This is a genomic window from Streptomyces sp. sk2.1, from assembly GCF_008120935.1.
Classification (GTDB): Bacteria; Actinomycetota; Actinomycetes; order Streptomycetales; family Streptomycetaceae; genus Streptomyces.
On record NZ_RDBO01000083.1, the window covers coordinates 73,743 to 117,421 of the forward strand.

Sequence of the window (43,679 nt, forward strand, 5' to 3'; positions counted from 1 at the left end):
GTGTGGGTGGCGATGACCACGGCCACGTTGTGCGCGGTGTTCGCGGTGGTGCTGGCGATCGGGCAGGTGGTGGTCGTCCGGCACCGGGCCGGCGGTGCGGCGGACCTGGCGGCCCTGGCAGCGGCGGATCGGGCCCTGCAAGGCCCCGGGACGGCCTGTGGGGCCGCCGGGAAGGTGGCCGAGGCACAGGGGGCGGCGCTGGTGCGGTGTGTGGTGGACGGGGAGGTCGCCGATGTGACGGCCCGAGTGGGGTTCGGGCCGTACGAATCGGAGATCAGGTCCCGGGCCGGTCCTCCGACCGCCGCCGCCCCGACTCCGAAGGCCCTGACTCCGAAGGCTCCGGCCCCGGCCCCGACTCCGGCCCCGGATCCTGCCCCGGGTTCGGCTTCGAAGGGGTCGGCTCCGGGGGACCCGGTTCTTCGGGAGGCTGCGGGGCGGAGCGGAGGAGTTCCGTGAGGAGCCGCACGGCGCCGCGCTTGTGCAGCGGTTCGTTGCCGTTGCCGCACTTGGGGGACTGGATGCAGGACGGGCAGCCCGCCTCGCACTCGCAGGAAGCGATGGCCCGGCGGGTCGCGGTCAGCCAGGCCCGGGCGGTGTGGAAGGCCCGTTCGGCGAATCCGGCGCCGCCCGGGTGGCCGTCGTACACGAAGACCGTGGGCAGCAGGGTGTCCGGATGCAGCGGCACGGAGACGCCACCGATGTCCCACCGGTCGCAGGTGGCGAAGAGCGGCAGCATCCCGATCGACGCGTGCTCCGCGGCGTGCAGGGCCCCGCCCAGGATCTCCGGGTTGATCCGGGCGGCGTCGAGCTGGTCCTCGGTGACCGTCCACCACACGGCCCGGGTGCGCAGGGTGCGGGGCGGCAGGTCCAGTTTGGTCTCGCCGAGGACCTCGCCGGTGATCAGTTTGCGACGCAGGAAGGAGACGACCTGGTTGGTCACCTCGACGGAGCCGTAACAGAGTCGTCCGTCACCCCAGGGGATCTCGGTGTCGGTCTCCAGGACGGCGATGGAAGTGGTGTCGCGCGCGGTGGTCGAGTACGGCGGGACGGCCTCCTCGACCAGGGCCACCGAGTCCTCCAGGTCCAGCTTCCGGACCAGGTAGGTGCGTCCCTGGTGGAGGTGGACGGCGCCTTCGTGGACAGCGGTGTGCGCGGCCGATTCGTCGACGGTGCCCAGGAGCCGGCCGGTGCCCTCCTCGACGATCTGGACGGGGCGCCCGCCCTCGCCGCGGATGTCGGTGAGATCGACGGCGCGCTCGCGGCGGGTCCAGTGCCAGCCCGTGGCCCGTCTGCGCAGCAGCTTCGCAGCTTCCAGCTGCGGCAGCAGCTCGGCCACGGCGGGGCCGAAGAGATCCAGGTCGGGCCGGGTGAGGGGGAGCTCGGCCGCGGCGGCGCACAGATGGGGGGCGAGGACGTACGGATTGTCCGGGTCGAGGACGGTCGACTCCACCGGTTGCTGGAACAGCGCCTCGGGGTGGTGGACGAGGAAGGTGTCCAGCGGGTCGTCGCGGGCCACCAGGACGGCCAGGGCGTCCTGGCCGGCGCGCCCGGCCCGGCCAGCCTGCTGCCACAACGACGCCCTGGTGCCGGGGTAGCCGGCGATGAGGACGGCGTCCAGCCCGGAGACGTCCACGCCGAGTTCCAGGGCGGTGGTGGCGGCCAGGCCGAGCAGCTGTCCGGAGTGCAGGGCGCGTTCCAGGGCGCGGCGCTCCTCGGGGAGGTAGCCCCCGCGGTAGGCGGCGACCCGGCCCGGCAGGGAGCGGTCCACCTCGGCGAGGCGCTCCTTGGCGATGACGGAGATCAGCTCGGCGCCGCGCCGGGAGCGTACGAAGGCGACCGAGCGGACGCCCTGGACGGTCAGATCGGTGAGGAGGTCGGCGGTCTCGGCGGTGGCGGTGCGGCGTACGGGCGCGCCCTTCTCGCCGTGCAGCTCGGTCAGGGGCGGCTCCCACAGGGCGAAGACGAGCTTGCCGCGGGGCGAGGCGTCGTCGGTGATCTCCGTGACCCGGAGGCCGGTGAGGCGGCCCGCGGCGACGGAGGGCTCCGCCGCCGTGGCGGAGGCGAGGAGGAAGACCGGATCCGCGCCGTAACGGGTGCACAGACGGCGGAGGCGGCGCACCACCTGGGCGACGTGGGAGCCGAAGACGCCGCGGTAGGTGTGGCACTCGTCGATGACGACGAAGCGCAGGGCACGGAGGAAGGAGGACCAGCGGGGGTGGGACGGGAGTATGCCGCGGTGCAGCATGTCGGGGTTGGTCAGGACGTAGTTGGCGTACTGACGCACCCATTCGCGTTCCTCGACCGGGGTGTCGCCGTCGTGGACCGCGGGTCTGATGGCGTTGCCGAGCGGCGCCGCGAGTTCCTTCACCGCCCGCCTCTGGTCGGCGGCCAGGGCCTTGGTGGGGGCCAGGTACAGGGCGGTGGAGCCGCGGCCGTTCGGGGCCTCGGAACCGTCGAGCAGGGTGCTGAGGACGGGGGCGAGGTAGGCGAGCGACTTGCCGGACGCGGTGCCGGTGGCGATGACCACGGATTCGCCGTCCAGGGCGTGCTCGGCGGCCGCCGCCTGGTGGGCCCACGGATGGTCGATTCCGGCCTTCCGGATCGCGGCGACGACTTCCGGCCGGATGCGATCGGGCCAGATGGCATGGGTTCCCGCGCGCGGGGGCAAGTGCTCCGTATGAGTGATGCGCGCGGACCGGCCCGCCACTGCGGCGAGTCGGTCGAGGACCATGTCGGGAGAGGGGCTGGAGTCCTCGTTCCCGGGTGGTCGGCTGGGGCGGTGATTCTTGGCCATCGGCACCGAGTGTGTCACTGGCGTGACGGACAATGGCCCCAAGGCGTCGTGCATGCCTGCTGGTAAGTGATTGAATGCCATCGCGGCTGGCGATCCGTTCCCCGGCTCCGCCGGGGAGACCGAGGGGCGACCCGCTCGATAGCAAGGTGCTGGAGGATCCGTGGACCTGTCCTTGTCGACTCGCAATGTGTCCGGCCCTGGTGGCGACCGTACGGTCGTCGAGGTCGGTGGCGAGATTGATGTGTATACCGCGCCCAAGCTGCGCGAGCAGTTGGTCGAGTTGGTGAATGACGGCAGCTACCACCTGGTTGTCGACATGGAAGGCGTCGACTTCCTCGACTCCACCGGTCTCGGCGTGCTGGTGGGCGGCCTGAAGCGTGTCCGGGCCCATGAGGGCTCGCTGCGTTTGGTCTGCAACCAGGAGCGCATTCTCAAGATCTTCCGGATCACTGGTCTGACCAAGGTGTTCCCGATCCACACCACGGTCGACGAGGCCGTCGCGGCCACCGACTGACGTCCGGTTCCACCGTTCGGGCCGGCCGAGAGGCCGGTCCGGCACCGGGCCGGCGCACGGTTCGGTGCCGGACCCCGGCGGGCGGACCGTGCGACGCGGACGGGCTTCCCCGTCGGGCGGTCGGTTGCCGTGTACGGGTCACCGGGCGGTCGCGCGGCTTCCCTGCCGGGCGGTCGGAGGCGCGGCTCATTTGGTCGGGTACGGGCGAGCGGTGGCCGGGAAACCGGCGCCGGGAGCCCTGAACGGCCGAAGGAGTCGGAACGATCCGGTGCCTCGGTACGGGGTCGGGTGTCCGGGCGGTGGCCGGAGGGTCTTCCGGCCGGGCTTTCGGTGTCCGGGTGGCCGACCAGGTTGCCCGGAACGGCCGGGGCTCGCCGAACGGCCCGGTTGTCCGCCGGGTGGTCCGGCCGTCTACCGGTCGGACGGGTGATCGTGTCGCCGGTGGTCGGTGTGGCTGTCCGCCGGTCGGGTCATTGCCCGGCCGGGGTGCCGGTCGACGCTCGGCCGATCGGCGGCCGGGCGGATGCCGGGCAGTCGACCGCTTGTGGTTCGGCAGGTGGTGGCCGGTCTGCCGCCCCGGGGTTTGTGGGTCGGCACGGACCGGTGTGTGATGGTCGGTGGCGGCCCGTCGGCCGGGCTGCACGTTCGGTGCCCGGTCGGCCCGGAAGCGGGTCGGTCACCGGGCGGACGTCCGTGGGCGTCCGTCGGTTGGTGGATGTCTGTCGTCGGCCGGTGGCCTGCGTCGGCGGTCCGGTTCGTCCGGCGGTCGACGGACAGGTCGGCTGGTTGTCGATCCCTGCAGGTTCCGGCAAAGAAGTTCGTTCCTGCAGGTTCCGGAAGAAGAGCAGGGGCGCCGGGCAGCGGGCCCGGGACCCTGGGATGCACGCCCGTACGTCTGAGGGGGATCGCATGGCCACCGTTGAACTCCGCTTCAGTGCCCAGCCCGAACACGTCAGGACGGCCCGCCTCGTGGCCGCCGCCGTGGCACGCCGGGCGGGTATCGACGAAGCCGTGCTCGACGAGGTCAGACTCGCCGTCGGTGAGGCGTGCAGCCGCGCCGTCGGGCTGCACCGCAGCCATGGCATCACCGCTCCCGTCACCGTCGCCCTGATCGAGGAGGAGAAGTCCTTCGCGGTGGAGGTCGGCGACGAGGTGCCGGGGCCGGGTGCCGAGCCCACCCTCGGCGGGCGGTCCGGAGCGTCCGAGGCACACGGCGCCACGCCCGGCGCGGGGCTCGACGAACCGGATCAGGAGAGCGACGCGGACGGCGAGGACCAGATGGGTCTCGCGGTCATCAGCGGCCTCGTCGACGACGTGGAGGTCCGGTCGGGGATCAACGGCGGAGTGATCCGCATGACCTGGCCGAAGGCACCCGTGGACGTCCTTCCTTGAAGACTTGAAGACTTGAAGACTTGAAGACTTGAAGACACGGAAGGCTTGAAGGACACGGAAGGCCCGGAGGGCGCGGGAGGCGCTCCGCCGAGGTTTCCGGAAGCGTGCCCCGGGGCACATCACCGTCTCCGTCGGGGGCGGTCCGCCCGCCGGGACGTGGTTCCATCCCTCTTCCGGCCCATTTCTCGTTTCCCGATCCGCCATTTGAGGCCCTGCTGAGCAGGGCCTTTATTCATTTCCAAGTGATCGACGATCCCGGAAAATGCGCCTGCCCCATTACTGCATTCGGGTCGACCTCGTGTCCCGATCATTTAATGACCGGCCGGTTGCGGGCAATTAGATTTACCGCGCACTGTTTTGATCGGCTCCCGCTCCTTACAATTCGTCCACGACTTGAGCGCTGAGCATCAAGGAGGACGTATGGCGGAGATCTTCAACACCCCACTGGCAGGACTGGCGCAAGATTCCGCATTCTCCGGCCCCTCCGGCCCACCCGATTCCCTGGCCGCCGCGGTGCTCACCGACAGCAATCGGGTGATCGTGGTCGTCGTCGCGGTCGTGGCCGTCGCGGCCCTGGTAGTGGCCCGGTTGCTGGTGCGCCAGGTGCTGGCGGCCGGTGAGGGCACCGAGCGCATGAAAGAGATCGCGGCCGCCGTCCAGGAAGGCGCGAACGCCTATCTGGCCCGGCAGCTGCGTACCGTGGGCGTCTTTGCCGTCGTGGTCTTCTTCCTTCTGTTGCTGCTGCCGGCCGACAACTGGTCGCAGCGTGCGGGGCGTTCGTTGTTCTTCCTCATCGGTGCGCTTTTCTCGGCGGCCACCGGATACATCGGTATGCGGCTCGCCGTGCGCAGTAATGTCCGTGTGGCGGCTGCTGCGCGTGAGGCGACGCCCGCGGAGGGAGAACCGGAAAAAGATCTCACCGCCGTTTCGCACAAGGCGATGAAGATCGCTTTTCGTACCGGTGGTGTGGTCGGCATGATCACCGTGGGGCTCGGTCTGCTCGGTGCCTCCTGTGTCGTACTCGTCTATGCCGCCGACGCCCCGAAGGTGCTGGAGGGCTTCGGCCTCGGGGCCGCGCTGATCGCCATGTTCATGAGGGTCGGGGGTGGGATCTTCACCAAGGCGGCGGACGTCGGCGCCGACCTCGTGGGCAAGGTCGAGCAGGGCATCCCGGAGGACGACCCGCGCAACGCGGCCACCATCGCCGACAACGTGGGCGACAACGTCGGCGACTGCGCGGGCATGGCGGCCGACCTCTTCGAGTCGTACGCCGTGACGCTCGTCGCCGCGCTGATCCTGGGCAAGGCCGCCTTCGGCGACTCGGGGCTGGCCTTCCCGCTGATCGTCCCGGCGATCGGGGTGGTCACCGCGATGATCGGGATCTTCGCGGTCGCCCCGCGCCGCGCCGACCGCAGCGGAATGACCGCCATCAACCGCGGCTTCTTCGTCTCCGCGGTGATCTCGCTGGTGCTGGTGGCCGTGGCCGTCTTCGCCTACCTGCCCTCCTCGTACGCGGAGCTGGACGGGGTCGGCGACAGCTCGATCACCTCGCACGGCGGCGACCCGCGGCTCCTCGCCCTGGTCGCCGTCGCCATCGGCATCGTGCTGGCGGCCCTGATCCAGCAGCTGACCGGTTACTTCACCGAGACCGGCCGACGCCCCGTCCAGGACATCGGCAAGTCCTCGCTGACCGGACCGGCCACCGTCGTGCTCGCCGGGATCTCCATCGGGCTGGAGTCCGCCGTCTACACGGCGCTGCTGATCGGACTCGGCGTCTACGGGGCGTTCCTGCTCGGCGGCACGTCGATCATGCTGGCGCTCTTCGCGGTGGCCCTGGCGGGGACCGGGCTGCTCACCACCGTCGGCGTCATCGTCGCCATGGACACCTTCGGGCCGGTCTCGGACAACGCGCAGGGCATCGCCGAGATGTCGGGTGACGTCACGGGGGCCGGTGCGCAGGTCCTCACCGACCTCGACGCCGTCGGCAACACCACGAAGGCCATCACCAAGGGCATCGCCATCGCCACCGCGGTCCTGGCGGCGTCGGCGCTCTTCGGCTCGTACCGCGACGCGATCGCCACGGCGGTCGACGAGGTGGGGGCCGGGGCGGGTGAGATGACGCTCAGCCTGGACATCTCGCAGCCGAACAACCTGGTGGGACTGATCCTCGGCGCCGCGGTCGTCTTCCTCTTCTCCGGGCTCGCGATCAACGCGGTGTCGCGGTCCGCCGGAGCGGTGGTCTACGAGGTGCGGCGGCAGTTCCGCGAGCACCCGGGGATCATGGACCGCGGCGAGCGGCCCGAGTACGGGCGCGTCGTCGACATCTGCACCAAGGACGCCCTGCGCGAACTCGCCACGCCCGGCCTGCTCGCCGTCCTGGCGCCGATCGCCGTCGGGTTCACGTTCGGCGTCGGGGCGCTCGGCTCGTACCTCGCGGGCGCCATCGGGACGGGCACCCTGATGGCGGTCTTCCTCGCCAACTCCGGCGGGGCGTGGGACAACGCCAAGAAACTCGTCGAGGACGGCCATCACGGCGGCAAGGGCAGCGAGGCCCATGCCGCGACCGTCATCGGCGACACGGTCGGCGACCCGTTCAAGGACACGGCCGGCCCGGCGATCAACCCCTTGCTCAAGGTGATGAACCTGGTCGCGCTGCTCATCGCTCCGGCGGTGGTGCAGATGTCGACGACGCGCCCGTACTCGGGCCGCTCGCCGCGGTCCATGATCCCCGGGTGCTCGCGGAACTGCCGCCGCACCTCGTAGACCACCGCTCCGGCGGACCGCGACACCGCGTTGATCGCGAGCCCGGAGAAGAGGAAGACGGCCGCACCCCGCAGGGCACGCTCGGCCGCGAGACCTACGCCGCCGCCTCCGACTTCTACGAACGCTCCCTGCCCCCGGCGGGCGGTGCGTCCTGATGTGCCGTCCGCTCCTCCGTCCGCTTCCTCCCCCGCTTTTCCGGCCGCCCTTCCGTCCGTTCCTTCGCCCCTGCCCGATCGTTCGCCCGGCCGCATCGTGGCGGGGGCGCCGCAAGCCGGTTCGGGCCGTCGAATCCGTACCCCGTTCGAGTGGTTGCTCGTTCAGGCGTTCCTGGGTTCCGGGGGCTGCGTGGGTGAGTTGTATCTCCCTCATTTCCCTTGGTGCAAATGGCTGCAAAAGGCCATCCACCGGACGTCCGGCTCGCGGAAGGAGGGCGCCCGCCGTGTAAGTTCCGGGGCCGAGAGCCTTGGAAGGGACCAAACCGGTGAACAAGAAGCTAGCGGCCGCACTCTCCGGCGGTGCGGTACTGGTGATCGCACTGTCGGGCTGCAGCAGCGACGACGACAAGAGCGAGAAGGTGAACGCCTGGGCCAAGCAGGTCTGCGACCAGGTCCAGCCCCAGCTCCAGAAGATCGCGAACGCGAACGCCGCCATCCAGCAGCAGACCGCCGACAACAGCAAGCCCGCCGACGTGCAGCGCACCGACTCGGCCGCCTTCCAGCAGATCTCGCAGGCGTACAAGGCGCTGGGCTCGGCCGTCGAGTCGGCCGGTCCGCCGCCGGTCGACGGCGGTGAGACCACGCAGAAGGAGGCCGTGAAGGAACTCAACGCCTCCTCCGCGGCGTACGCGAACCTCCAGAAGAAGGTCGACGCCCTGGAGACGAAGGACCAGGCGAAGTTCGCCGACGGGCTCAAGGGCATCGCGGACGAACTGAACAAGATCAGCACCACCGGTGACGAGTCGTTGAAGAAGCTCCAGTCCGGCGAGGTCGGCACCGCGATGGCCAAGCAGAAGGGCTGTCAGAAGCCGACGGCCTCGACGCCGAAGTCCACCACCGAGCCGTCCACCCCCACCTCCCCGTCCGGATCGCCCAGCAAGAAGGCGTGACCCGGCGCCGGACGGGAGGCGCGGGACGCGGAACCGGCTGTGCGTACGGCCCGGCGGCCCCGATGGGCGCCGGGCCGCTGCCGTTGTCGGTGGGAGCGGCCACAATGGGTGGGTGAGTACGACCAGCCTCCCCGCGCCCGACCGTTCACCCCTGCTCCGCGAAGCCCTGCTCGCCGCCGACTTCACCGCCGACGGACTCCTCGACCTGCTCGGCGCGCCCGCCTACGCCGCGCTCGCCCGCAGCGAGACGGTTCCGGCGCTGCGCGCCACCCGGGGCGGCTCCCCGCTCGACACGCTGGTCCGGCTCTTCCTGCTCCAGCACCCGGTGCCGTACGAGCGGGCCCGTGCGGCGCTGCCGCTGGCCGAGTGCGTCGAGGACGGCTGGGTGACCCGCACCGGCGACGAGGTGCGGGCGGCGGTCGACGTGCGGCCGTACGGCGGGCCCGAGGGGCAGGACTGGTACATCGTCTCGGACCTGGGCTGCGCGGTCGGCGGCGCGGGCGGCATCGGTTCGCGGGAGGAGGGCGTGGTCCTCGGCGTCGGCGGGGCGTCCACCACGCTCGCCGGAATCACCGTCCGTACGCCTGTCGCCTCCGCGCTCGACGTCGGTACGGGCTCGGGCATCCAGGCGCTGCACGCCTCGCAGCATGCCACCCGGGTCACGGCCACCGACGTCAACCCCCGGGCGCTGGAGTTCACCCGGTTGACGCTCGCGCTGTCCGGCGCCGCCCCGGCCGAGCTGCGCGAGGGCTCCCTCTACGAACCGGTGGGCACGGAGACGTACGACCTGATCGTCTCCAACCCGCCGTTCGTCATCTCGCCCGGTGCCCGGCTCACCTACCGCGACGGCGGGATGGGCGGCGACGACCTGTGCCGGACCCTGGTGCAGCAGACCGGCGACCGGCTGAACGAGGGCGGGTACGCCCACTTCCTGGCCAACTGGCAGCACGTCGAGGGCGAGGAGTGGCAGAGCCGGGTGAGCTCCTGGGTCCCGCACGGCTGCGACGCCTGGATCGTGCAGCGCGAGGTCCAGGACGTCACGCAGTACGCGGAGCTGTGGCTGCGCGACGGCGGCGACCACCGTACGGACCCCGCCGAGTACGCCGCGCGGTACGACGCCTGGCTGGACGAGTTCGAGGCCCGCAGGACCAAGGGTGTCGGCTTCGGCTGGATCACCCTGCGCCGGTCCGCCGCGGCCGCCGCCGGGAATCCGTCCATCGTGATCGAGGAGTGGCCGCACGCGGTGGAGCAGCCGCTCGGACCGGCCGTCGAGGCCCACTTCGCCCGCCAGGACTACCTCCGCGAGCAGGACGACGCCGCGCTCCTGGCCGGGCACTTCACCCTGGCCACCGAAGTGGTGCAGGAACAGGTGGGGCTGCCGGGCGCGGAGGACCCCGAGCACGTGGTGCTCCGTCAGAACCGGGGCATGCGGCGCGCGACGAAGGTCGACGCCGTCGGCGCGGGTTTCGCGGGCGTGTGCGACGGGACGCTGCCGGCGGGCCGGATCCTGGACGCGATCGCCCAGCTGATGGACGAGGACCCGGTGCTGCTGCGCGACCGGACCCCGCAGGCCATCCGGCTGCTGGTGGAGGAGGGCTTCCTGGAGCCGGTGCCGCCGTCGGCGGGATGAGCGCGTGACTTCGGTTCCGGTTTCCGGCCGTCGGGTCCGGGGTGCCGGACCGCGGGACCGTCGGTCCGGTGGGCGGCCGGGCCGCCGAGGTCGGCGGCCCGACGGGCTCCGTTCCCGCTCGGGCCCATGTCGCCGTAGGCGCGGACCCGTGTCGCCGTGGGCGACGAGCCGCCCCGGCGGCGGCGGGCGCGGGCCCGGCGCCGCCCGCGCCTCGCCGGGGGTGTGGATTCCGGTTGGTCCCGCGACGGTGCGCGATCCGATGAGGCGTACGGGGCGGTGGTGCGGTGGGCACCGGAACGCCCGGTGGTGCGTGCCGGAGCGGCGAATCCGGTCATTCACCCGGGGTTCGCGTCGGCGACGCCCGGCAGTGGCAGCCTCCCCCTGGCCGGACGGCACACCCCCGACCGGATGCGGGACCCGGACACGGGGCCCGGATGTCCGGATACGGGACAGGGAGGCGTACGGACATGGAGAGCGGACCCGCGGTCTTCGCCGGAACGGCGTTCGCGCTGTTCGGAGCCGCACTGCTGCTGTGGACGGGGGCGCGCGTGCTGCACCGCGCGCCGGTCGCGCACGGCGTGAGCCCCGTGGCCTCCGCGACTCTCGCCACCGTGTTCGGCGTACTCTTTCTCGCTCTCGGTGTGTGGTGCTTCACCCGCGTCTGAGCCACTCCTGCCCTACGGCGGGCAGGGAGCGCGGGGCGCGACGGGCCGTGGCGGGGAACACGCCCGGGTCGTCCACATCTCACCCCCGGTGCCCATGACGCCGTCACCGTGCCCCGAAACCCGCAGGCAGTGACCGCGCACACGGCGGACGGGGCGGTCCGGGCGGCAGGAATGGCGGAAGTCGGGTTACCGTTCGAGTGGCCGTTGCGGGCTTTTGCCGTTTGACACGGGGGCGGGTTGTACCGTCACACTCCGCAGCGACAGCACCGTAGGCAGCGTCATCGCGCTGTCCGGATGCCCACCGAGCGTCGACCGGAGAGAAGAGCGAAGTTGTCCCCGACCAGCGAGACCGCACAGGGCGGCCGCCGACTCGTCATCGTCGAGTCGCCTGCCAAGGCGAAGACGATCAAGGGCTACCTCGGCCCCGGATACGTGGTCGAGGCGAGCGTCGGGCACATCCGCGACCTGCCGAACGGCGCCGCAGAGGTCCCGGACGAGTACACCGGTGAGGTCCGTCGGCTCGGCGTCGACGTCGAGCACGACTTCCAGCCCGTGTACGTCGTCAACGCGGACAAGAAGGCCCAGGTCAGGAAGCTGAAGCAGCTCCTTGCCGAGTCCGACGAACTCTTCCTCGCCACCGATGAGGACCGCGAGGGCGAAGCCATCGCGTGGCACCTGCAGGAAGTCCTGAAGCCCAAGGTCCCGGTCCACCGGATGGTCTTCCACGAGATCACCAAGGACGCGATCCGGGCCGCCGTCGCCAACCCGCGCGAGCTCAACCAGCGCATGGTCGACGCCCAGGAGACCCGCCGCATCCTCGACCGGCTCTACGGCTACGAGGTCTCGCCGGTCCTGTGGAAGAAGGTCATGCCGCGCCTGTCGGCCGGCCGCGTCCAGTCCGTGGCGACCCGGCTCGTCGTCGAGCGGGAGCGCGAGCGCATCGCCTTCCGCTCCGCCGAGTACTGGGACCTCACCGGAACCTTCGCCACCGGCCGTGCCGGTGACGCCTCCGACCCCTCGACGCTCGCCGCCCGGCTCAGCACGGTCGACGGCCGCCGTGTCGCACAGGGCCGCGACTTCGGCCCGGACGGGCAGCTGAAGCCCGGCTCCGGCCAGGTGCTGCACCTGGACGAGGCGAACGCCCGCGCCCTGGCCGCCGCGCTCGCCGACACCGCGTTCACCGTGCGGTCCGTCGAGTCGAAGCCGTACCGCCGCTCCCCGTACGCCCCGTTCCGGACGACGACCCTCCAGCAAGAGGCGAGCCGGAAGCTGGGCTTCGGCGCCAAGGCCACCATGCAGGTCGCGCAGAAGCTGTACGAGAACGGCTTCATCACCTACATGCGCACCGACTCCACGACCCTCTCGGACACCGCGGTCACCGCGGCGCGGGCGCAGGTCACGCAGCTGTACGGCGCCGACTACCTGCCGGACAAGCCGCGCACGTACGCCGGGAAGGTCAAGAACGCGCAGGAGGCGCACGAGGCGATCCGCCCCTCCGGCGACCGCTTCCGCACCCCCGCGGAGACCGGCCTCACCGGCGACCAGTTCCGGCTGTACGAGCTGATCTGGAAGCGGACCGTCGCCTCCCAGATGAAGGACGCGGTCGGCAACTCCGTCACCGTCAAGATCGGCGGCCGGGCGGGCGACGGCCGGGACGCCGAGTTCTCCGCGTCCGGCAAGACGATCACCTTCCACGGCTTCATGAAGGCGTACGTCGAGGGCGCGGACGACCCGAACGCCGAGCTCGACGACCGCGAGCGGCGCCTGCCGCAGGTCGCCGAGGGCGACGCGCTGTCCGCCGAGGAGATCTCGGCCGACGGCCACGCCACCAAGCCGCCGGCCCGCTACACCGAGGCCTCGCTGGTCAAGGAGCTGGAGGAGCGAGAGATCGGCCGCCCGTCGACGTACGCGTCGATCATCGGCACGATCCTGGACCGCGGCTACGTCTTCAAGAAGGGCACGGCGCTCGTCCCGTCGTTCCTCTCCTTCGCCGTCGTCAACCTGCTGGAGAAGCACTTCGGCCGGCTCGTCGACTACGACTTCACCGCGAAGATGGAGGACGACCTCGACCGCATCGCGCGCGGCGAGGCCCAGTCCGTCCCGTGGCTGAAGCGTTTCTACTTCGGCGCCGGTGACGACATGGCCGTCGCGGGCTCGGCATCCGAGGCGGGCAACGGCGACGGCGACCACCTCGGCGGTCTGAAGGAACTCGTCACCGACCTCGGCGCGATCGACGCGCGCGAGATCTCCTCCTTCCCCGTCGGCAACGACATCAAGCTGCGCGTCGGCCGCTACGGGCCGTACATCGAGCGCGGCGAGAAGGACGCCGAGGGCCACCAGCGCGCGGACGTGCCGGAGGACCTGGCGCCCGACGAGCTCTCCGTCGAGTACGCGGAGGAACTGCTGGCCAAGCCCAGCGGCGACTTCGAACTCGGCACGGACCCGGTCACCGGGCACCAGATCATCGCGAAGGACGGGCGCTACGGCCCGTACGTCACCGAGGTGCTGCCCGAGGGCACCCCGAAGACCGGCAAGAACGCGGTGAAGCCGCGGACCGCCTCGCTCTTCAAGTCCATGTCCCTGGACACGGTGACGCTGGCCGACGCGCTCCGGCTGATGTCGCTGCCGCGCGTCGTCGGCGAGGACGCCGAGGGCGTCGAGATCACCGCGCAGAACGGCCGCTACGGCCCGTACCTGAAGAAGGGCACGGACTCGCGGTCGCTCACCAGCGAGGAGCAGCTCTTCGACATCACGCTCGAAGAGGCCCTCGCGATCTACGCCCAGCCCAAGCAGCGCGGCCGGGCCGCCGCCAAGCCGCCGCTGAAGGAACTGGGCACGGACCCGGTGAGCGGGGCCCCGGTCGTGGTCAAGGACGGCCGGTTCGGCCCGTACGTCACCGACGGCGAGACGAACGCGACGCTGCGCACCGGCGACAGCGTCGAGGCCATCACGCCGGAGCGCGGCTACGAGCTGCTCGCAGAGAAGCGCGCCAAGGGGCCCGCCAAGAAGAAGACGGCGAAGAAGGCCCCGGCCAAGAAGACGGCCGCGAAGAAGACGACCGCCAAGAAGACCACGGCGGCCGCCAAGAAGACGGCGGCGAAGAAGACGACGGCCGCGAAGAAGACCACGGCGGCCAAGAAGGCGACGGCCGCGAAGAAGACGACGGCCGCGGCGTCCGCGGAGGACTGAGCCCGGGGCTCCGCAAGGGTCCGGGGTCCGGAGCGGCCGTACGCGTCGGACCCCGCGGACCCGGCGGCCGTGTCCGCCCGCGGGGCGAGTACGTCAATGGGGGGCCGGGGAGACCCGGCCCCCTTCGGCGTCCGCACCGGCGCTCGCGCACCTCGGGCCGGGCGGACGTGGAGCGACGGAACGCACAGGCCGGGGGCGGGGTGCGCCGGGTGAACCATGGGCTCCGGAACTGCTCGGGCGCCCGTATGTTCGGACGGGGCCTCCGGGGACCCCACGGCTCCGGATAGGCTGGGCGGATGACGCGAGCCGAGCAGCCAACGGTCGTGAGCCCCACCTCCGACACACTTGCCGCAGACTCACGCGAGCGCGCCGTACGAGCCCTGTTGCGTGTTCCCCCGCTGAAGCGGTTGTGGAGCGCACAGCTCGTCGGCGGTATCGGCGATGCACTCGCCCTTCTCGTGCTGGTGCTGATGTCGCTGCAAGCGGCGGTCCTGGAGGGCTCATTCGGGACCGGGTACCGGGGGGCGGCCTTCGCCGTCGCCGCGGTGTTCGGTGCCCGGATCCTTGCCACCCTTCTTTTCGGCGCCGTGCTCCTGGGGCCGTTGACGACGCTCACCGCGCCCGGCGGACCGCTGGACCGGCGGTGGCTGATGATCGGCACGGACGGGCTGCGGCTCGCGCTGCTGATCGTCGCGCCGCTGTGGATCGACTGGATGCCCGACAAGGCACTCATGATGATCCTCATCACCGTCTTCGTGACCGGCGCGGCCGAACGCCTGTGGACGGTCGCCAAGGACGGCGCGGCCCCCGCGCTGCTGCCCGCCCCGCCCATCGAGGGCGCCGCCGTGCGCCCGCTGCCCGACCACCTCGACGCACTGCGCCGGCTCTCCATCCGCACCGACTTCGCCGCGATCCCCGTGGCCGCGGCCGTCCTGCTGGTCGCCACGCTCATCGGCAACCTGCTGGGCTCGGGCCTGGAGTGGTTCTCGATCCACCAGGCGGCCCTCGGTTCGTACATCGCCGCCGGGCTCTTCTCGGCCTCGATCTCCGTCCTGTACTTCCTGGAGCTGCCCGGCACGCAGACGCCCCGCCCGCGCTCGCCGCTGGAGGGCCTGCGCCGCCCGTCGACCGGCAGCGGACCCGACAAGGGCCGCACCGGGGCCGTCCCGCTGGTCGTCGCCGCCTCGGCCACGGTCGCCGGGGCCATCGCCGCCGCTGCCGCCGTCGCCGTGCTGCACGCCGCCGACCTGGGCGGCGGACCCGCCACCTTCGCCCTGCTGATCCTCGGCCTGACCGGGGCCACCGGCGCCGGCATCCGCACCGCGGGGAAGGTCCTGCCGACCCTGTCGCGGCGCCGGCTGCTCGCACTGGCCACCGCCACCACCGGCATCGCGCTCCTCGCGATGGGCCTCGTGCCGGACACGGCGACCGTGCTGATGATCGCGGTGCTCGCCGGGTACGCGGCCGGGGTCGCCGCCCACACCGGTCACGTCCTGGTCGACCAGGAGACCGAGGAGACCCGCCGGGCCAGGACCACCGAACACCTCCAGGCCGTCGCACGGGTCCTCATCGCGCTCGGCGCGCTCGGCGGTCCGCTGCTGGCCGCCGCGATCGGCACCCACCGGCTGACCGCCGGGGACTTCGTCTTCGCCCACGGCGGGGCGGCCTTCACCCTGATGCTGATCGGCGCGCTGCTGCTGCCCGTCGCCGCGATCGTGCTCGCAAAGACGGACGACCGCTCCGGCGTGCCGCTGCGCCGCGACCTGCGCGAGGCGCTGCGCGGCGGCGACCCGGCCGTCGCCCCCGCCGCGAACGGGTTCTTCATCGCCCTGGAGGGCGGTGACGGCGCCGGCAAGTCCACCCAGGTCGAGGCGCTCGCCGAGTGGATCCGGGCCAAGGGCCACGAGGTCGTCGTCACCCGGGAGCCGGGGGCGACCCCGGTCGGCAAGCGGCTGCGCTCGATCCTGCTCGACGTGTCGTCGGCCGGGCTCTCCAACCGGGCCGAGGCACTGCTGTACGCCGCGGACCGGGCCGAGCACATCGACTCGCTGGTCCGCCCGGCGCTGGAGCGCGGCGCGATCGTCATCTCCGACCGCTACATCGACTCGTCCGTCGCCTACCAGGGCGCCGGCCGAGACCTGTCCCCGACCGAGATCGCCCGGATCTCGCGCTGGGCGACGGGCGGACTCGTACCGCACCTGACGGTGCTGCTGGACGTGGACCCGGAGACGGCGCGGGAACGGTTCACCGAGGCACCCGACCGGCTGGAGTCCGAGCCGCCGGAGTTCCACGCCCGCGTGCGGTCCGGTTTCCTGACGCTGGCCGCAGCCGACCCGACCCGCTACCTGGTGGTGGACGCGGGCCAGGACCCGGAGGCCGTCACCACGGTCGTACGCCACCGGCTCGACCAGCTCCTCCCGCTCTCCGAGGCCGAGATCAAGGCCCGGGAGGAGGCGCGCCGGGCGGCCGAGGAGGAGGCCAGGCGCAAGGCCGAGGAAGAGGCCGCGCGCAAGGCCGAGGAGGAGCGGCTGGAGCGCGAGCGGCAGGCGCAGCTGGCCAAGCTCCGTGCCGAGGAGGAGGAGCGCAAGGCCCGCGAGCTGGAGGAGGCGCGGCGCCGCGAGGCCGAACGCCAGGCGGAGGAGGCCCGGCAGCGGGCCGAGGAAGCCCGTCGTGTGGCCGAGGAGGAGCGGGTCCGCCGCGAGGCCGAGGAGGCGGCCCGGGAGGCCGAACAGGCCCGGCTGCGCCGTCAGGCCGAGGAGGAGGCGCGGCAGCGCAAGGAGGCCGAGGCGCTGCGGCTGGAGAAGCAGCGCAAGGCCGAGGAGGCGCTGCTGAGGGCCGAGGAGGCGCGCAGGCAGGCCGAGGCCGAGGCCGCCGAGGCGGCGGAACGGGCCAGGGCGGAGGCCGCCGCGGCCGCCTCCGTGCCGGAGAACGAGATCACGGTCCCGACGCCGATCGTCAACCCGAACGACGTGACGCAGCAGGTGCCCTCGCCGGCCACGCGTTCCGACGAGGCCGAGACGGCGATGCTCCCGAAGGTCGACGACCGGCCCGGTGCGCCGGGTGCCGCGGACGAGACGGCGGTCCTTCCGCCGGTCCGGGACGCCGGGCAGGCGCGCGAGACGCGGTCGGCGCGGCCGGAGGACCGGGTTCCGCGGGGCATCTTCCGCGACGAGCGCCCGGCGGGCTCCGCCCCGGAGGGCGAGAACGAGCGCACCCGCGAGCTCCCGCAGATCGGCGACCCGCAGGCGGCGCAGGGCCGGTGGGAGGACGGGGAACGCAGTCGGCGGCCCCGCCCCGACTGGGCCGAGGAGACCCCGCTGGACGATCTTCCGACGCTGGCGGACGAGCTGCTGGGCGACCGCCGCGACCTCGACGACGGGGACCAGGGCCGCTCCGGCAGGGGGCGCCGCCCGCGCCGCTGACGAAACGGCCGGGACGGCGACGGGACGACCGGGTGGGGCAGTCGCGACGGATGAGACCGTCGGGCCGCCCCACCCGCCCGTTCGGGGCGTACGGTCCGCTGTGGCTGTGGCTGTGGCTGTGGCTGTGGCTGTGGCTGTGGCTGTGGCTGTGGCTGTGGCTGGGACCGGGACCGGGACCGGGCGGGTGGCCCGCAGGGCGGGGCTGGTGGCCGGGGGCGGCTCTCCGCCGGGATTGTCAGACCCGTCCCCCACAATGGATGCCGGATCATGGAAGCCGGACCGGAGACCGCCGCGCCGGGCGGCGGCCCCGGACGGGCGGACGGCGACACCACGGCCGCGCGGCCGTACCGCACGAAAGCCGCGCGGCGCACACCATCGGAAGGGCGGTGACCCATGACCGTATGGGACGACCTGGTCGGGCAGGACCGTGTGCAGGAGCAGCTCGCGGCCGCCGCCCGGGACGCCGATGCGCTGGTCACCGCCGGCGGGGCGGGGGAGCCGGTGTCCCCGGGGTCGAAGATGACCCACGCCTGGCTGTTCACCGGACCGCCGGGCTCCGGCCGCTCCACCGCGGCCCGTGCCTTCGCCGCCGCCCTCCAGTGCACCAGCCCCGACCGCGCCCTGGGCGGCGCACCGGGCTGCGGCTTCTGCGACGGCTGCCACACCAGCCTGATCGGCACGCACGCCGACGTCGAGGTGGTCCGCACGGATCTGCTCTCCATCGGTGTGAAGGAGACCCGTGAGCTGGTCCGCCGTGCCCAGCTCTCGCCGGCCGTCGGCCGCTGGCAGGTCATCGTCCTGGAGGACGCCGACCGGCTCACCGAGGGCGCGGGGAACGTCCTGCTGAAGGCGGTCGAGGAGCCCGCGCCCCGCACGGTGTGGCTGCTCTGCGCGCCCTCCCTGGAGGACGTGCTGCCCACCATCCGCTCCCGGTGCCGCCACCTCACGCTGCGCACGCCCCCGGTCGACGCGGTGGCCGACGTCCTGATCCGGCGCGACGGCATCGACCCGGAGCGGGCCGCGTCCGCCGCGCGGGCCACCCAGGGGCACATCGACCGGGCCCGTCGCCTCGCCACCGACGAGCGGGCCCGCTCGCGCCGCGCCGCCGTGCTCAAGCTCCCGCTGCGGGTCGAGGACATCGGGGGGTGCCTCAAGGCCGCGCAGGAGCTGATCGACACCGCGACCGACGACGCCAAGCAGGTCTCGGAGGAGGTCGACGCCAAGGAGACGGAGGAGATGAAGGCCGCGCTCGGGGCCGCGGCCGGAGGGCGGCTGCCGCGCGGCACCGCCGGGGTGATGAAGGAGCTGGAGGACCGGCAGAAGCGCCGCAAGACCCGTACCCAGCGCGACAGCCTCGACCTCGCGCTCACGGACCTGACCGGCTTCTACCGCGACGTGCTGGCCCTCCAGCTGGGTTCGCGGATCGCCATCGCCAACACGGACGTCGAGGACGCCCTCGACCAGATCGCCCGCTCCTCCACCCCCGAGCGCACCCTGCGCCGGATAGAGGCGGTGATCGCCTGCCGCCGGGCGCTGGACCGCAACGTGGCGCCGCTGCTCGCGGTGGAGGCGATGACGATGGCACTCCGCGCGGGCTGACCCCGCCCCGCCGTCCGCGGGAGCCGAACGACTGCTGGAGATCCTCGACTCCCGGCCCTCCGTCACCGACCCGGCCTCCTCCGTTCCCGGTCCGCGGACCCCCGCCCGCGTACCGGACCCCGCCGGACCGCGTACCGGCACCCGGACCCGTACCCGGCGGACCGCGGACCGGCACCCGCCCCCTGTCACCCGCCGGACGGTGGACCGGCACCCGCCCCTGACACTCGGCGGACCGCTTACCGGCACCCGCTTCCACCCAGTGCCGGTTTTCGCCGCTTTTCACCCGTACGGGCAGGTGGCGGGGCGGTCCGCCACTCGGCGACTACGCTCCGGGGATGGACACCAGGCGCTCGCTCCGCATTCTCGCCGCCGCACTCGGCGCGGCCGGCCTCCTCGTCTCCGGCTGTACCGGCGGGAGTCCGACGAACGCCTCGTCGTCCGCGCCGGCGACGGCATCCGTACCGCCCGTGCCGGACGGGCTGGAGCGGTACTACGGACAGAAGCTGAAGTGGCGGGACTGCGGCGTCGAGGGTTTCCAGTGCGCGACGATGAAGGCGCCGCTGGACTACGCGGAGCCGGACGGCGACGAGATCGATCTGGCGGTCTCCCGCAAGAAGGCCACCGGGCCCGGCAAGCGGATCGGATCCCTCCTGGTGAACCCGGGCGGCCCCGGCGGCTCCGCCATCGACTACCTCCAGGGCTACGCGGCGATCGGCTACCCCGCCCCGGTCCGGGCCCGCTACGACATGGTCGCCGTCGACCCGCGCGGAGTGGCCCGCAGCGAGCCCGTCGAATGCCTCACCGACCCACAGATGGACACCTACACCCAGGTCGACCAGACCCCGGACGACGCGGCCGAGATCACCGGTCTGAGCAGCGCCTACGAGCGGTTCGCGAGCGGCTGCGAAAAGCGCTCCGGCACGATCCTCCCGCATGTCTCCACCATCGAGACCGCCCGCGACATGGACATGCTGCGGGCCCTCCTCGGCGACGAGAAGCTGCACTACGTCGGGGCGTCGTACGGCACCTTCCTCGGCGCGACGTACGCCGGGCTCTTCCCCGGCCGGGTCGGCCGGCTGGTCCTGGACGGGGCGATGGACCCGTCGCTCCCCTCCGTCGAGATGAACCGCGACCAGACGGCGGGCTTCGAGACCGCCTTCCAGTCCTTCGCCGCCGACTGCGTGAAGAAGGCGGACTGCCCGCTCGGCACCACCTCCACCGCCGACGCGGCCACCCGCCTGAAGCGGCTCTTCGCCGACCTCGACGCCCACCCGATCGAAACCGGTGACTCCCGCCGGCTCACCGAGTCCCTCGCCACCACGGGGGTCATCGCCGCGATGTACGACGAATCGGCCTGGCCCCAGCTCCGCGAGGCCCTCGCCGCGGCCCAGGACGGTGACGGCTCCGGGCTGCTCTCCCTGTCGGACAGCTACTACGAACGCCAGCCGAACGGCACGTACGCGAACCTCATGTTCGCCAACGCCGCCGTGAACTGCCTGGACCTCCCGCCCGCCTTCACCGACGCCGAGGACGTCGAGCGGGCGGTCCCCGGCTTCGAGAAGGCGTCCCCGGTCTTCGGCCGCGCCTTCGCCTGGGCCGCCCTGAACTGCGCCCACTGGCCGACCCCGCCCACCGGCACCCCCCACCGCATCGAGGCGAAGGGCGCGGCCCCGATCGTCGTGGTCGGCACCACCCGCGACCCGGCCACCCCGTACAAGTGGGCCGAGTCCCTGGCCGGCCAGCTCTCCTCCGGCACCCTCCTCACCTACAGCGGCGACGGCCACACGGCGTACGGCCGCGGCAGCGACTGCATCGACACGGCGATCAACACCTACCTCCTGGAAGGCACCCTGCCGAGCGACGGCAAGAAATGCTCCTGACCCCGCTGTCCCCCTGTTGACCTGCGAGAACGGCTCGAAACGAAGGTGGTGCGGAGCACCCCCGGAAACTGTGTAGACTTGGCGACGCTGCTGATCGCACCATGGTGCGACAGGGCGTGCCGCCTTAGCTCAGTTGGCCAGAGCAACGCACTCGTAATGCGTAGGTCTCGGGTTCGAATCCCGAAGGCGGCTCCAAGGTAAACCGCAGGTCAGACCTCTGGCCTGCGGTTTCTTCGTTTTCTTGACCTTGGAATGTGGGCCGGTCGAGCACCTTGGGCCTACGCATTGCAATGCGTAGGCCCAAGGTCGGCAGTCGGTGGTGATTTTTTCTTGTAAGTCTGCGACCTGGCATTTTGCTGCTTCCCGCGGCTTCACCTCGACCTGTTTGGGGTGGTGCGGTGGCCATTTGGTGGCCTAGCGTGCGGCCACCGTGCTGAACGGCTCCTGGCCGGTCGTGTAAGCAGAGGTGCGCCGGGCGGCGGCCGTTGTGGGATCACCACGATCGCGCTCGTGCAGTCCGTTACTAGATCCCTCAAGGAGTGATCGGTCCAGTCCCGACAGTCGTCGGCGTCAGCGGTGCGGCCTTGGGGCCTCGTGGTCCGAGCGGCGACCTGGGCACGCAGGCTCTGCTCGATGCGGACGGTGGTGAATACGGGCCGGGTCTCCTAAATAGCACTCTCGCGTTCAACTTCACCGACGCCCTCTACCTACCGAGCAGTTGACAAGAGCCAGGATTCGCGCCGTCCTCGGTAGAAGTGCCCAGGGACGTCCGCCCTGAGCTGGTGGCCCCAGAGCCCTTCTCCTTGAGCCCACGATGGGATCGCTGTCGGCGCCTTCTTGTACTTGATCAGCCCACATGTCCTGCTCGCCAGCGCGGTGAAGCACTGCCGAAAGGTCAGTGTGGAGAGACGCGTGTCAGTCTTAGCGTGGTGTGGATCAGCTCAAGCCCTGCTACCCCTGCGATATGGCGTTGCCTTGCCTGCTCCCCTTCGCCGAGTCGCTGCCCCTGTGTCAGCCCGATGATGAGGAGAGGCTCAGGGCGATCGTCCACCTTGGCGTTGATGCCGGCCCAGACGAGGTCCTGGAGGTTCTGAGGTGGTGCCCACATCATGAGCCGCTCGTCGGAGCCAGGCCCCTTGACGACACACTGGGTGGGCTTGATCCCGAGCGTGTCGAGGTTGGCTCGCCAGTCCAGGCCGAGAACCTGCTGGGCGATCTGATCGGCCGTCGGGTAACGGCGGGAAGCGTACTTCGCGTTGGGGCCGATGCCGTTGCGGACCCGGGGTAGTTCCTTCACCGGCCCGTCCTTGATCCACACCCGGACCTTCTCCCGGGGAATGAACCGGGCCAGCTTGTCACCGATCGATGGGTCATTGACCCATCGTTCGTAACACCGTGAGCGCTCACGCGAGGACAGCCCGTCCCAGTCGAGTTCCTCGATCTGGCGGTAGACCTCGGAGAGGACCTCCCCACGGATCTCCTCATCGATCTCGCTCATCCGGGTTTAACCTCCAAATACGGCGGGGTTGGGGAACTGCAGACGGCTTTCGTCCAGTGCGGTCTCCAGGCTGGCCGCATCCTTGATCCATTCACGCATCAAACTTTCGGCGCGCTGGTCCGCGAACTCGAAGCTGGTGCCGCGCTGCGTCAGCCGCAGGATTTCCAGCTCGTCCTCCGCGACCTGTTGGCGGACGTTTATGATGGCCGCGACGCGACGGATGTCGCTAACGAAGTCCAGAACCTCCACGTGTGACTTCCCGGCGCGCAACCTCAACCCTCTCCCGAGCTGTTGAACGAAGATCCTACGGCTGTGCGTGACTCGCGCGAAACAGAGGATGTTGACGTCCGGAACATCGACTCCCTCGTTGAGGATGTCGACAGCCGTGAGGATCGGCGTCTGTCCGCTGCGGAAGCGCATCAGCCGCCCCTGCCGCTCCCGCCGGTCCAGGCCGGCGTGGACCGCGAGCACCCCGCGCCACTGGGGGACCTCTCCGAGTAGGGCGGCCATCTGCTCGGCGTGCTCGACGGTGCGGCAGAAAACGATCGCACGCGGTTGGGGGGTTCGCTCCCAGACAGCCATGAGTTGTTCGCGGACGGCCTCGTCCCGTTCGGGCAGGAAGAGGCGAGCGTTCAGGTCCTTGATTGAGTAGCTGTGCTCGCTGGCCGAACGGACGAAGTCCCAGTCGATACTGTCGGCGTAGAGCCTGTACCGCACTTCGGACAGGTAGCCGAGCCGCATGCCGTCCTCGATGCCAAGAGTGAAGCTTGGCTCGCCGAATCGATGGCGAATGTCGAAACGGTCACCCCGCCATGGCGTCGCCGTCACTCCGAATTGGCGGCTGGCAGAGAGGACGTCGAGCAGCTCGGCGAGCTGCCCATCCTCGGCCACGTGGTGGGCCTCATCGACCATCACCAGAGCGGGTCTGTAGCCGGCCCGCGCATAACCGAGGGCGCTCGCCACAGTGGCACACGTCACCCCTCGCAGGTCGTCGGGCCGGTGATCTCCGGTCAGGAGTTGCGTACGGACGTTCTTGGGCAGGTGCTGCCAGAGCGCACGGTCCAGCTGGTCCACGAGGTCCTTGGCCGGGGCGACGACCAGGACCTTGTCGCTGGGATTCTGACTGAGATGGTGAGCGATTACCTCGCCGCCGACCACTGTCTTCCCAAGGCCGGTGGCCAGCACGAGCAGTGCGCGGTCTGAGCTGTCGAGGTCGTCGAGGACGGCCTGGAGTGCCTGCTCCTGGTAAGCCCGCAGGATATGGGGCGGAAGGCGCCGAGCAGCGAACCCGTCATCCGCGTACAAGTCCATGAGCTCGTGACCAGACCACAGCTCCACCCGCATCCCGGCGGCCGCGAGACTCTCGCGACGTTTGCGGGTCGTAGGTCCGAAGCGGCTGTTCGTCACGACTACGGCGTGGTCCGCGCCGTAGTAGGCCTTGGCGCGGAGTACCTCGTCGATCGCACCGGACGGTACGGCGGCCCCCGCCTTCCACTTTGCCTGGAAAACCCAGCGCTTTCCCTCCCGGAGCGCGAGAACGTCCCCTCCTTGGTCGTAGGGCCCGTCGATGTTGACCACGTCGGTGAAGCCCAGGTGGAGCGCGAGGCGCTCTACCTGGCGAGTGAATCCCGACGGCCCAAGGGCACGCAGGAAATCCGGGGCCATGAAGGAGGTCGTCACAGGTTCACTCCGAGCGGACAATGTTGTGGTCGAGCATGTCGAAGGTGATCCGCGCCAGCGCCAGCTCCAGCCGGGTCTTTGTCCCCGGTTCGGCCAGGAACTCACTCACGACCTCAAGCGGGCGCACGGCCTGCGCCACCTGGCGGTCCTTGATCTCGCTGTCCGACCAGCCGGCCCAGGAGGTCTTGAACACCGCGCCGTCGAGGAAATCGCCCGGAAATACTCGTACGAGTGCCGCGATGCCAGCCGTGTCGAGGTACGCCACGAACGCGCCCTCCTTGACCACCGTCGGCCAGTCGAGGGAGGCGTCAGTCCGACCAGCCTCGCGCTCGGCGCGGAGGCGAGCGTCCTCAGGGAGGGAAGCCCACAGCTCGGCCGCCTTCAGCGGGACGATCGGCTCCATTAGGCCCCGGACTCGGCCGGTCATTGCTTCGGCCCTCTCCCGCAGCGCGGATTCAGTGACTCGCTGGTCCGGAAACTGCCGGGTGACGTCAGCGAGCACTGCCGTCACCTTCTGCCCATCGGGTTCGAAGGCATGCAGCGTCTGCGCGATCTCCACCAGCGCGTAGTCGCGCGGGTCGCGCCCGTACTCCCGGAACACAGCATGCTCGCTGTAGACGTAGACCTCCAGGCTGGTTCCGCGCCCCATCCGGGCCAGGGAGGGAACCTGACGTTCCTGATCGTCAAGGAGAGGCACGTGGGTATCAAAGACCGTCACGATCCGCCGTCCCAAGCGAGGAAGGCTCACCTCACCCGCGAGGTCGAACAGCCGGGTCGAGCCAGCACGGTACCGGGCGAACCGCTGCTCCTCTGTTTCCACCGGCTGGGGCTCGGGCTCAGCCACGGGATGGATGGGCCGCGCTTCACCTTCAGTATCCGTCTGCCCCCCGGCGCCCAGAGGAGTCAAGCCTGTGCGCCCGGACAACGAGCCGCTTGGCCCGTTGGCGCCAGCGGTCGAGCTCAGAGCTCGGTCACCTTTATCGCGGTTCTCATCGTGGGCGAGTACGGCCGTGAACCAGATCTCGTCTGAGAGGTATTCAGCCTGGCCCGCGTGGAACTTCGCGCCCCAGTCGCGGGCTGCCTCGTGCTTTGCCTTACTCCCGTCGCCAGGGATGAGGTAATCAGTGCCTGGGCGGTTCTCCTGGTATCCCTTAAAGATCTCGCCGAGGTGGGAGGCATTTGGTGGGTAGCCCAGCGCGGCGGCCTTCTTCGGGCGCATCGGGCCCTCACCGCGCAAGGCTGTCACGGCGTACCGCCACTCGCGACTCTCACGGTTGAAGTCCAGCTTCTGATAGCCCACGGGAACATGGTCAAGGTGGATTTCACCCACGATGCGTCCCTGATTGGTTGGCACCTCCACTGGATACTCTGGGACGAGAGTGCCATCGTCTGGGTTTTCCCAGGAGAACAGGGAGCGGTCCCCAACCCGGATCTTTCTGCCGTTGCGGAGGAAGTCGATGCCGAAGTCGCTCTCGTGGAGGTACCGCTGGACGCCGAGCCAGCCGTGGATACGCCGCTCGCGCAGCTGCAAATCTTCGCTCTCGCACTGGACGCAACGGTCGAACTCGAGATCCGGGTTCTGCCAGTGGCCACAGTCCATGCAGGCGAGGGCGGGCGCCAGACGGACGTCGACGGGCTTGATCGCCGGGATCTCGCGACCTTGCCTGGTAACTGTCCGTGATGCCGACCAGACGCAGGGGAGCCGGGGCGACACGTTCTTGCCGTTGACCTTGAGCTTGAATCCGCGCCCAGCCATGGGGCCGTCGGGGACTCCGGGTACGGGGTTCTCGCTACGAAGAAGGTAGGAGTACACGCGTCCGAGGTCGGCGCGGATCGCCGCGTGCCGACGGGGGCGCTTGAGGTCTTCGGCGATCTCGTCCCGGAGGCGGCGGACGACGACCTCCGTGCCGTGCAGCGCGGGATCGTCCTTTGGCTCGCGGCGAAGAGGCGACTTGTAGCTGTCGTTGCGGGCGAGCCGCCTCAGGTCGATCTCCACAACCAGCCAGTCGGGGTCTCCAGCGCGAGTAGTCCGCACCTCGGTCAGGTTCCCAAGCCGCGCGGTGGCGATGTTGAAGCCCATGCCGAACAGCCCCAGGCTGCCGTAGCGGCGCTTGCCGCTGTAGCCGGCTCGGAGCGCGTTCTGGAGCATCTCGCGGCTCATGCCGCGACCGTTGTCGATCACACTGACGAAGAGGTCCTCATCAGTCGGCTTCGGAAGGGTGATCCATACCTCCCGGGGCTCCCCGCGTGTGAGGTCCGGGTCGGTCAGGAAGTCGTCGAAAGAGTTGTCGATCAGCTCGGCCATGCACTGCCACGGCTTGTAGGGGATGTCCCCCAACGCCTCCAACAACTGCGGCGAGGGCGTGAGGTCGATCTCCTCAAGGGGCGCCCGCTCGGCGTCGGTCGACAAAGTGTTCCTCCTCGATGAATTCGCCAGCATGATCCAGCGGGTATCTGTCAGCTCAACCAAGGCTTACACCACGGCACTGACAATCGAGTGCGGTCCCCTCCTCATCCGGACAGTCAGGGGGCGCGGCGGTGATGAGGCTCCTCGCCACCTGGGGGCCGAGAGCCCTCACGCCATGGCGACAGATGTGCCACGCATCACGCCTAGAGAGCCGGGTTCGATTGTCTGCCGCATCTCGTGAGGCGCGTCCAGCATCAAGCGCCTGGTCAGCGCACCGATGATCACACGAACGGTGTTGTCGAGCCTCGAATTCGCCGCACTAGTGGGCCTCTAAACAGGGGGAAGCGCCAGGGGCGACGCGCCGCTCGCCCCAAGGCCCCTTGCCGCCACGCCTGAGGGGCGTCGGGTGAAGTCCTGCCGCGGGCCGCGTCAGCCCGACGCTGCGGCTGGCGCACGCCGCAGATGTGCGGGGCGGTCTGGGGACAGCAGCCAGATACAGCCGCGATGGCGGCACGAGCTGGACGGCCTTACTCTGCGGCATCGTGGGCGAGGTCATCCAGGACGGCCTCGTGGCTCGGAGCCCAACTCAGCCGTTGATCACCGCCGAAGAGTGCCGCTCTCAGGGGGCGTCAAGGTCCAGGAACGTCTCGGTGCTCGGGTGCAACCACGGAAGAGCGTCATATCCGTCGACCCGCTGCTCGATATGTGCCTTGACCGCCGAGACGAGGGCTTCGACGTCATGGACGACGCCCCCGTGGGTGCGCCGGCGCCCATCATGCACTGTGTCCCACTTGCTCTTCCGGCTCTGCCGGGTGGTCGCCCCCTGCTCCTTGCTGCCGAACCCGGTGAGGATGCTGTTCCATACCGGCTGGTAGCCGACGCGTAGGCCGTTCTCACCCAGATTCGCGTGCACGTCCGGCAGCAGCAGCGCCCGGAAGCGGAACTCATCGATGGGGAGGCCGCCTTCGATGATCGAGATTCGGTGCTGTTTGAGGCGGCTATGGAGAGGGAACCGCTCCCGGACCCTTGCCCCGGTGGCGCTGTTGCTGGTGGCTTGCCCTACGTACACGGGGATCTGAAGGCCCGCTAGGGGCACGTACAGGGCTACGTCGACCCCGCGGTAGTAGAGCGCGTACAGTCCGGATCCCTCGAACCTCGGGATCTCCGTAGTCATGGAAACCAGGGGCTGGCGCTCGAAGGTCTCGCAGACGGTATTCGCGATTTGTTCGGTCGACAGCGGGTCGAACGTAGCGGGCGTGTACTCGGAGGGCATGGCTTCCTGATCTACAAGGGCGTGTCTGTGCCGGAGGGGCCGTCGCTGCTCTGGCGCGGCTGCGAATCGGGCTGGCGGCCTTCAGCGCCGAAAGGCATTCGCCCTGCTCCTTCGGGGTGATGGATCACTGCGAACTCTATGGTCTTGCTCACTCTCTGGCGACTCATTCGAGTGAAACAGTCCCATGATCACCAACTCCGCGGTATGGTTCTCACATGGTTGACCAGCCTAAAAAGACGAAGAAGCAGCGGACCAGTGTTGAGCTGTTCGCGGGTGGGGGTGGCCTTGCCATGGCGGTCCACCAGGCGGGCTTCCGCCCGCTCCTGTTCAACGAGTTCAACAAGCGCGCGTGCGAGACGCTCGTGGCGAGCGCCCGGAAGACGCTGGGCGCGGACGGGGTCGAGCGCGTCGAGGATGCGAAGCCCGAGCCTCCTAGGCCCGGGCGGCCCGCGCCGCTTTACCCCGGGGACGTCCGGAGCCTTGACATGACGGCATTCCAGGGAAAGGTGGATGTTCTGGCCGGCGGCCCGCCGTGCCAGCCGTTCAGCGCCGGCGGCGTCGCCAAGGGCGACGAGGACAAGCGCAACATGTTCCCGGCCATGTTCAAGGCCGTCCGTGAGATCCGGCCCAAGGCGGTCATCTGCGAGAACGTTCGCGGTCTGCGGCGGCCCTCCTTCGCGGACTACTTCCAGTACATCCAGAACGAACTGACGCTCCCCTTTGAGAAGCGGGACGACGAGGTCAGCTGGGAATCGCACAATGAGCATTTGAGGGGCATCATCGGCGGGCTCCCCGAGAACGACACCGATCCCGACCATTACAAGGTCGTGATGGTGCCTGTGAACGCGGCGGACTACGGGGTGCCCCAGATCCGTAACCGCATCGTGCTCGTGGCGTTCCGTGCCGACATTCCGGTTGATATCGAGGCATTCGAGAAGTACGTCAACACACCTCAGTTCTCGGACACCGCTCTGTGGCGCTCGATGCTCGATGAGGACGGACCGTACTGGCAGCGCCACTCGGACGTGACTCCGCGAGCGAAAGAACGGGCGCGTGCGTGGGCTCGGGCCAAGCTACCGAAGCCGACCAAGGAAGAAGACCCCAAGATCAGGCCATGGCGCACGCTGCGTGACGCCATCCAGGGCTACGGCACCGATGCCAAACTCCAGGCGCTTCCGCCAGTGGACCTCACCCGTCTCGACGAGAAGTTCGACTTCGGCAAGGAGATCGGCGTCGTCGACCACATCGGCTGGCCGGGCGCGCGTATCTACCAGGGGCACACACCGAACGAGCTCGACAGGCCCGCCAAAACGGTCAAGGCTGGCGTGCACGGTGTGCCCGGTGGAGAGTCCGTCGTGCTGCTCGACACTGGTTATGCGGACCGCACATCACCGGACGGGTGGACCCATCATCACCGCTACATGACAGTTCGGGAGACGGCTCGGGCGATGACATTCCCCGATGAATGGCTGGGCTCCGGCCCCCGCGGGGAGCAGATGCGCCAGCTCGGCAACGCCGTCCCGGTCGTTCTCGGTGAGTTCTTCGCCAATGCCGTCGCCGACGCCCTCTCAGCGGCTGGACACTGAGATCATGCAGGAACAACGGGCCGGGGGACACTGGAAAGAACAACTTCCGCCGGAGCGGGCGTACAAGCGGCGCGCCGGTGCCGTGGCACCAGCGGTGGAGCAGGACCGCGCGGCCGGAGGGCGCGCCCGACGCAATGTCGCGCTAGGAGACGGCCGCCTCGCGCGGGCTTCGATCAGCCTGCGGTTGTACCGGCGGACGCGGCGCATCCGGGCGTATCTGCGCTGGTCGAAGGATGGCAAGACTCAGGAGAGCTACGTCTGCGAGGTTGAGCACGCGTTCAGAGGCGAGAATCTGGCGGAGGCGTGGCAACGCGCGAGGGACAGAGGACTGTTGGCGGTGGAGACACTCCCGCTCGAGTCAACCGCCTCCTCGCCTGGGGTCCGGGCTGCCATGCGTGCTAACCGCGGCAAGGACACCGGACCCGAGCTGGCGTTGCGGAAGCTGCTCTATCAGCGCGGACTGCGCTATCGAGTCAACGCCAGGCCGCTCGTCGAGATCCGTCGCAAGGCGGACTTGGTCTTTCCTGGTGACCGCATCGCGGTCTTCGTTGACGGCTGTTTCTGGCATGGCTGCCCCGACCACTACCGCCCGGCGGTCAAGAACGCAGACTTCTGGCGAGAGAAGATCGACGGCAACCGGGCCAGAGACGCCGAGACCAACGAGAAGTTGCTCGCAGCTGGGTGGAGAGTGATCCGAGTCTGGGAGCACGAAGATCTGACCCGGGCCGCAGACGAGATTGAGCAACAACTCCGGCGGTGGCGAGCCGCCGGAGTTCGGCGGGGTGCTACAGCGGCGGGCCGTTGAGTAGGTCCGTGGTGCTGTCCTCCAGACGCCGAAGGACGATCCTGCCGTCGCCCTCGCTTCGAGCACATCAGCCGCCGCAGGCAGGGCTACTGTAGGAGGGCGACAAGAGAGCTTTCCGGTCGCACAGAACCTACTGCGGCCGGTCTCGGTGGCCATTCGGTGGCCGGACGCCTTTGGACGGCGCATCACTGAGTAGCCCAGGTCAACCTGTCGCACGTGTTCTGATCAGGGAAAACGTCACCGCGCAGCGCGGCGAGGTACCAGGCAACACGAACGCTCACGGTCTCGTAATGCGTAGGTCTCGGGTTCGAATCCCGAAGGCGGCTCAGGAAAGGCCAGGTCAGACAATGTCTGACCTGGCCTTCTGCTTTTTCTGCGGCGTTCGGGGGCGTGCGGTGCGGGGCAGGGGTGTTGTTCGGTGGGTCGGTGGGGGTCCGGCTGGACTGCTCCGTGTCCTGGTGGGCCGTTTCGTGGTGCTGTTCCTCGGTGCGGGGACCCGTCGGCCGGGGTGTCTCCAGCATGGGTAGCCGTCAGAACGAGTGGGTTCATCTGCATGAATGTGCGGGCTGCGCGGGCCGAGCGGGAGTGCCTACGATCGGGCTCATGGACCTGACCGGGGATCGCTCTGCAGAGTCTTGGAGGCCGCGTGCTGAGGGCTGAGGAGCAGATTCGTGTGGTGGTGGGCGGCCGGCGCGATCTCTTCAGGGAGGGGGTCACCAAGATCCTCGAAGCCACCCCGGACGTGCACGTCGTCGGGCAGGGCGATACCGGATCGGCGGTGCTCGCGGCGGCGACGCGGCAGTGTCCCGACGTCGTACTGGTCGACGCGGAGCTGCCGGGGACGGCGCTCATGACGCTGCTGCGTCAACTCCTCGACCTCGGGCCCTCGGTGAGCATCGCCGTCCTGCACGCGGACGAGGACGTCCGCACGGTGAGCAAGGCGATGGGGCTCGGTGTGCACGCCTTCATCTCCAAGGAGTCGACCGGTGCCGACCTGGTCGCCACGATCCGGGGCGCGGCGCGCAGCCACGACCGGGTCCTGCTGTCCGTGCCGCGCAGGATGATGGAGCGGCTGAGCGATCCGGACGGAGGGGTCCTCACCCGGCGGGAGATCGAGGTGATCGAGCTGGTCGCGCAGGGGCTGCGCAACTCCGGCATCGCCCGGTCGCTGTTCATCTCCGAGGGCACGGTGAAGCGCCATCTGACCAACATCTACCTGAAGCTGGACGTCGACACCCGCATCAGCGCGGTGAACAAGGCGGCGAGCATGCGGCTGCTGACCCTGCGGCGGCAGCCCTCCGCCTCCTGACGGGCGGGGCGGTGGCCCGGACGGCCTCCGCCCCGCCTCCCGGTGGCCGTTACGCCTTCAGCGCTGCCGGGAGCAGCTCCCCGGGGAAGTCCTGGAACGTCACCGGGACCTGGAAGCGGCGGACGGACTCGGTGCCGATGGAGGTGTACGCGGCCGCGGTGGTCGCCGGCCACGGTCCGCCGTGGTGCATCGTCCGGTTCACCGCCACGCCGGTGGGCCAGCCGTTCCACACCACGCGCCCCACCTTGCGGGTCAGCACGGGCAGGAGCCGCCCCACGAGCGCGGCGTCGGACGGTTCGGCGTGCAGGGTGGCGGTCAGGGAGCCCGGCAACTGACCGGCCGCCGCGATCAGTTCCGCCTCGTCCTCGTAGGCGACGAGGACGGACGCCGGGCCGAAGCACTCCTCCGAGAGTTCCGGGCGCTCCAGGAAGTCCCGGGACGTCGTACGGAACAGGTGGGGGCCGTCGGTGACGGCCACCAGCGGGTCCGCGGCCCCGGTCAGGCGCCGGACGCCCTGGCGGAAGCCCTCCAGGATCCGCCGGTTGAGCAGGGGGGCCGCGGGGATCTCGGACAGCTCGGCCGCCAGGGCCTCCTCCAGGCCGTGGCCCGCGGGCAGGAACAGCAGACCCGGGTTGGTGCACAGCTGGCCCACGTAGCGGGTGGCCGCCGTGACGAAGCCGGACACGATCTCCGCCCGGCGGGCCGACGCGGCCGCCCGGCTGATGAACACGGGGTTGACGCTGCCCAGTTCACCGTAGAACGGGATCGGGTCGGGGCGGGAGGCGGCGGCGTCGAACAGTGCGCGGCCGCCGGCCTGGGAACCGGTGAACGAGGCGGCCCTGATGTGCGGATCGGTGATCAGCGCCTGTCCGGCCGCCATCCCGTGCACCACGGAGAACGTGCCGTCCGGGGCCCCGGCTCCCCGCAGCGCCCCGGTGACGGCCTCGTCGACGAGCCGCGAGGTGAGGGGGTGACCGGGGTGCGCCTTGACGACGACGGGGCACCCCGCGGCCAGCGCCGCGGCGGTGTCCGAGCCGGCCACGGCCAGCGCGAGGGGGAAGTTGCTCGCCGCGTACACGGCGACCGGGCCGACGGGCAGCAGGGCCCGGTGGAACGACGGGGTGCCGTCCGGGCCCTGCTCGGTGCGCCCGCCCAGGAAGTCGGGGCGCCGGACCTCCTCGGCGAGAAGACGCAACTGGTTGGTGGTGCGTGCCAGTTCGGCCTCCAGGGTGGGGCGCCCGAGCGCGGTCTCCGTGTCGGCCGAGCCGATCAGCTCGTCCGCCACGGCGTCGAGGCCCGCGGCGACGGCTTCGAGCAGCCGGGCCCGGGTGCCGAGCGGCAGCGCGGCCAGGGCGGGGGCCGCCCGGTCGGCCGCCGCGCACCGCTCCGCCACCTCCGCGGGCGTGGTCTCCGGGACCGGGGGCTCCAGGCGCTCGCCGGACCGGGCGTCGATGCCGTACAGATGTGTCATCGTCTTTCCAGCTCTCTTCTTCCTCGTTCTCCGCGGTCGGGCCCTGTCATGACCCGAGCGTCGTCGGCAGCCAGCCGGGCCGGGTCGCCTCGTAGGCGTCGATCTTCTCCGCCCTGCTCAGCGTCGCCCGGAGGTCGTCGAACCCGTTCATCAGCTGCCAGCGGCTGTAACCGTCGATGCCGAACCCGACGGTCAGGCCGTCCGCAGTGATCGTGCGCCGCTCCAGGTCCACGAGGACGGGCAGCTCGGGCCGGGCCGCCGCCGCCCGGCGCAGCCGCGCCGCGCTCTCCTCGGGGACCTCGGCGGTCAGCACGCCGTTCTTGGTCGCGTTCGCCCGGAAGATGTCCCCGAAGGAGGGGGCGACCACCACCCGGAACCCGAAGTCGCGCAGCGCCCACACCGCGTGCTCCCGGGAGGAGCCGATGCCGAAGTCGGGGCCGCTGACCAGGACACTGGCGCCCGCGTGGCGCTCCGAGGTGACCGTGAAGTCCGGGTCCCGGCGCCAGCGGAAGAACAGGGTGTCCTCGTAGCCGGTCCGGCCGAGCCGCCGGCAGAACCGCGCGGGGATGATCTGGTCGGTGTCCACACCGCCGCGCTCCAGGGGCGCGACGGTTCCGGTGTGCCGTATCAGTGCTTCCATCAGTGCTCCTCCGGTCCCGTGTGCGTGGCGGCGGCCAGTCGGCGCACCGCGGAGCGCAGGGCGCGGCCCCGGGCCTCGTCCTGCGTCGCGCCCTCCCCGACGCCCCAGCGCACCGTGGTTCCGTCGGCGGCCTCGACGTAGACCTTCCAGTCGGCCCCCGCGCCGTTCGCCGCGGCGGTGCCGGGGGGCTGTACGACGACGTCCCGCGGGGTGAGCCGGGTCTCGGCGTCGGAGGGGGCGGTGGGGTCGGCCGCGCCGGTGGTGAGGTACTCGTCGGTGAACCACCGGAGCAGCCGCTCCGGGGTGACCTCGCCCGTCGCCTCGGACCGTGCCTGGACGACGGCGGCCAGCTCGATCTGGAGCCGGCGGGGCAGCACGTATCCGTGCTCCTGCTTCATGAGGTAGGCGATGCCGCCCTTGCCGGACTGCTGGTTGATCCGGATCAGGGCCTGGTAGTCGCGGCCCACGTCCCGCGGGTCCACCGGCAGGTAGGGCACGTCCCAGCAGCGGCCCTCGTCGGTGCCGCGCTCCGCCAGGCCCTTGCTGATGGCGTCCTGGTGGGACCCGGCGAAGGAGGTGTAGACGAAGTCCCCGACCCAGGGGTGGCGGGGCGGGACGGGGAGGCGGTTGCAGTACTCGACGATCTGCCGGGCCTCGTCGAGGAAGCTCAGGTCGAGCCCGGGGTCGATGCCCTGCGAGTACAGGTTCATGGCCAGCGTGATCAGGTCGACGTTGCCGGCCCGTTCGCCGTTGCCGAAGAGCGTGCCCTCCACGCGGTCGGCGCCCGCCAGCAGCGCCAGCTCGGCCGAGGCGATGCCGCTGCCCCGGTCGTTGTGCTGGTGGAGGGAGAGGATGATCGCCTCGCGGTGGGAGAGGTTGCGGTGCATCCACTCGATGCGGTCGGCGAACTCGTGCGGCGGGTAGCACTCCACCGTGCTCGGCAGCACGATGCGGCACCCCTCGGCGGGCTCGGGCCGCCACAGGTCGAGGACGGCGTTGCACACCTCCAACGCGAACTCGGGCTCGGTCTGGGTGAACGACTCGGTGCCGTACTGGAGTTGGATCTCGGTGCCCGGCAGGGAGTCGCGGAGCCGCAGGGCCCGTTCGGCCCCGACGAGCGCGAGCCGCTTGACCTCTTCCCGGGACATGCCGAAGACGACCCTGCGCTGGGCGGCCGAGGTGGGGTTGTAGATCTGGAGGATCACCCGGGGAGCGCCGCGGACGCAGCGGACCGTCTCCTCGATCATGCCGTCCCGGATGGGCGACATCACCTGGATCGTCACGTCGTCCGGAATGGCGTCCTGCTCGATCACGGCGCGGGTGAAGTCCCGGTCGGCCTGCGAGGACAGCGGGAAACCGACCTCGATCTCCTTGAAGCCCATCCGCAGGAGCAGGCGGTACATGGCCCATCTGCGGTCCATGTCCATGGGGTCGATGAGCGCCTGGTTGCCGTCCCTGAGGTCGACGCTGGCCCACAGCGGCGCCCGCTCGGGCATCCGGTCGGGCCAACGGCGGTCGGGCAGGGGGAACTTCTCGTAGCGCCGGTACTTGTGCACGGGCATGCCGCTGGTGCGCTGACAGCTGGTCGGGGTCTCCATGGTTGGACGGCTCGCCTTCTCGGCTGGAGTGACGGGGGGACGTGGGCGAGGGGGACCGGGGACCGGTGTGTCAGCGGGCCAAGTCTTCCGCCGGTACGCCCTCGTGGCATCGCCGGAAGGGATGCCGTGGATGCGACTTTCGTCGTAGCCGCGGGGGCGCAACGGCCCACTGCGGCGGGCGGTTCACCCGGGGGTGGCCGGCAGGAGCGCCACGGCGCGGCCCGGCGCGCCCGTGCCGTGCTCGATCTTCAGCGGCAGGAAGCAGAACCAGGCGCCGCGGTGCGGCAGCCGGTCGAGCCGGGCCAGCCCCTCGACGTAGACGGCACCGGTGCGCAGACCGGCGACGTGCACGGGTACGGGGTCGTGCGCGGCGCCGATCGACGGCGCGTCGATGCCCACGCAGCGCACCCCGCGGGCGAGCAGCAGCTCCAGCGCCTCGACGGACGGGGCGGGCCAGCCCGGCGCGGTCCCGGAGACGACGACGTCGTGCACATAGCCGTGGCCGGCCGTGCCGCGCAGGTAGCGGGTGTCCCAGCCGGTGCGGAACAGGACCACGTCGCCGGCGGCCAGCTCCCCGTGCGCCGCCTCCCAGGAGGTGATCAGTTCGGGAAGGACGAGCGGGCTCGTCCCGCCCGGGGTGCCCGGGACGTCGAGCGCGCGGACGTCGATCACGGCCGCGGGGCCCATCAGCCGGTCCAGCGGAAGCCGGTCCACGGACAGGGCGCCGGCGGGCCCCGCGTGCGGCAGCCCCGAATCCTCGGGCGGGATGAAATGGGTGGGCGCGTCGCAGTGGGTACCGGTGTGCTCGTCGATCGCCATCCAGCGGGTCGCGTAGGGGCCGCCCCGGCTCGACACCGATCCCGCGGGGGAGCGCACGTCCGTGAACCAGTTCCACGTCTTGTGCTGGAAGGGCTGGTGGGTCGGCCAGAAGCAGGGCAGGTCCTCGGCGACCGGCAGGGAGAGGTCCACCACCTCGGCGGAGGCGGGAAGCGGCGCGGTCATCGTCCCGCCCCCCAGGTGAGGCGCTCGATGCCGACGGTGCGCCGTCCCTCGGTGCGCAGCAGTACGGCACCGAGCACGAGGGGACCGCCGGAGACCGGGGGTATCCCGTGGGCGAAGGGGTTGCCGGTCTCGTGGAGCCCCTTGACCAGGATGTCGTACGCGAATCCCTGCATGCCGTCCGACGGCCCGGTCATGCCCACCTCGGTGACGAAGCCGGTGCCGCCGGGCAGCACGTGGAGCGGGATGGTGGCCTCGTGGCTGTGCGTGCCCAGGACGGCGGTCGCCGCGCCGTCCACGGCGCGGGCGAAGATCTGCTTCTCCAGGACGTGGTCGCCGTGGTAGTCGACGAGGACGACGCCCCGCCGCTCGGCCTCGCGCCAGGCCCCGAAGGCCGGCCGGAAGGTGTCCTCGATCGCCTTGACCGACCGCATGGCGGCGTGGTCGGCGAGATTGATCACGGTGACCTCGCCGAGCGGGGTGCCCACGTGCAGCAGGCCGCGGCCCGGGATGTGCGCGCCGATGTTCAACGGCCTCAGCACCTGGGGAAGTTCGAGGAGCTCGACGGACTCGTCGCTGTCCCAGGAGTGGTTGCCGCCGGTGATGACGTCGACCCCGGCCGCCAGCAGCCGGTCGACCTGGGGCCCGGCCATGCCGAGGCCGTTCGGGGCGCAGTTCTCGGCGTTGGCGACGATCAGGTCGATCCGCCGCTCGGCGCGGAATCCCGGTAGCCACGCGCAGAGTTCCGCGACGGCGCGGTCCCCCACGATGTCACCGATGAAGAGAATGTTCACGGCAGGTGTTCCTTCCCTCGGCATCCCGCGTGACCTCGCGCGGCCGTGTTCCCCGATGGTTTCCTCCGCCCGGCTTTCCGGCTTCCGCCGGCCGTCGCAAAGGGACTGCGACTTTCCGCCAAGGTGTTCGGCCCCTTCTCGCAGAGCGGCAATCCCGTGGGTGCATTTCCAGGGCGGCCGGCGCTCCTAGCGTTGATCCCGATGAATTCCGGATGAGCGATGAGTCGGATGAGCGATGAGATACGACTCGTATGGAGGGGGCGGCATTGGAGGCCAGGGAAACGGTTCATCTGCTCGCGGCGCTCGCCACGGTCTGTGTCGTGGCGCACGGCTGCGGATTTCTCTTCTCGGCCCTGCGGCAGCCGCCGGTCATCGGGGAGATCGTGGGCGGCATCCTGCTGGGGCCCTCGTTCCTCGGCCTGTTCGCGCCGGGCCTCGTCGCCGCGCTGTTCCCGTCCTCCGGGCCGGTGGCGCACGGCCTGGACGCGCTGTACCAGCTGGGCCAGCTGCTGCTGCTCTTCCTGGCCGGTGCGGAGCTGAGGGTCAGGGCGGCCCGTCGCGAGCGGCGCACCGGGGCCGCCGCGGCGGCGGCCGGGCTGCTGCTCCCGTTCGTCGTCGGGGCCGGGGTCGTGCTGCTGTCGGGGCCGGGGCGGTTCGCCGGACCGGCGGGGACGACGGCGACGACGGCTCTCGTCGTGGCCCTGGCGATGGCGGTGGCGGCCATCCCGGTGATCTCCCGCATCATGATGGACCTCGGCATCATGGACACCGTCTTCGGCCGCATCGTGCTGATGGTGGCGGTGATCGAGGACATCATCCTCTACGTCGTGCTCGCCGTGGCCCTCGGTCTCGCGCAGGCCGGATCCGAGCAGTCCGTCGGGCTGTGGCACACGTTCGGCAGCGCGTCGCCGCTGTGGAGCGCCGTCTACTTCACGCTGATCAGCCTGGTCTTCGTCGGGTGCGCGCTGGTGCGCGGGCCGCGTTGGTTCCGGTGGCTCGCCGAGCACCGGGGCAACGTCGTGGCGCGGCGCAGCCCGATCGCCTTCCGGCTGGCCTTCCTGCTGGTCGTGGTCCTGATCTGTCTGGGCCTCGGCGTCAACGCGGTGTTCGGCGGGCTGGTCGCGGGGATCTGCGCCGCGCGGGGGGACGAGCAGGCCGGGGACCGCCGGGCGAAGGAGCGCGCGTCGCGGGCGTGGGAGGCGATCGGCCGGTTCTCCCAGGCGTTCTTCGTGCCGGTCTTCTTCGCCCTGGTCGGCGTACGGCTCGATCTGGTCCGGGAGTTCGACGTGTGGTTCTTCGTCTGGTTCCTGCTGCTGGCGTGCGGCGTCAAGACGCTCAGCATCTGGGGCGCGGCCCGGCTGGCGGGCGAGACGAGCGCGTTCGCCGGCTCCCTGGCGCTCGCCCTCAACGCCCGCGGCACGCTCGGGGTGATCCTCGCCGGGGTCACCCACCAGGCCGGGCTCATCAACGACGGGTTCTTCGCCGTTCTCGTCCTCGTCTCCGTCGTCACCAGCCAGGCGGCCGGATTCTGGCTGGCCCGCCGGGCGTCCGCGCTGCGCGACCCGCTGCCCCGGGGCGTCCACCGGGCCGCCCCCGACCCCTCACCCGCGGAGGTCTCATGAACGCAGTCCCGCCCACGCGCAGGAGCCGCCTGCTGTACGCCGGCCCCGACCGGGCCCCGGCGCGCGCGCAGATGCGTGCCGTCGGGTTCACCGAGGAGGACCTGGAGCGTCCGGTCGTCGCGGTGGCCCACTCCTGGACCGAGACCATGCCCTGCAACCACACGCACCGGATGCTCGCGGAGGAGGTGAAGAAGGGGGTGCGGGCCGCGGGCGGCACCCCGATGGAGATCAACACCGTGGCCGTCTCCGACGTGGTCACGATGGGCACGGAGGGCATGCGGACCTCGCTGGTGAGCCGGGACCTGATCGCCGACTCCCTGGAACTCGTCGCCCGCGGCCACATGTTCGACGCCATGGTCACCGTCGTCGGCTGCGACAAGACCATCCCGGCGGCGGCCATGGCCCACGCCCGGCTCGACATCCCGGGGGTGATCCTCTACTCCGGGGCGATGGCCCCCGGGCGGTTCGACGGCCAGGACGTGACCCTGGCCGAGGTCTTCGAGGCGGTGGGCGCCCACGCGGCGGGCCGGATGAGCGACGCGGACCTGACCCGTCTGGAACGGCGGGCGTGTCCCGGCGCCGGTGCCTGCGGGGGGCAGTACACCGCCAACACCATGGCCATGGCGATGGAGTTCCTCGGTCTGTCCCCGCTGGGCTCGGCCGGGCCGCCCGCGGCCGACACCCGGCGGCGGGAGTGGGCGGTACGGGCCGGCCGGCTCGCCGTCGAGGCGTGGGCGTCCGGGCGGACCCCCCGCACCCTGCTCGGTCGTGCCGCGTTCCGCAACGCCGTCGTGGCGGGGGCCGCGACCGCGGGCTCCACCAACCTGGTGCTGCACTTGCTGGCGATCGCACGGGAGGCGGGCGTCCCCCTGGACCTCGCCGACTTCGACACGTACAGCGCGCGCACGCCGGTGATCACCGATCTGAAGCCGTTCGGCCGCCGCACGGCCGTCGACCTGGACCGGGCGGGCGGCACGGCGCTCGTCGCCCGGCGCCTGGTCGGGGCGGGTCTGGTCGACGGGACCACGCCGACGGTCACCGGGCGGACCCTGGGCGAGGAGGCCGGGGAGGCCGAGGAGGAGCCCGGGCAGGACGTCGTCGCGGAGGTGGCGCGTCCGCTGAGCCCGAGCGGGGCCCTGCTGGTGCTCTACGGCTCCCTCGCGCCGGAGGGCGCGGTGGTCAAGGCGACGCCGCACGTCCGCCCGGTGCACACCGGACCGGCCCGGGTGTTCGACTGCGAGGAGGACGCCATGGCCGCCGTGCAGTCGGGCGCGATACGTCCGGGTGACGTGGTGGTGATCCGGTACGAGGGACCGCGCGGCGGCCCCGGCATGCGGGAGATGCTCGGGGTGACCGCGGCGATCGTGGGGCGCGGGCTCGGGGAGTCGGTGGCGCTGGTGACGGACGGGCGGTTCTCCGGGGCCACCCGGGGGCTGATGGTGGGGCACCTCGCGCCGGAGGCCGCCGTCGGAGGGCCGATCGCCCACGTCCGGGACGGGGACGTCGTCACCGTCGACCTGCCCGGACGCCGGGTCGGGCTGGACGTCACGGCGGAGGAGCTGGCCGCGCGGGCGGCCGGCTGGCGGGCGCCGGAGCCCCGTTACCGGCACGGCGTGATGGCGAAGTACCGGGCCCTGGTGGGGTCCGCGTCCCACGGCGCGGTGACGGCGGTCGACGTCGTGGACCGCGGGAGCGGCGGGGGTCGGGCGGACGGCGCGGAGGGCACGGATGGGTACGGACACGTGACGGCGGGAGAAGCACGGATGTGTGACGGCGAGGAGAGCGCGGATGCGTGACGACGACGGCAGCGGCACGGCCCGCGGGACACTGGCCGGGAAGGTCTGTGTGATCACCGGTGCGGCGCACGGCATCGGGGAGGCGACGGCGGAACTGTTCGCCCGTGAGGGGGCCCGGCTGGTGCTCACCGACCGGGACGCCGGGGCGCTCGCCGAGGTGGTCGCCCGGCTGGCCGGCGAGGGCTTCGGAACGGTGGCCGTCACGGGCGACGTGTCGGACCCCGGGGACGCCCGGGCCATGATCGCGGCGGCGGTCGACCAGTACGGGCGGCTCGACGTCCTGGTGGCCAACGCGGGGATCATCCCGCTGCTCGACATCACCGAGGCCGATGCGGACGACTGGGACGAGGTGATGGCCATCGACGGCAGGGGCATGTTCCTGACCTGCAAGTACGCGATCGAGGCCATGGAGCCGAACGGCGGCGGCGCCATCGTGTGCCTGTCCTCCATCTCGGGCCTGGCCGGACAGCGGGGCCAGAGCACGTACGGCCCCGCCAAGTTCGTGGCGACCGGGCTGACCATGCACCTGGCCGTCGAGTGGGCCTCGCGCGGCATCCGGGTCAACGCGGTGGCGCCGGGCACCGTGCGCACCGATCGGGTGCGCAGGCTTCCGGAGGAGCCCGGGGGCCCCGAGTACCTCGCGGCGATCGAGCGCATGCACCCCATGGGCCGGATCGGCGAACCGGCCGAGGTGGCCGCCGCGATCCGCTTCCTGGCCTGTGACGAGGCGTCGTTCATCACCGGGGCCGTACTGCCGGTGGACGGCGGCTACCTGGCCCAGTAGACCCGGCCCGGTCCCGCACGGCTCCGCCCCGTCACCGCCCCACCGGGGGTGACGGGGCGGAGCCGTCGTGTCATGCGACGACGACGGCGTGCAGCTCCGCACCGGCATCGGCGAGGGCCGGGGCGAGGCGCTCGCGCCCGCCGAGGAAGGGCAGTTCGAGCAGCACGGCCAGGCCGGCCACCGTCGCCCCGGTGGACCGGACCAGCCGCAGGACGGCCTCGGCGGTGCCGCCGGTGGCCAGGACGTCGTCCACGACCAGGACCCGGTCGTGGGCCCGCAGGGCGTCGGCCCGGAGCTCGACGACGGCGCTTCCGTACTCCAGGTCGTAGGCCCGCGACAGGGTGGGGCCGGGCAGCTTGCCGGCCTTGCGCGCGGGGACGAAGCCGACCCGGGCCCGCGCGGCGGCGGCCGCGCCGAGGATGAACCCCCGCGCCTCCATGCCGACGACCGCGGTCGCCCCGAGCCGGACGCACTCGTCGGCGAGCAGGTCGGCAAGGGTGCGGAAGGCGAGGGGGTCGGCCAGCAGGGGGGTGATGTCCTTGAACACCACCCCGGGGCGCGGATGGTCGGGCACGTCCAGGATCCGTTCCCGCAGCAGGGCGAGGGCGGCGTTCCGGTCGAGGGGACTCGTCGTGGTCATCACAGGCTCCCGGAGTGAGGGGAAAGGGGCGGGGAGGAGAGGGGCGGTCGCGGTGATCAGCCGTCCGAGGCGCCGGCCCACGACCGCCGGGGCGACACCCAGCAGCAGCCCGCCACCGACGCCGATCACGGCGGCCAGCAGGGTGAGCCCCAGGGTCAGCCGGGTCGCCACCACGACACGGGCGGCGATGTCCCGGCCGAGCTGGTCCGTGCCCAGCCAGTGGGCGGCGCTGCTGCCCTGGTTGATCGCGTCCGAGTAGCGTTCCACCACCGCCGTCGTGAACGGGAAGCGCACCGGTGTCTCGCCGAACGCGGTCCGACCGGCCAGCTCACCGGCCGCCCGGATCGCCGCCACCACCGCCTCCGCCTCCTCCCGCGGGCAGTGCACGATCACCTCGTCGTGCTGGAAGAAGACCAGCTCGGCCCGGAGCCCGGCGGTGCGGAGCGATCGGCGCAGGGCGGCCAGGAGCAGCAGCGCCCAGTCCGCCGCGCTGCCCTGCACCACGAAGTTGCGGGTGAAACGGCCCCGTGCGCGGGCGTTCGTCGACGCGTAGCCGGGGGTGAACCCTTCGTCGTCGGCGGGGACCGGGTCGATGCCCTCCTGCGGGAGACCGGCCTCCCCGGCCTCGCCGCTCCCGGCCGCGGGAGGGCTGGTCCGGCCCAGCCACGTCCGTACGAGACGGCCCTCCTCGCCCGCCCTCGCCGCCTCGTCGACATAGGCCACGGCCAGCGGAAACCTGCGGCGCAGGGCGGCGAGGTTCTTCAGCCCGTCGCCCGAGGTCTGGCCGTAGACCGCGCCGAGCAGGGCGATCTTGGCGTGCTCCCGGTCGCCGTGGAAGGCCCGGTCGGACAGGGACGTGTACAGGTCGCCGTCGTGGCCCGCGACCTCCATCAGGCCGCGGTCGCGGGAGATCGCGGCGAGCACCCGGGGCTCCATCTGGTCGGCGTCCGCGACGACCAGGCACCAGCCCTCGTCGGCGACGACCGCCCGTCGGATCACCTTGGGGATCTGGAGCGCCCCGCCGCCGTTGGTCGTCCAGCGGCCGCTGACCGTGCCGCCCGGGAGGTACTCGGGGCGGAAGCGGCCCTCGCGCACCCAGTCCTGGAGCCAGCTCCAGCCGTGCGCCGTCCAGATCCGGTACAGCTTCTTGTACCGGACGAGGGGCTCCACCGCCGGATGGTCCAGCTCCTCCAGCTCCCAGCGCCGGGTGGACCTGATCCTGATGCCGGCCTGCGCGAACGCCTTCACCACGTCGGCGGGGAGGTCGGGGCGGACCCGTCTGCCGAAGGCGGCCGAGACCTCGTCGGCCAGCTCGGCCAGTCTGCGGGGCTCGCCGCCGCCCGCGTACCGCTCGCCGAGCAGCTCGTCCAGCACGTCCCGGTGGACGTCGGCGCGCCAGGGGAGGCCCGCCCGGTTCATCTCGGCGGCGACCAGCATGCCGGCCGACTCGGCGGCCGTGAGCAGGCGCATCCGGGCCGGGTGCTCGGCGGCGTCGTGGCGGCGCAGCTGGTCGGCGTACACCTGGAGCAGGTCGTCGAAGGGCAGCTCGGTGCCGGTGCGGGGTTCGAAGAGGGAGGACTGCGAGCCGGGTTCCGCGGTGCGGGGCAGCGGCGGCACGGGGGTACGGCTGGAGCGCAACGGCTCGTTCGTCATCCCGGCCACCGAGGACTGGATCTCCTACGCGGTCCGCTCCACCGGATTCCACTTCCAGCTCGACAAGCGGGTGCCCGGCACCATGGAACCCCTCGCGCCGGCGCTGGAGGCGGTCGCCGAGGAGCACCAGTGGAACGCGGGAAAGATGGACTTCTACATCATCCACGCGGG

At 71.2% G+C, this 43,679-nt stretch carries 26 protein-coding genes, 1 tRNA gene and 5 pseudogenes; 19 read left to right on the top strand and 13 right to left on the bottom strand.

Translation table 11 applies throughout. From position 1 onward, the window contains the following. Nucleotides 1-12: 12 nt before the first annotated feature. Nucleotides 13-234: pseudogene (locus EAO76_RS37215) on the top strand (Rv3654c family TadE-like protein); the annotation flags it as partial. A gap of 40 nt (nt 235-274) precedes the next feature. On the opposite strand, the gene EAO76_RS37220 reads toward EAO76_RS37215, so the two are convergent. Continuing rightward, nucleotides 275-2,875, bottom strand: coding sequence for a DEAD/DEAH box helicase (locus tag EAO76_RS37220; RefSeq protein ID WP_148840647.1), 2,601 nt, complete (start codon nt 2,873-2,875; stop codon nt 275-277). Between the two features lie 79 nt (nt 2,876-2,954). On the opposite strand from EAO76_RS37220, the gene EAO76_RS37225 reads away from it, so the two are divergent. The 3 genes and pseudogenes from EAO76_RS37225 to EAO76_RS37240 all read left to right on the top strand — a co-directional run. Next, a complete protein-coding gene (locus tag EAO76_RS37225; protein WP_003967428.1) occupies nt 2,955-3,308 on the top strand; it encodes an STAS domain-containing protein in 354 nt (117 codons plus the stop codon). A 909-nt stretch (nt 3,309-4,217) separates the two neighbouring features. Beyond that, a complete protein-coding gene (locus EAO76_RS37235) occupies nt 4,218-4,700 on the top strand; it encodes an ATP-binding protein (RefSeq protein WP_148840649.1) in 483 nt (160 codons plus the stop codon). 420 nt (nt 4,701-5,120) lie between these two features. Next, nucleotides 5,121-7,385: pseudogene (locus EAO76_RS37240) on the top strand (sodium-translocating pyrophosphatase); the annotation flags it as partial. Nucleotides 7,386-7,423: 38 nt separating this feature from the next. Here EAO76_RS37240 and EAO76_RS47815 read toward each other — a convergent pair. Continuing rightward, nucleotides 7,424-7,489 (bottom strand): annotated as a pseudogene (locus tag EAO76_RS47815) (hypothetical protein); the annotation flags it as partial. Nucleotides 7,490-7,944: 455 nt separating this feature from the next. Between EAO76_RS47815 and EAO76_RS37250 the strand changes: the two are divergent. From EAO76_RS37250 to EAO76_RS37285, 8 genes are all read left to right on the top strand, one after another. Next, entirely contained in the window at nt 7,945-8,568 is a 624-nt protein-coding gene (locus EAO76_RS37250) for a small secreted protein (protein ID WP_148840650.1), read from the top strand. A gap of 112 nt (nt 8,569-8,680) precedes the next feature. Further along, nucleotides 8,681-10,198 (top strand): class I SAM-dependent methyltransferase, encoded by a 1,518-nt coding sequence (locus tag EAO76_RS37255; RefSeq protein WP_148840651.1) that lies wholly within the window; start codon nt 8,681-8,683, stop codon nt 10,196-10,198. 467 nt (nt 10,199-10,665) lie between these two features. Next, entirely contained in the window at nt 10,666-10,863 is a 198-nt protein-coding gene (locus EAO76_RS37260; RefSeq protein WP_148840652.1) for a hypothetical protein, read from the top strand. A gap of 330 nt (nt 10,864-11,193) precedes the next feature. Further along, nucleotides 11,194-14,052, top strand: a complete 2,859-nt coding sequence (gene topA, locus EAO76_RS37265; RefSeq protein ID WP_148840653.1) for a type I DNA topoisomerase — start codon at nt 11,194-11,196, stop codon at nt 14,050-14,052. Nucleotides 14,053-14,348: 296 nt separating this feature from the next. Beyond that, the gene (gene tmk, locus EAO76_RS37270) at nt 14,349-17,474 is read left to right on the top strand and encodes a dTMP kinase (RefSeq protein ID WP_187438936.1); all 3,126 of its coding nucleotides are present in this window, start codon (nt 14,349-14,351) and stop codon (nt 17,472-17,474) included. A 393-nt stretch (nt 17,475-17,867) separates the two neighbouring features. Continuing rightward, on the top strand, nt 17,868-19,073 hold the full coding sequence (locus tag EAO76_RS37275) for a DNA polymerase III subunit delta' (RefSeq protein WP_148840654.1): 1,206 nt from the start codon (nt 17,868-17,870) through the stop codon (nt 19,071-19,073). Nucleotides 19,074-19,408: 335 nt separating this feature from the next. Beyond that, a complete protein-coding gene (locus EAO76_RS37280; RefSeq protein WP_148840655.1) occupies nt 19,409-20,953 on the top strand; it encodes an alpha/beta hydrolase in 1,545 nt (514 codons plus the stop codon). A gap of 118 nt (nt 20,954-21,071) precedes the next feature. Further along, a tRNA-Thr gene (locus tag EAO76_RS37285) sits at nt 21,072-21,148 on the top strand. A gap of 700 nt (nt 21,149-21,848) precedes the next feature. On the opposite strand, the gene EAO76_RS37290 is transcribed toward EAO76_RS37285, so the two are convergent. From EAO76_RS37290 to EAO76_RS37305, 4 genes are all read right to left on the bottom strand, one after another. Beyond that, a complete protein-coding gene (locus EAO76_RS37290) occupies nt 21,849-22,451 on the bottom strand; it encodes a hypothetical protein (protein WP_148840656.1) in 603 nt (200 codons plus the stop codon). 6 nt (nt 22,452-22,457) lie between these two features. Further along, the gene (locus EAO76_RS37295; protein ID WP_262376080.1) at nt 22,458-24,131 is read right to left on the bottom strand and encodes a DEAD/DEAH box helicase family protein; all 1,674 of its coding nucleotides are present in this window, start codon (nt 24,129-24,131) and stop codon (nt 22,458-22,460) included. A 4-nt stretch (nt 24,132-24,135) separates the two neighbouring features. Further along, a complete protein-coding gene (locus tag EAO76_RS37300; protein ID WP_148840657.1) occupies nt 24,136-26,601 on the bottom strand; it encodes an ATP-binding protein in 2,466 nt (821 codons plus the stop codon). Between the two features lie 556 nt (nt 26,602-27,157). Beyond that, nucleotides 27,158-27,811, bottom strand: coding sequence for an Eco29kI family restriction endonuclease (locus EAO76_RS37305; RefSeq protein WP_148840658.1), 654 nt, complete (start codon nt 27,809-27,811; stop codon nt 27,158-27,160). A gap of 215 nt (nt 27,812-28,026) precedes the next feature. Here EAO76_RS37305 and EAO76_RS37310 point away from each other — a divergent pair, with 215 nt between their 5' ends. The 3 genes from EAO76_RS37310 to EAO76_RS37320 all read left to right on the top strand — a co-directional run bounded on the left by EAO76_RS37310 (nt 28,027) and on the right by EAO76_RS37320 (nt 31,511). Further along, nucleotides 28,027-29,397 carry a DNA cytosine methyltransferase gene (locus EAO76_RS37310; RefSeq protein WP_148840659.1) on the top strand — a complete coding sequence of 457 codons (1,371 nt, stop codon included), beginning with the start codon at nt 28,027-28,029 and terminating at the stop codon, nt 29,395-29,397. Nucleotides 29,398-29,401: 4 nt separating this feature from the next. Continuing rightward, entirely contained in the window at nt 29,402-30,202 is an 801-nt protein-coding gene (locus EAO76_RS37315; RefSeq protein WP_148840660.1) for a very short patch repair endonuclease, read from the top strand. Between the two features lie 646 nt (nt 30,203-30,848). After that, nucleotides 30,849-31,511, top strand: a complete 663-nt coding sequence (locus EAO76_RS37320; RefSeq protein WP_148840661.1) for a response regulator transcription factor — start codon at nt 30,849-30,851, stop codon at nt 31,509-31,511. 49 nt (nt 31,512-31,560) lie between these two features. On the opposite strand, the gene EAO76_RS37325 is transcribed toward EAO76_RS37320, so the two are convergent. From EAO76_RS37325 to EAO76_RS37345, 5 genes are all read right to left on the bottom strand, one after another. Next, a complete protein-coding gene (locus EAO76_RS37325; RefSeq protein ID WP_148840662.1) occupies nt 31,561-32,982 on the bottom strand; it encodes an aldehyde dehydrogenase (NADP(+)) in 1,422 nt (473 codons plus the stop codon). A 46-nt stretch (nt 32,983-33,028) separates the two neighbouring features. Continuing rightward, nucleotides 33,029-33,622: a 3-isopropylmalate dehydratase small subunit gene (gene leuD, locus EAO76_RS37330; RefSeq protein WP_148840663.1), complete on the bottom strand. Its 594-nt coding sequence runs from the start codon at nt 33,620-33,622 to the stop codon at nt 33,029-33,031. After that, nucleotides 33,622-35,220, bottom strand: a complete 1,599-nt coding sequence (locus EAO76_RS37335) for a 2-isopropylmalate synthase (protein WP_262376081.1) — start codon at nt 35,218-35,220, stop codon at nt 33,622-33,624. Before EAO76_RS37335 ends, leuD begins: the two co-directional genes overlap by 1 nt. A gap of 183 nt (nt 35,221-35,403) precedes the next feature. After that, nucleotides 35,404-36,222 carry a cyclase family protein gene (locus EAO76_RS37340; RefSeq protein WP_148840664.1) on the bottom strand — a complete coding sequence of 273 codons (819 nt, stop codon included), beginning with the start codon at nt 36,220-36,222 and terminating at the stop codon, nt 35,404-35,406. Next, complete coding sequence (locus EAO76_RS37345; RefSeq protein ID WP_148840665.1) at nt 36,219-37,013, bottom strand: YmdB family metallophosphoesterase; 795 nt, start codon at nt 37,011-37,013, stop codon at nt 36,219-36,221. Before EAO76_RS37345 ends, EAO76_RS37340 begins: the two co-directional genes overlap by 4 nt. A gap of 266 nt (nt 37,014-37,279) precedes the next feature. On the opposite strand from EAO76_RS37345, the gene EAO76_RS37350 reads away from it, so the two are divergent. Genes EAO76_RS37350 through EAO76_RS37360 form a run of 3 tightly spaced genes read left to right on the top strand, consistent with a single transcriptional unit; the run spans nt 37,280 to nt 41,215 of the window. Then, nucleotides 37,280-38,635: a cation:proton antiporter gene (locus tag EAO76_RS37350; protein WP_187438938.1), complete on the top strand. Its 1,356-nt coding sequence runs from the start codon at nt 37,280-37,282 to the stop codon at nt 38,633-38,635. After that, entirely contained in the window at nt 38,632-40,431 is a 1,800-nt protein-coding gene (gene ilvD, locus EAO76_RS37355; RefSeq protein ID WP_148840667.1) for a dihydroxy-acid dehydratase, read from the top strand. The genes EAO76_RS37350 and ilvD overlap by 4 nt, the downstream gene beginning before the upstream one ends. Then, entirely contained in the window at nt 40,424-41,215 is a 792-nt protein-coding gene (locus EAO76_RS37360) for an SDR family NAD(P)-dependent oxidoreductase (RefSeq protein WP_148840668.1), read from the top strand. The genes ilvD and EAO76_RS37360 overlap by 8 nt, the downstream gene beginning before the upstream one ends. A 70-nt stretch (nt 41,216-41,285) precedes the next feature. Here EAO76_RS37360 and EAO76_RS46910 read toward each other — a convergent pair whose 3' ends face one another. Further along, nucleotides 41,286-41,855, bottom strand: coding sequence for an adenine phosphoribosyltransferase (locus EAO76_RS46910; protein WP_262376101.1), 570 nt, complete (start codon nt 41,853-41,855; stop codon nt 41,286-41,288). Between the two features lie 246 nt (nt 41,856-42,101). Further along, nucleotides 42,102-43,469, bottom strand: a pseudogene (locus EAO76_RS46915) (bifunctional 3'-5' exonuclease/DNA polymerase); the annotation flags it as partial. On the opposite strand from EAO76_RS46915, the pseudogene EAO76_RS37370 reads away from it, so the two are divergent. Beyond that, nucleotides 43,450-43,679: pseudogene (locus EAO76_RS37370) on the top strand (type III polyketide synthase); the annotation flags it as partial. The pseudogenes EAO76_RS46915 and EAO76_RS37370 overlap by 20 nt on opposite strands.

Coding starts and splice junctions, on each gene's coding strand:
- EAO76_RS37335 (WP_262376081.1), bottom strand. CDS start 35,220: ATGGAGACCCCGACCAGCTGTCAGCGCACCAGCGGCATGCCCGTGCAC.
- EAO76_RS37280 (WP_148840655.1), top strand. CDS start 19,409: ATGGACACCAGGCGCTCGCTCCGCATTCTCGCCGCCGCACTCGGCGCG.
- ilvD (WP_148840667.1), top strand. CDS start 38,632: ATGAACGCAGTCCCGCCCACGCGCAGGAGCCGCCTGCTGTACGCCGGC.
- EAO76_RS37325 (WP_148840662.1), bottom strand. CDS start 32,982: ATGACACATCTGTACGGCATCGACGCCCGGTCCGGCGAGCGCCTGGAG.
- EAO76_RS46910 (WP_262376101.1), bottom strand. CDS start 41,855: ATGACCACGACGAGTCCCCTCGACCGGAACGCCGCCCTCGCCCTGCTG.
- EAO76_RS37310 (WP_148840659.1), top strand. CDS start 28,027: ATGGTTGACCAGCCTAAAAAGACGAAGAAGCAGCGGACCAGTGTTGAG.
- EAO76_RS37235 (WP_148840649.1), top strand. CDS start 4,218: ATGGCCACCGTTGAACTCCGCTTCAGTGCCCAGCCCGAACACGTCAGG.
- EAO76_RS37340 (WP_148840664.1), bottom strand. CDS start 36,222: ATGACCGCGCCGCTTCCCGCCTCCGCCGAGGTGGTGGACCTCTCCCTG.
- EAO76_RS37360 (WP_148840668.1), top strand. CDS start 40,424: ATGCGTGACGACGACGGCAGCGGCACGGCCCGCGGGACACTGGCCGGG.
- EAO76_RS37290 (WP_148840656.1), bottom strand. CDS start 22,451: ATGAGCGAGATCGATGAGGAGATCCGTGGGGAGGTCCTCTCCGAGGTC.
- leuD (WP_148840663.1), bottom strand. CDS start 33,622: ATGGAAGCACTGATACGGCACACCGGAACCGTCGCGCCCCTGGAGCGC.
- EAO76_RS37305 (WP_148840658.1), bottom strand. CDS start 27,811: ATGCCCTCCGAGTACACGCCCGCTACGTTCGACCCGCTGTCGACCGAA.
- EAO76_RS37315 (WP_148840660.1), top strand. CDS start 29,402: ATGCAGGAACAACGGGCCGGGGGACACTGGAAAGAACAACTTCCGCCG.
- EAO76_RS37260 (WP_148840652.1), top strand. CDS start 10,666: ATGGAGAGCGGACCCGCGGTCTTCGCCGGAACGGCGTTCGCGCTGTTC.
- tmk (WP_187438936.1), top strand. CDS start 14,349: ATGACGCGAGCCGAGCAGCCAACGGTCGTGAGCCCCACCTCCGACACA.
- EAO76_RS37275 (WP_148840654.1), top strand. CDS start 17,868: ATGACCGTATGGGACGACCTGGTCGGGCAGGACCGTGTGCAGGAGCAG.
- EAO76_RS37220 (WP_148840647.1), bottom strand. CDS start 2,875: ATGGCATTCAATCACTTACCAGCAGGCATGCACGACGCCTTGGGGCCA.